The sequence below is a fragment of the Chryseobacterium sp. CY350 genome (assembly GCF_027945075.1).
GTDB lineage: Bacteria > Bacteroidota > Bacteroidia > Flavobacteriales > Weeksellaceae > Chryseobacterium.
Window position 1 is genome coordinate 2,998,916 of record NZ_CP116034.1, and the last position, 57,671, is coordinate 3,056,586.

The following is a 57,671-nucleotide window of genomic DNA, read 5'->3' on the forward strand; positions in this document are numbered from 1 at the left end:
AATTTTAATTGTCCGAGTTCCAAATATGCTTTGAAAATAAGTCGAAGCGCATCTAAACCATTTGCAACTCCAATTGCGTTTGGAGAATTCACATAAGCAGCGAGATTTGCTTCAAAATTTTTCACTTCATTTCCTAAAAGATACCATCCACTTCGGAAGGTTTCTAACAGCCGCGTTTCTATTTCAGCTTGATATTGAAGGTTTACTTTTTGAAGGTCGAGGAATTTAATCATGCCAAGAGATTTTTTATTTTTTTGTTGAATGGTTTTTCAATTTTTTCAAACGCTAATACGCTTAATATTAATGTGATAGGAAATATTAATAAGGGTAAAAACTCTTGTGCAAAGGGAGTTATTACAAGTTCGTTTATTTTAATTATAAAATCGATAACGATGTAATGCAATAAATAAAATGCAAAACTTATTTCTCCTAAATACACAAACCCTCTGTGAGAAAGTAAATTAAAAATGGTATTTTTTTCTTTAATATTGAGAAACGATAGTGCAAAACTAAAAATAATAAGACACATAGGAATCCAATAATATATTGAATATATGAAATTGACAGGAAAATAATCTTTCAAAAGAAAGAATAACAAAAGTGTAAATAATGAGATAACTTCAAAGATATTACTACCATTGTAATTATGTGTTAATTTTTTGTTTTTAAATAAGATAAATAACTCAAACAAGAAAATGCCAAGGATAAAATCGAATATTCTAGTAAATGGAGAGATATAAACCCAGTAGTGCACCTTATTTTCTGGAAGTAAAATATTTAGAAGAATAATTGCAGATGTAAAAACAAAGAAAGTAAAAATCTTTGTTAAATAATTTATTTTTGCAAAGATAAAAATTAGCAAAGGAAACAGTGCATAGAAAAAAAATTCGCTGGAAATGCTCCATGATGGCGCATTATATGAAAAAAATATATTTTGTTTCGGAAAGTAGCTTTGCATAAGAAAAAAATTTAAGAGTAAAACACTTAAACTCTTATAAAAAAAAGGAATTGATAACAGTAAAGTAAACAAATGCAAAGGATAGATCCTCGCAACTCTCGCAATGTAGAAATTCCTTAATGAAATTTTCTTATTTATTATTTTATCTTTATAATTTAAAGCCAAAATAAAGCCACTCAGGATAAAAAAGAAGCTAACTCCTAAAAATCCTTCTGAGAAGATGTTGTCAAAAATATTGCAAAATTTGGAATCTTTAAGAAAAGATAAATGACTTAAAAAAACAAAAAATGCAAAGAAAAAACGAAGAGACGTTAAAGGCTTAATCATTAAAATTTAAATTACTTTTTTCAATATTGCCTTTATTGTTAATGTAGCCTCGATGTATTGCAGGATTTCCAAACCAGACTTCATTAGCAGGTATATCTTTAGTAACAACACTTCCTGCACCAATAAGTGCATTTTCACCTACTGTATTTCCTGCAATAATCGTAGCATTAGCTCCTATAGAAGCACCTTTTTTAACCAAGGTTTTACTGAATACTGTTGGGTATCGCTTGGAACGGGGGATAAGGTCATTGGTAAATGTTACATTTGGACCAACAAAAACATTGTCTTCAAGAGTAACACCATCCCAAATCTGAACGCCAGGTTTAATGGTTACATTATCTCCAACGGTAACATCATTTTCAATAAAAACATTACAGTTAATATTACAATTCTTACCAATTCTTGCATTTTTCAAAATAACACAGAACTGCCAAACTACGGTACCATCACCAACGTTCTCACTCTGAACGTCTGCAAGATTATGGATTTGATTTTTCATTGTGTATCTTTAAATAGATGTTATAGTCTCTTATATAGTCATTTTCATTATAATGATGAGAAGCGAGTACTAAGCAAATGGCGCCAGATGAAAAATTGACTTCTGAAGCCCAAATTCCTGGAGGAATATGTAGTCCCAAGCTTGGCTGATTTAGAAAAACTTGTCTTTTGAAATAACCATCATCTAAGGATACCTCAAAACTACCACTTGCGGCGATCAAAAACTGATGACATTCTATATGAGAGTGCGCGCCCCTGCTTTCTCCGCCAGCTATATCATATAAATAAAAAACTCTTTTAACATCAAAAGGAAAAAGTGAATTATTTTCAACTACCGTGAGATTGCCTTGTTCAAAATTGATCTTTCCTAAATCCACAATACTACAGTCAAATACGGATAACTTATTACTCATTTGCCAGTTTTTTAAATTCTTCGAAATCTCTGATGTAATCACCTTCATAATACGATTTGTCTGAGACGATTAAAGCTAATGAATTTGTGGAGAAGTTTTCTAGTTTTCGCCAAATCATTTTTGGAATATATAGACCATCATATGATCTGTTTAATGAAAATCGCTTTTCATCTTTTCCATCATGAATAACAACATCGAAACTACCAGAAAGTGCTACAATAAATTCTTGTTGATCTTTAAAAGCATGGCTACCTCTTACCTCTCCTCCAGGAACATCATAAATCCAATATGTTCTTTTTATTTCAAAAGGAAGCAGGTTCGGATATTCAAAAAAAGAAAGATTTCCCCTCTTGTCAAGAATTCTTGGTAAATTAATGATTTTAGTAGTCATGTTTATAAAATTTTGAAATCCAATTGTGGGCGTATAACACCAGGTAATAAACCTGTGTTTTTTCCAAACTTCACATTCTCAACTTCAAATCCTACAAGGCCAGAATTTATATATAAAGGAATTCTTTGGTCTTGTCCGAATATCAGCTTAAAATAATAGTTGCCTGCATTCAGCAAGTTCTTTGGAAGAGTAAATTCTATGCAATATTCCTTTGATTCTGAATCATTATTCGTTGAGATCAAAGTTCCTGTATGAAAAACAGGAACCTCCTCGTATGTTCTCAATTCAAATGTTGCGTCTAAGTTTATGCCTACTTTGTGATTGAAAAATCGGAGTCTAATTGAAATGCCAGATTCTATGTCAATAAGACCGCCAGTTATGGGTTGAACTGAAAATTCAAGTATTTTAATGTTCTGGTTCCCGGGTGCCGTTTCCATATCTTCATCATGCAAAAAATGAGAATTTTGTTCATTGCTCTTTTGATATTCTACAATTGTCTCAAGAATGTTCCCTGAAAAATCTAATTTCCCTTGATTCAGTAAAATTCCATTATTACACAGTTCTTTGATTGCCGTCATATTATGACTCACGAATAAAATCGTTCTCCCTTCTCCCTTCGTAACATCACCCATTTTACCTAAGCATTTTTTCTGGAATTCAGCGTCACCTACCGCAAGAACTTCGTCAACAATCAAAATCTCAGACTCTAAGTGAGCCGCTACAGCAAACGCCAAACGGACATACATTCCTGAAGAATATCTTTTTACAGGAGTGTCAATATATCTTTCAACTCCTGAAAAATCTACGATTTCGTCAAATTTTCTGGTAATTTCTTTACGGGTCATTCCTAAAATTGCTCCATTAAGAAATACATTTTCACGCCCGGTCATCTCAGGATGGAATCCGGTTCCTACTTCCAGAAGTGATGCAATTCTACCATTTGTATAAATTTTTCCGGTCGTAGGTTTTGTCACTTTGCTCAAAATCTTAAGCAAGGTAGATTTTCCTGCGCCATTTCTACCGATAATTCCTAAAGCATCACCTTGCTCAACTTCAAAATCAATATCACGCAAAGACCAAACATAGTCAGACGAGCCTTTGGAACTTCTGTCATTCGCTTCACCAATTTTTAAATAAGGATTTTCTTTTCCTCTTATCTGGTGCCAAAATCTATTGAGGTCATGGGTTAAAGTTCCTGTTCCTACCTGTCCGAGGCGATATTGTTTTGATATATCTTCAGCTTTTAAAGCAAGCATATTTTTTATTTTATTGATTAAATAATTTTTCTCTTTGTGTGTAATTCTATACTGTATCTATGAAAGATTTCTCAGATTTATTGAAAATAACAATTCCGAAAAATAAAACAATTAAAATAAAAGTAAAACTTATGAGCAATCTCGGCAAATTAAAATCGCCTGAGCCTATAAATCCATATTTGAAACATTCAAAAATTGGTGTTAATGGATTCAAATCTGCCAGATATCCATATTCCCCTAATTTCTGTTTCACTAAAGATGTTGGTAAAATAACAGGCGTAAACCACATAAATAAACTAACGCCGAAGCCCAATAATAAAGATAAATCTCTGTATTTAGTTGTCAATGAAGAAAATATCATTCCTAATCCTAAAGAGAATAATGCAAGAAAAATAACTAAAACTGGAAGCAAAACTGCCCAATAATTTGGGTGTACCTGCCCCAAATATATGTAGTACCCCAACACAACCAAAAATAATAGTAGTTGTATACTTAATCTCATAAAACTGGAAATAATAGTAGAAATGGGAGTGACCAATCGTGGAAAGTACACTTTTCCGAAGATGCCGGCGTTTCCTGTAAAAACATTGGAGACGCTCAACATTGTAGTACTAAAATAACCCCAAAGCGTATTTCCTGCCAAATAAAATAATACAGGAGGAATTCCATCAGTAGGTAAATTGGCAATGTTGCCAAATACCAGAGTGAAAACAATTGTAGTGAAAATGGGATTGATGAAAAACCAAAGCGGTCCTAAAATAGTTTGTTTGAAAGACGAAATAAAATCTCTTTTAACAAACATAAATACCAAGTCTCGATACTGCCAAACTTCTTTTAAATTAAGACGGAATAACGAGTGCTTTGATTCAATAACATTGCTCCATTTTTGTTCATTCATTTGTGGGGAATTTTTGCAAATTTATAATAAATTAATTGGTTTTTATCTTTAATTGCTAAATTTGGGATTTAATATGAACAATTAAAAGATAATTTCGTTTATAAAACCAGCTTTTTCAGATATTCTCCATATCCGCTTTTGCCATATTTTGAAGCGGTTTCCAAAAGTTTTTCTTCATTTATAAATCCGTTTCTGAAAGCAATTTCTTCGATACAGCCAATTTTAAAACCCTGTCTTTTTTCAATCACACGTACAAATTCTGACGCATCATTTAAAGAATCAAAAGTTCCTGTGTCTAGCCAAGCTGTTCCTCTGTCTAAAACGCCAACTTCTAATTTACCTTTGCTTAAATAAACATTGTTGATGTCTGTAATTTCCAGTTCGCCTCGTGGAGAAGGTTTTATGTTTTTAGCAATTTCTACTACCTCATTATCATAAAAATACAATCCTGGAACTGCATAATTTGATTTCGGCTGTGTGGGTTTCTCTTCTATTGATTTAGCTTTGAAGTTATCATCAAATTCTACAACACCATATCTTTCAGGGTCTGCAACATGATAAGCGAAAACAACGCCTCCGTCTGGATTGGTCTTGTTTTTTAACAAAGTTCCCATTTCCGATCCATAGAAAATATTGTCTCCCAAAACCAAAGCTGCAGAATTGTTTCCGATAAACTGATCTCCTAAAATAAAAGCCTGAGCTAAACCATCCGGACTTGGCTGTACAACATATTCGATGTTACAACCAATCTGCGAACCATCTCCCAAAAGTTTGATGAAACCTGCCTGATCGTGCGGTGTGGTAATGATTAAAATATCCCTAATTCCCGCCAACAGCAATGTAGACAATGGGTAATAAATCATCGGTTTGTCATACACCGGCATCAATTGTTTGCTTACTGCAATCGTCAGCGGAAACAATCTCGTTCCCGAACCGCCTGCTAAAATTATTCCTTTCATATTATTTGATGATTTGTCTTAATTATACTGTCCGTCGTAATATTTCTGATAATCTCCGGAAGTTACATTTTCCAGCCATTCTTTATTTTCTAAAAACCAGTCAATAGTTTTTCCTAAACCCTGTTCAAAAGTTACAGAAGGTTTCCATCCCAGATCATTGCTTAGCTTGTTGGCATCAATAGCATAGCGTTTATCGTGTCCCGGTCTGTCTTTTACATAAGTAATTAATTTTTCTGAATGACCTTCAGGATTTCCAAGTTTTTCATCCATCTGCTTGATGAGTTCTTTCACCAAATCAATGTTCTGCCATTCGTTAAAACCTCCGATATTATAAGTTTCTCCGGTTTTAGCTTCATTGAAAATCTGGTGAATTGCTTTTGCATGATCGATCACAAAAAGCCAGTCTCTTGTATATTTTCCGTCACCGTATATTGGCAACGGCTTTTCATTGATAATATTTGAAATACAAAGCGGAATCAGTTTCTCAGGAAAATGGTTTGGACCGTAATTATTTGAACAGTTTGAAACAATAAACGGCATTCCGTAAGTGTTTCCGTACGCTCTTACCAAATGGTCAGAAGCTGCTTTTGAAGCAGAATATGGTGATTGCGGATCATAAGCAGTAGTTTCGAGGAAAAAGCCTGTTTCACCTAAACTTCCGTAAACTTCATCTGTTGAAACATGATAAAATAGATTGGCTCTTTTTTCATCTGGAAATCTTCCGTGAGTATGATCAGGGTTTAAAGTCCAGAATTCTTTACAGAGATTCAGCAAATTAGCCGTTCCGTTAACGTTCGTATTGATGAATGCCATGGGATCTGTAATACTTCTGTCTACATGACTTTCTGCAGCAAGATGTATAACTGCGTCCGGGTTGTACTTTTCGAAAACTTTTCTTAGTTCGTCAGGTTTTGTGATATCTGCCTTTTCGAAAACGTAATTAGATTCGTTTTCGATATCTTTTAAATTCTCAAGATTCCCCGCGTATGTTAACGCATCAAGATTGATGATGGTAGAATTTGGATTGTTTTTTACAAATTCTCTTACAACGTGCGACCCAATAAAGCCTGCGCCGCCTGTGATGATGATGTTTTTCATGCTGTATGATTGTTGCCGATCAATCGGTAATTATTTAATGATATTATATTGTTTAGCCAATCGTTTTTCTTCCGATACTTTTATAATAGAAGCCATTTTGTTCGGGCGTTTCTAGAGGATACATATTTCTACCGTCAAAAATAACTTTATTTTTCATTTTTTCTCCCATGAGTTTAAAGTTGGGATTTTTAAATTCGGGCCATTCTGTAGCGATAAATAGTGCGTCTGCATTTTCCAGTGCTTCGTACATTGTTTTCGAATACTGTATTTTGTCGCCGAGAATTTTTTGAACATTTTTTTCTGCGACAGTATCGTAAGCCACTATTTTTGCTCCTTTTTTTAGAAGAAGATCAATATTATCTAATGAAGATGCTTCTCTAATGTCGTCTGTATTTGCCTTAAACGCCAATCCCCAAACAGCAATTGTTTTACCTTCTATATTCCCTCCGAAATATTTTTCTATTTCAGATACAAGAATTACTTTCTGAGAAATATTGACATTTTCAGTGGCCTCTAAAATCTGAAAATTAAAATCTTCATCTTTTCCTGATCTTATTAATGCTTTTACATCTTTCGGGAAACAGCTTCCGCCATATCCGATTCCTGGAAATAAAAATCGGTGGCCAATTCTGTCATCACTTCCCATTCCGAGTCTCACTTTATCTACATCAGCTCCTACTTTTTCGCAGTAATTGGCGATTTCATTCATAAATGTAATTTTTACAGCTAAAAATGAATTAGAAGCATATTTTGTAAGTTCAGATGATTTCTCATCCATAAAGATAATAGGAATTCCGGTATTGGTAAATGGCTGGTAAATCTGAGCCATAATGTCTTTAGCTTTTTCGGAACTAGAACCTACAACCACTCTTGCAGGATTCATTGAGTCTTCAACTGCAAAGCCTTCTCTTAAAAATTCCGGATTAGAAACTACATCAAATTCAATTTGAGTTTTAGAAGCAATCACTTCACTTACTTTATCAGCTGTTCCTACAGGCACGGTACTTTTGTTTACGATCACTTTATAGTCAGTCATCATTTCGCCAATATCATTGGCTACTTTCAGAACATAAGAGAGATCTGCAGAGCCGTCTTCCCCCGGTGGAGTTGGCAAAGCAAGGTAGATTACTTCGCTTTTGTCTAAGGCTTTTTTTAAATCAGTTGTGAAAAATAATCTTTCAGCCTGTATGTTTCTGAGGAACATTTCTTCGAGATTCGGCTCATAAATCGGCACAATGCCGTTTTTCATGTCCGTTACTTTTTTTTCATCTATATCAACACAGTATACAGAATTTCCAAGTTCTGCAAGAGTAGTTCCTGTCACCAATCCTACATAGCCTGTTCCTACTATTGTAATATTCAAAATGTATGTTTTTTTTAAATTCTCGACAAAAATACTAAAAATACTTTCATTGTTTTTTTAATTCAACAATAAGTTATTAAAACTCACTGATAAATATGGTAATCACCATCAAATTAAACTAAAAATTGAGAAAGTTATTTAATTGATTATTAAGCGTATTTGGTAGTTTTATAAAAATGTATTATATTTGCATAAGATTTACGGAAAAATGAGAAGGCTTCGCAAGAAAGCCTTTTTTCGTACAGGTAGATCATGATTAATAAAGATATGGAGTTTAGAAAAAATATTGAAACATTATTAAGTGCTTTCCTTGAAACAAGAGAAGATTTGTTTCTTATTGATTTAAAGATCTCTGCAGCAGATGATGTTACTGTGATTTTAGACGGTGACAATGGCGTTACTCTGCAGGATTGTCTGGATGCAAGCCGTGCAATAGAATTCAACGCAGATCGTGATGAGCACGATTTTAGCCTTCAGGTAATGTCGGCAGGATTGAGCGAGCCTCTTGTAACACCGAGACAGTTTAATAAAAATATCGGGCGCGAGATTGAGGTAATGCTTCAGGATTCTACAACGATAGAAGGGGAGCTGGTAAAAGTAGACGGTGAGAAAGTTACACTGATCTTACGTTACAGAAAACCGAAAGATATCGGTAAAGGTAAGGTTGATGTGGAAGAAGAGAAAGAAATTCTGTATACTGAGATCAAAAAAGCACTGGTAGTAGTTAAATTTTAATAAAAAGAAAAAAGATAAATGGATAATATAGCGTTGATTGAATCCTTTGGTGATTTTAAAGACGAAAAGGGGATCAGTAAGATCGATCTGATGGCAATCATTGAAGATTCTCTGAAAACCCTTTTGAGAAAAAGATTTGATTCTGATGATCATTTTGATGTTATTGTAAACCCTGATAAAGGTGATTTTCAGATATTTTTAAATAAAACAATCGTAGAAGACGAAATGTCTGAAGATGATGATTTGGAAATTGAAATTACCGAAGCGAAAAAAATCGATCCGACTTTTGAAGTAGGTGAAGATTTTACAATGGAAATTCCGGTAGCTCAGTTGGGAAGAAGAAACGTTCTTACTTTAAAGCAAATCTTGGCTACGAAATTGCAGGAGCATAACAATGCCATGCTTTATGAGCAGTTTAAGGATAAAATTGGAGAGATTGTAACGGGTGAAATTCACCACATTCGTCACAAGCACGTAATCTTGTTGGATGATGAGGATAATGAATTTATCTTACCAAAAGAAAATCAAATTTCATCAGACTTCTTCAAGAAAGGTGAAAACATCAGAGCTATTGTAGAATCTGTTGATTTTAAAGGATCTAAGCCTCAGATTATCATTTCAAGAACAGCTCCTAAATTTTTGGAGAAATTATTGGAATTAGAAATCCCTGAAATCCAGGACGGAACAATTATCCTTAAAAAAGCAGTAAGAATTCCGGGAGAGAAAGCAAAAATCGCTGTTGATGCTTATGATGACAGAATAGATCCTGTAGGAGCTTGCGTTGGAGTAAAAGGCTCAAGAATCCACGGTGTGGTAAGAGAATTAAGAAACGAAAATATAGATGTAATTCAGTGGTCAAAAAACCCTGAAATATTGGTGAAAAGAGCTTTAGGAAATGTTACCATCAATAAAATTGACATCAACGAGGAAACCAATTATGCTATGGTGTATACTCCTGTTGAAGAGATTTCTAAAGTTATCGGTAAGCAAGGTCAAAACATCAGATTGGCTTCGTGGTTGACGGGTTACGAAATTGACGTGTACAGAGAGGCCAGTGAAGATGATGATGTTGATTTGAGAGAATTCAATGACGATATTGAGCAGTGGATTTTGGATGAGTTTAAGAAAGTAGGTCTTACGACTGCTAAATCAGTTCTGGATAAAGATACAGAGAGTCTATTAAAAATGGTTGACCTTGAAGAGGAAACCATCAATGATGTGAAAAGTATCTTGAGAGCAGAATTTGAGGAATAAAATTGTATAGATTTTAAGAGCAGTAAAAGAATACTTTAATTTTAAGAATTAAAAAAAAACAGTAAATAATATAGATGCCAAAAATAAGATTAAATAAAGCGGTTAAGGAATTCAATATATCGATGTCGAGACTGGTAGAATTTTTACAGTCTAAAGATATTGTGGTTGAAAGCAATCCTAACGCTCAATTAGAAGAGGCGGCATATTCTGCATTGGAAGCTGAGTTTGCCAAAGACGGCGAGCAGCGTAAAGCTTCCCATGAGGTGGTTATTTCTAAAGTTCCTGAAGAAAAACTGGAAATTGAAGAAAAGAAAACACCTGAAGTAATAAGAGCTAAAGCTAATAAACCAGAAACCAGAATTTTAGGTAAAATTGATTTAGAGCCTAAAAAACCTGAAGCTGTGGAAGAAATTCCTGCTCCTGCTCCGACACCTGTACCAACTCCTGTTGAGGAGAAAAAAAAGGTTGTAGAAGAAGTGAAAGAACCAGCGAAGGAAGAACCCAAAGTGGTTTCTGAAACTAAACCAACACCTGAAAAGCAGGAGTTTAAAGTGTTGGATAAAATTGATTTGTCTCAAATTGAGGGGAATAGAAACAGACCTGCCAAAAAAGATAAACCTAAAGTGGAAGAGGTAAAAGCAGAACCAAAAGCTGCAGAACCTGTAAAAGAAACACCTAAACCGATTGAAAAACCAATTGAGAAAGTGGAAGATAAAAAACCAGCACCTGCAGCAGAAGAACCTCAGGAATCTCAGAAGATTGAAACGGTTTATCAAAAATTGGATGGGCCAAAAATTGTTGGTGAGAAAATTGACTTAACGCAGTTTGCGCCTAAGCCAAATGCTGCCAAGAAGAAAAGAAAAAGAATTGAAAAGCCGGGGGGTCCGAACCAGAATACTGGGAACAACCAACAGGGTGGAAATAATCAAGGTGGGCAAAACCGTCCTCAAGGTCAGAACGGCCCAGGTGGAAACCGTCCTCCGGGACAAGGCGGTCCTCAAGGAAACAGACCTCCAGGACAAGGCGGTCAAAACCGTCCGGGTGGCCCAGGTGGAAATCGTCCTCCAGGACAGGGTGGCCAAAACCGTCCTGCCGGACAAGGCGGAGGAAACCGTTTTGGAAACAACAACAGACCTGGTCAAAGAACAATGCCTGTCGAATTAACTGACGAGCAAGTTAAAAACCAAATCAAGGAAACCCTTGAGAAATTAACCAATAAAGGTGGTAAATCTAAATCTGCTAAACACAGAAAAGATAAAAGATCTTACCGTAGAGAACAAGATAATCTTCAGCAAGAAGCCGATGCTAGAGATACTTCATTAAAAGTTACAGAATTTATTACTGTTGGTGAATTAGCTAGCTTAATGAATGTTTCTGCAACCGAAGTAATTTCTGCTTGTTTCTCTCTTGGTGTAATGGTAACCATGAACCAAAGACTGGAAGCTGATACTTTATTGTTGGTAGCAGACGAATTCGGATTTAAAATTGAATTCTCTGATGCTGATCTTGAAGAAGCAGATTCTGAAGACGATATCGATACGGAAGAAAGCCTTATTTCAAGAGCTCCGATTGTTACGGTAATGGGTCACGTTGACCACGGTAAAACTTCATTATTGGATTACGTGAGAAAAACAAACGTAATTGCAGGTGAATCAGGAGGAATTACTCAGCATATCGGTGCATACAATGTACAGTTGGAGAACGGTCAGAGAATTACATTCCTAGATACACCTGGTCACGAAGCCTTTACGGCGATGAGAGCGAGAGGTGCGCAGGTTACCGATATTGCAATTATCGTAATTGCTGCCGATGACGATGTGATGCCTCAAACAAAAGAAGCTATTTCTCACGCACAGGCTGCGGGTGTTCCGATGATTATTGCAATCAACAAGGTAGATAAGCCAAATGCAAACCCAGACAACATCCGTCAGCAACTTTCAGGAATGAATATTCTTGTAGAAGAGTGGGGTGGAAACGTGCAGGCACAGGAAATTTCTGCTAAAATGGGTAACAATATGGATGTCCTTTTAGAGAAAGTATTGCTTCAGGCTGAAATGCTTGAATTAAAAGCAAATCCTAACCGTGCTGCACAGGGAGTTGTAATTGAAGCATCTTTAGATAAAGGTAGAGGTTATGTTGCAACGATGTTAGTACAAAGTGGAACCTTGAAAGTCGGAGATTACGTTGTTGCAGGTAAAAATCATGGTAAAGTAAAAGCTTTGCTTGATGAAAGAGGCAAGAACCTTGAAGAAGCAGGTCCATCAATTCCGGCAACGATCTTAGGTCTTGACGGAGCGCCAACAGCTGGTGATAAATTCAGAGTTTACGCAGACGAAAGTGAAGGTAAAGCAATCGCTAACAAGAGAGAGCAGTTACAAAGAGAACTTTCTATCAGGACCAAGAAACATACGACACTTGAAGAATTGGGTAGACGTATCGCTTTAGGAGAATTCAAGGAATTGAATATTATCTTGAAAGGTGACGTGGATGGTTCAGTGGAAGCACTTTCTGATCAGTTACAGAGATTGTCAACAGAAGAAATCAGTGTCAACATTCTTCACTCTGGTGTGGGACAGATCACTGAGTCTGATATCAACTTAGCTGCGGCTTCAGATGCAATTATCATCGGATTCAACGTAAGAGCCGGTGCTAATGCGAAAGAATTGGCAGACAGAGAAGAAATTGAAATCAGAACATACTCTATTATCTATAAAGCAATCGATGAGGTAAAAGAAGCGATGGAGGGAATGCTTTCTCCGGAGATCCAAGAGCAGGTAATCGGTAATGTAGAGATCCGTGAGGTCTTCAAGATTTCTAAGATTGGTACTATTGCTGGTTGTATGGTTCTTACCGGAAAAGTAACAAGACAGTCAAAAGTGAGATTACTGAGAGATGGTATTGTGAAATTCGATGGTGAACTTGAAAGTTTAAAACGTTTCAAAGACGATGTAAGAGAAGTTACAAAAGGCTACGAATGCGGATTAAACCTAAAAGGTTACAACGACATCGAACAGAACGATATTCTTGAAGTATATGAAGAAGTTGCTGTGAAAAAGAAATTGAAATAATATTCAATTATATATACAAAACTGCCCGCATCGTATGATGCGGGCAGTTTTTGTTTTACTTGAGCTACGACACTTCAGATAATTTGAAATGGCGTATATTTTTTAGTTTCCATTTAAAAATATTACTAACCTTTTTAAATCTTCTTCTTTATCAAATCGCACTTTAATTTCTTTGAAAAAAGAGTTCAATGCTTCTTTCTTGTCGGGAAACTGTTCCATAATTTCTCTCTTGTTATTAGGACGCTTCATAAATCCTTTTTCAGTATTAATATAAAAAGTTGGATTTAAAATATTGAAGTTCGCTTGTCTATCCGTCGCGTAAGAATTTGCTGCAGGAACGAAGTCGTTAAATTTGGCCTTTACTTTTTTATAGAGAGAATTTTTTCCTTTCACGATTTCGAAAAAATACCCTTTTAAATCATCATCAACGTTCAATTTAATTAACGTTTGATTTGTATCAGAAAATCTTATTTTAGTGAAAGGATTGTCGGGTAGCAGAGCCAAAACTTCATCCCCCTTCTTAAATTCAATATTATCAGAGTACGCATTGTAGCGTGCAGGCGCTGTTTCACCATTGTCTATGTCCGATATAATAAACGTGGCTTGAAAAAAGCCCTTATCTAAATAAGGAGAGCCTTGTATTTCGTCGTACGACAAACCTCTTTTTGAATTCGGAGAATCTACTTTAAAAAGAACACTGCCGGTAGATAATTGGCCACCGCTATATGATAACGCTGTGGTTTGCTGTGCACTTAGAGGTTGTAGAAATAGTACAACGAAAAGACCTATAATTTTTCTTGTCATTTTAAAAAATTTCTTGTAAAATTACGATATATATCGATTATAGTACTAATTTTCGACTAATATTTAGTTAATTTAAAATTTAACTAAACTATCATAAAATTGTTGCTGTTTAATCTTTGTGATAATTACAATCCGTTTTCGAGCATATCTTTATTTTATCTTCATTTAAAAATCAGAAAAAAATAGAAACTTATGATTTTGTATTATAACAATTTAAAATACTGGGAACATTTAAAGGTGCAAGAAAATATTTTAAAAATTTCGGGAATTATTGCACTGATTTACTTTACCTCACAATTGTTTGTGCAAATTCTATCAAAATTTCTTAATACTCATTCACAATTTTTTAAACTATACTATTGCATTCTACAATTCTTAAAATTTATTAGCTATATTCGAAAAGATTAGACGTCTAATTTAAATAAAAAAAGAGTTTCTCATATTGAGAAACTCTTTTTTTATAGGGGAATCAACGCTTTACTCTTTAATAAATTTAAAGCTTTTTATTTCTCCTTTTTTATTGATAAAGTTAGCAATGTAATTTCCTTTTACTAAATGACTAATGCTAATTTTGTTATCAACTAGTTTTGAAGTTAATATCAATTTGCCGGATACATCATAAATATTAATAAGTAAATCTTTATCTTTTTCGTTGATCTGAATATAATTCTTGGCAGGGTTAGGATAAAAATCTACTTTAGTATCATTTGCTTTAATCTCTTCGTTAGTTGAAAGAGTAGCAAGGTTATCTGATGTGGCAATCAAACTAAAGTTTTGGCTACCTCCAGATAAAGTTCCTTTATGTGTAACTGTAATTGTGTATGTACCTGAAGGATTGTTGATGTCTACTCTTTCAAAATTGTCAACGTCATTTGTTCCCGAATTTGTAGCAACTCCCGAGGTATTATTCATGCCTTGAAGTTTCCAAGGATAGTAGTTAACTCCATTCTTAGATACTTTTATATCTAAATCATTAATTAAGTATTTTGTAGTTGGATCTACAGTTCCTGTGTTAATATCTGTAATGAGTGCTGCTGGATCTGTCCATGAAATTGAAATTTTCAAGGGGTTTGTTCCACTAGCAGTTATAGTTTTAGTATAAGTAGCAGTATTAAATAATGTAGGTTCTTCTATAACACTTTTATTATTTGTAGTGGAATTTTTATCACGAATTGCCATTGCTCCCTTTTGTGCATTTATTAAACCCCACCCAAAAGAATAATCAGGTCCAACAGCAAATCCTGCTTCATCTGCTGTGTGCAAGATTAACCCCTTAACTGTAGAAGACTTCATAAAACTACTGTAAAGTTGATTGTAGTATTGCTGAAGTAAAAGTACAACTCCTGTAACACCTGGAGAAGCCATTGAGGTACCAGACATATATCCTAAAGCTGTATCAGATGATGAAAGCGTTGATAATACATTTACTCCTTTCATAGAAATGTCTGGCTTTATCCTGCCATCATCTGATGGGCCCCAACTGCTAAACGGTGACATAACAACGCTTGAAGTATCTATATAAGGACTAACTTCATTTACAGCAGCAACAGTTATTATATTTTTAGCATTACCATGTCCAAAAATCATATCAAAACCTTCTTTAGTGTTTATTTGAACTGAGCCAGGAGCTGTTGTTTTATTACGATCATTCCCTGCCGAAATCACAGGCAAATAATATGGATTATTATAACAGATGTCATCAATTACTTGTGCTCTAGAATCATAAGCTCCATAAAACCACAAGCTGCTTAGTTGTCCAATACCATACGAATGATTAGAAACCAATAGTCCATTTGATGCTTGATCTAACATTTCGGTTAGATCAGAATCCCAATTATATGAGAGAATTGACGAATTGAAAGCGACACCTCTCACGTCAGGAAATAAACCTTTCGCTGCAATTGTTCCTGCTACATGTGTTGGGTGTGGCTGAAAATCTGTTCCGTCACCAAGCGTTATTTTACTAGTGCTTCCTACCATAAATTCTTGATGTGTGCTTCTAGCGTTACCTCCATCCCAAACTCCGGCGATCATATTTTGACCCTGAATACTTATTCCCAAACTTCCGCCGTTATACAAAGCAGTGGCTCTTGCAGTTGTAGCTGAACCAGCATTGGTAGTTCTTGCAAATATTTTTTCACCATTTGGCAATACATCTAAAAGTTCTTCAAGTCCTATTGCTCCAATTCTATTGCTTACTTGAAATGAGGGGTTTTGATGAATAAAGTTTTGCAATCTAATTTTTCTCTCTAAATCTTCATTTTGTAGATGTTTTGCTAATTCAAAATTTGCTTTTTTATTAGAATAAGTAGCAATGTTCTTTCTCTCTTCCAATGTCTGTGCATTAGAGACAATCGGAAGGATAAGTGAAAAACACAGCAAATATGTAAATTTTTTCATATTGAGTATAATTTGCACAAATATATGTAAAATCTGTTACTATATAATTAATTATAAAATAAAAGTTAAAAAATTTGGTGGTTTTAATAATTATTAACATATTTGCACGAAATAATATTAAAATTTGTTAATATGAATGTTAAATTACGTGTGTTAACGGCTGGTGTACTATTCTTTACAGGACAGTTAGCTTTTGCTCAGAAGACTGACACTACAAAAGTAAAAGAAATTGAAGAAGTTGTTGTATTAGGGTATTCAAAAACTATTACGAAAAAAACTTCAGCAGTTGCTTCTAATACGGTAAGTGATGTTTTCCTTGAAAATAGACCAAATCCCAATGTATTAACGGCTTTGCAGGGTTCTGCTCCCGGTGTTGTTATGAGTGGGGGGTCAGGTAGTCCCGGTTCCGCTAAATTTAGTTTGCTAATTAGAGGTACGAGTTCAATTAATGGTAATACAGATGCCTTGATTGTAATAGATGATGTTCCTTCAAATGCTTCTGAATACAGAAACTTAAATCCTAATGATATCGAATCAATGACTGTTCTGAAGGATGCTGCTGCTACTGCCATCTATGGTAACAGAGGAGCAAATGGAGTTGTTGTGATAAGAACAAAAAGAGGTAAGTTTAATAGTGCTCTTAAAGTAAGCTACACTGGTATGACCGGCTTGTCATTGAGGCCTCTTGATAAGTATAATCTTGCAAATACCAATGAGTATTTGGATATTATGAGGGCTTATGGCTTAACTCCAAGTACTACTGCTACTCCTAATCCTTACGATCTTGCATTGGCGGGTCAGGCAGCGGGTGTTGATACAGATTGGAAGAAAGTGTTTTTTAAACCAGAAATGTTTCAATCACATGATATAGCAGTTTCATCAGGTGGAGCTAACGTAACGTCATATACTTCTTTTGGTTATATGGAGCAAGGAGGTGCGGTGCCAACAACAGATTTTAAAAGATTTACTGCGCGATCAAATATTCAGGCTAGATCAAAAGACGAAAAACTAACTGTAAACTCACAGATTGGTCTTGCTTTTTCAAGAAGAAATGAATTGTTTGAAGAGACCAGTTCTGCAATTAGAAACAATTCAGTACAGAATCCTCTTCTAGGTGTTTTGCAAGGATTACCATATTTGGCTCCTGGTGTTTATGCAAATGGTCAAGAATTATTCAATACTATAAAGACCAATTTTAATAATGGTAATAATATATACGTATTAGAAAACCTCTTGACTAGAGGTAATCTTCCAAACTTTGTTGATCAGATATCTATAACAGGTAACTTAGGGGCGTCTTATCAATTTACTAAGAATTTTAGCATAAATAATAAATTAGGTATAGATTACAGGCAGGGTGAAAGAATTTCCGGTAGAGCACCAGGGGCTTATTTAGCTTTAGCCACTCAAACATCTACTCAAAAGTTTACAGGAAGTGAGTCTCAAGCAACGACCAGAGATTTAAGCATCAATAATGTGGTATCTGCTTCATACAATGGGCAGGCGGGTGAGCATACTGTAGATGCTACAGTAAGTATGGAATATAACAAAGTGCACTATAGAACTACTTCCAGAACACAAAATGGTCTAGATCCGAGAACTTATATTCCTGGATCTGGTACTGGCTACGTACCGTTTGATAATCCAAACTATCTTCCTTCTGTAGGTGCTTCTAGACTGGTTGCGGGTACGCTTGCTTATTTTGCAAATGCAAACTACGATTATGCCGGAAAATACGGTTTCAGTGGAACTTTAAGAAGAGATGCAAGTTATAGATTCGTTGGAGATAATCAATGGGCTACTTATTGGGCTGTTGCTGGAAGATGGAATATTGATCAGGAAAACTTCATGGAGGGTTCTACATTCAGTGTTCTAAAACTAAGAGCATCATATGGTACTAATGGTAACCAAAATATCATTGCTGCCGGAGCTGGTTCAAACCCTTTGTTGACTGCAACTAGTATTGTAAGAGATCAATATACTTCTCCAATAGGTTATGGTAATGCTCTTGGATCAGGATTTGGTTATGGAAATCCAAGAGTGCAGTGGGAAGATGTAGCGCAGGCTAATATTGGATTAGACTTTACTTTACTAAGTAATAAGTTGGAAGGTACATTTGATATATATAATAAGAGAACAACAAATCTCTTCAGTACTTTTCCGGTGTCTGGTGTAGCTGGTACTTATGGAATAAATGGTAACAATGGAACAATGACCAATAAAGGTGTTGAACTTGGATTGCGTTATAATATTCTCAACAAGGACGGTGTGAAGTTTAGTATCTTTGCTAATGGTGCTTACAATCAGAACAAAATTAATGAATTTATTACAAATGGAGATCCAGCTCCTGGAACAACTACTACAATTGCCGGTCATCAGCTGAGTGAATGGTATGTTTACAAATATGCCGGTGTTAATAAAAGTAATGGTAATTTGCTATTCTATACAAAAGATGGTGGAGTTACAGAATCACCAGATGTTATTGATGCTCAATATTTAGAAGTAAGTCCTATTCCTAAATATGCAGGTAGTTTTGGTTTTGAAAGTGGATACAAAGGTTTCTTCCTTGATGCTTTATTTACATTCCAACAAGGAATTAAAAAATTTGATAATGCTTTATACTGGTTAGCTAATCCAGAAGGATTAGGATCAAATGCTGTAGGATCTGCTAATCTTTCAACAGATTTGTTAGATGCTTGGAGCCAAAGTAATAGCAATAGTGATGTGCCTAATTTAAGAGCAACAAACTGGGGGTTCACCGCAGACTCAGATTATTTTATAAAGGATGCGTCATTTGTTAAAGTGAGATCTGTTACAGTAGGATATCAGCTTACCAGAGATATGTTAAGAAACTTACCTATTACGGGTATGAGAGTTTATGTACAGGCTGAAAATATTTACACATGGACAAAATGGAGAGGTTTCGACCCCGAACCTATCACAGGATCTAATTTAAGCGTTTATCCAAATCCAAGGATGTTTACTTTAGGGGTAAAAGTTGATTTTTAAATTAAATTATTACAATGAAAAAAATATTTTATATATTATCAGTTTTTCTAGTGATGACATCTTGCAAGGATGCACTAGATATAGTTCAGGATTTTGAAATTAATGATCCCGCGGTTGCTTTTAAGACAGCGGATGACATGAAATTATTTCTTAATGGTAACGTTTATCCTTCTGTTGATCCGTCCAATGAAATATTCTTTACATCTGTGTTTACAGATGAAATAGGTTTTGGCCCTGCAGGAGTTAGTACAAGTGATATTCAAACTCATAGATGGGTTTTAAATTCAACTTCAGGTGACGCGGCAGGTGTATGGGTCAGCAACTATAACATAATTAATAAAGTTAATATCCTTTTAGATAGAAGTAAGCTAATTAATTATAATAGTCTTGATGCTACAAATCAAGCAACTTATACTGCAGTATTAGTACACGCAAGAGCGTTGAGAGCATATGCGTACATTACATTAGAAGCATACTTTTCACCCAATATGAAGGATCCTAATGCATTGGGTGTTGCATTAAGCACACAACCTGCAGATATTTTTGGAACAAAATTACCAAGAGTAAAGAATTCTGAAATTTTTGCTTTGATAGAATCAGATTTACAGTATGCACTTACTAATTTTACAGCTACAAGTGTAGCTGCTGGAACAGGTACTCAGTTGCAACATTATTTAGAGAAGCGCGCTATCAATGCGATTGCTGCAAGATATTATAATTACAAAGGTGATGATGTCAATGCAAAAATCAATGCTACTGCTGCTATGACAGGATTTCTTCCAACTCCTGTAGCTAGTTATGCAACTATGTGGAATGATACTACAAGAGGAGAAATATTGTGGTCATTATACAGACCAAATAGTGCGGTCGGTGCATGGTCCAATATTGCTGGTCTGTGGACAACTAATTCTACTGATATTAATGGTTCAGTAAATTTTGATATGAGTAGAAAGTTACTCTCTCTTTATGGTACCCCTGGCCCTAATGGTGATATTAGACGTGATGTATTTGTTGATGCAACAAGTACCTTTGATCAATTCTATCCGAATGGTCCAAATCCCAGAGAAGATGATGTTATTGTAATAAATAAATATCCTGGTAAAACGGCTCCACTAGCTAATGCAACTATGCAATTAAGAAATGATATTAAAATGGTAAGATTATCTGAAATGTATTTTATCATGGCGGAAGTTGCTGTGCACGAAGGTAATTTGACGGTTGCAGCATCTAATATAACTACCATTCGTCAAAGAAGATCAAAATCAGGAGTGACCCCTGCAATCACTTATACTTCTGCTCAACAGGCGTACGCAGATATTCTGTTAGAAAGAAGAAAGGAGTTAAGTCTTGAGGGGCATCGTTATTTAGATTTAAAAAGAATGGGGGTGGCAGCAGGTGTTGGTATAGACAGAGACAAATATGACGATGATAATCAAGGTTTACCTCTTACATTACCTGCTAGTGATTATAGATTTACTCTTCCTATTCCATTGGAAGAGATTAATGCAAATCCTAATATTCAACAAAACCCAGGTTATAATTAATAATATAGAATTCTATGAAAAAAATCGCATTTTTAATATTTGCCTCTCTTATTTTCCTGTTAAACAGTTGTAAAGATGAGGCCGCAGTTTACGAGGGTCAATCATATTTGCATTTTAACAAAGGTGTAAGTAGCGATGCAGCTGTGACAGGCGGAACAGGTTCTAATACAGTTAATATCGAATTTGGCACGATTACACCGGTTTCTGGAGCATCACAAGTTAAATTAGTTGTTGATACAAGTGTTTCAACTGCTGTTGAAGGTACTGACTTTCAAATTATAAATCAGAATACAACAGTTAATGCTGGTGAAATTGGAGGGAAATTTCAGGTGAAATTACTTGAATCTGGTGCAACTCTTACACCTAAATTGATTGTATTTAAATTACAGTCTTCATCAATTCCTAATGCTACGTTTGATCAAACTTATATTTTAACATATAAAAAAGTATGTCCATCAGCTTTAGCTGGTTCGTATCAGTATTCAACTGTAAATGCATTTACTCCTGACGGAGGATCTACTACTGTACCGGGTCCCTTGACAGGTAGTGTAGTTTTCACTGAAGTAAGTGCTGGTGTATATGCAATTTCAGATTCTAGCTTTGGAGCTTTTGCATTTTTTCCTGGTTATGCCGCGACTTCTACGGGGGTAAGAATTGCTGATGTATGTGGTAAACTATCTTTTACAACTGCCAATCAATATGGTGATACATTTACAATTTCCAATGTTGTTGTAAATGGCAATAAGCTAACATTCAAATGGACTACATCATATGGTGAGACTGCTACCACAACTCTAACAAAGAGTAATGGTAATTGGCCAGCATTGTACTAATAAATTATTTTTATTATAAAATTATCCCTGCTCGTAAGTGCAGGGATTTTTTATTGATGTAAATTTCATATTTTTGTTGTTACAAATTATCCAATGAAACATGCTTTTCTCCTCATACTTTTCTTCGGCTCCTTCCTCAAAGCCCAGGTCATCGTCAATAAAACCGATTCTAATCGTTTAAATAAAAAATTGTCAGACACCTTAATCGTTGATTCCGGCACAAAGGACTCCTTAAAAATATTTAAACCAACCATTCAGGATTATCAGTATCAGACGCAATTTTCTGAGAAGAAAGTTTTTGATACGGTAATGACTTTTGATAAAACATATGTTTTTTCACAATATAATAACCGTGATAACTTTGGCAGAGTACAGTTTGCTAACATTGGTGCGGGATTTAACCCTTTGTCATATGAAGTGAATGCTGAAGGAAACCATTCATTGCTGCCGTCTAACAAATCTTACGGAATTTTAACTGCTAATGATATTAGGTACTATGATGTAAAAACTCCGACGGCTACATTCATTTACCATACTGCAATGCGAAATGGTGCCGCACTACAATCTACATATACACAGAATATCGGTAAAAGGTTCAATTTTGCAGTCGAATATATGGGATTGCGGTCGCAGGGATTTTATAGAAACTCATTATCTGCGAATAATAACACTTTATTTTCGGGTCATTACATTTCTAAAAATGGAAACTACGAGCTTTTTGCGCACTATCTGCATCAGAATGTAAATAATGAAGAAAACGGAGGAATATCAGATGATGCACTTTTTCAATCAGGAAATAGCGAAAGCAATAAAGAAAATGCTCAGGTTAATTTGGCTGGCTCCAGTTCGCAGTTTTCTTACAGACGGTACTATCTGAGTCATCAGTTTACACCTTTTAATTCAGAAAAATTCCCTTTCAGGATAAGACATACTTTGTCAAATCAGGGAAATAAATATTACTACTTTCAGGATGGTTTAGAAAATTATTGGTATACAACAGCCTCACAAGTTGTTAACGGATTTTCTCCATCAACAAAAAAATATTCCAACAACTTCAGCAATACGGTTAGCTTAGTTTTGGATAATGAAAAGATTAAATTAGATGCAGGAGTACGTTACCAAATGTTGAAATTTGGTTTAAATGAAATTGATTCGCCGCTCGTGGATGTTCCCGGTGAACTTAAAGAAAACAGATTGGGCGCTATAGGAAATTTACAGGTAAAATTGTTTGATAAATTCCAGTTAAACTCGTTTTTAGAGTTTTCTAACGGAAGTCAATTTGGTAATTATCTGAAAACGACAAACAATATCAAGTTTGAACCTATAAAAGATTATTTTGTTAATGCGAAGGTCAATTTCCAAAGTGTTTATCCATCGTTCAATTATTTGGCAAATTCTTCTGTTTACAGAAAATTTAATTATTATCTTCAAGATGCAAAAAACCAATCGATAACAGAAATTGGAGGAAGTGTTAATCTAAAATGGTTCAAGTCACAATTGTTTGCAAATTATTTTAGAATAGACAATTATACTTATTTCGATTCTTCGGCAACGCCTCGTCAAAGCGAGAATTCTTTAAATATTTCTCAGATAGGAGGTGACGCAACGTTCAGCTACAGAAAATTTCATTTGAATACGAGAGTTCAGTTTCAGAATGCTTTAACGAATAAAGAACTTCTTCCGATGCCTTCATTTATTGGAAGAGCCAATTTGTTTTTTCAGTCAAAAGCATTCAAAAATGCAGCAGAAATTCAGGCGGGTATCAAAGTTTATTATTTCTCAAAATTTGCATCAAGAGAATATTTTCCGATTTTAAATGAATATATTCTTCCGACGGCCGATTCTTTTTCGATAGGAGGGCAGCCAATTGCGGATCTTTATTTCAACATGAAAGTGAAAAAAATGTTCTTTTTCATCGAAGGACAGCAAATGGGAACTCTTCTTTCATATAACAAAGCTTATGCATTCCCACATTATCCTGTATACGATTTCAGGCTAAACATCGGGATTGTATGGTATTTGTTTAACTAAATTTCAACCAATTGAAAACAGTCACTAAAATAGCATTTAACGATATAGAAAGTATTCCTCAATTGGTCAAAGATTTTTTGAACCAGGAGATCGAGGGTTTCGAAAACAATACTTTTTCATTTGATCATTTTGCGCAGCAGATTCATAAGAAACAGAATTCTTTTAATAATTTTCAAAGAGAAATCATTTTTAAAGCCTTCAAAGATCAGCTTTCAAATTTAAAACTTTCTAATAAGCAGAAAGAAAATATTGATAGTTTGAGATCTGCAAATACTTTTACGATCACAACAGGACATCAGCTAAATCTCTTTTCTGGGCCTGTATTTTTTGTCTATAAAATTTTGCAGACAATAAAAACATGTACCAATTTAAAACAAAAATTTCCCGATTTTAATTTTGTACCCGTGTATTGGATGGCTTCGGAAGATCATGATTTTGCCGAAATCAATCATTTTAAAACGGAAAACCATTATTACGAAATCAACGGAAAATCTGGTGGAGCAGTTGGTAGAATAAAAATCAATGATACTTTTTTCATTTCTGAATTTGAAAAGGAATTTAAAGATTCTATTTTCGGGACCGAATTGATCTTAATGCTCAAAGAAGCATATAAAGTAGGAAATACTTTAACTGAAGCAATACAGATTTTAGTCAACCGTTTATTTTCAGAATTTGGGTTGTTGATTCTCGACGGAGATTCCAGAGAATTAAAAAATCAGATTAAAGAAATTTTTAAAGATGAATTGATCAATTTTAGTTTGCATAAAACCTCAAAAGAAAAAGTTGATTTTCTGACAGAAAAATATGGTAAAGTTCAGGTGAACCCGAGAGAAATTAATTTGTTTTACCTTTCAGAAACCAGAGACAGAATAGATTTTGACGGTGAAAAGTACATCATTGTAGATACAAATAAGACGTTTACAAAGGAAGAAATCTTATCTGAATTAGAAAACTATCCTGAGAAATTTAGCCCGAATGCATTAATGCGTCCCGTTTATCAGGAGAAGATTTTGCCGAATTTAGCTTACATCGGTGGAAATGCCGAAATCATGTATTGGCTTGAGCTAAAAGATTATTTTGAAAAAATGAGTATTCCTTTTCCTATTTTGATTCCTAGGAATTCAATGCTATTTATCAAGGAAAAAGTTTTGGGCAAAATTGAAAAATTAGATCTGAAGATTGAAGATTTCTTTCAGAATTTCACTAAAATTACCAACGCTAAAATTTTACAGAATAATTCTATTCTTGAAAGTCTTGACGAAAAAGAAAACAGCTTGATTCATAATTTTTCAGAATTAAAAAGTTTAGCAGAAACCACTGAAAAGTCTTTCGGGAATATGGTAAAGGCAGAAGAGATACGTCAGCTAAAGTCTTTTAAAAGAATGAAAAAAAGACTTCTACACGCGGAAAAAATTAAGCAAAACGAACTGCTGGAAAGATTGGAAATGTTGTTTTTAGATGTTCATCCGGCAAAAACATGGCAGGAAAGAATTTTTAATTTCTCGGTATTTTTTGCTGATTACGGATACTCGTGGCTTGAGTCTTGCCTAGAAGAAATGGAAGTGGAAGAATCAAAATTAATAATTGTTGCCATTTAATTTTAAAGAAGTATTTTTGTACATTATAATATAGAAAATGGTTAAGAGGTTTATTTTACTGTCTGGTTTATGTATGTTTTTGAGCATCTCTGCCCAAAAGACGCACACGGTTATAAAAGGTGATAATCCGTACAATATTTCAAAGAAATACGGAATTACTATTGATGAGTTGCTGAAGCTCAATCCGAAAGTGAAAGACGGAAAATTGGCAATAGGTGATGTTCTTAATGTGAAAGGAAATTCTGCAGGTGCGAAGGTTACTACTACTTCTGCGTCTTCTTCACAAACAGGAAAAATCTATCTTCAGCCGAAACAGACGATTTACGGTATTACTAAACAATACAGAATTTCTGAAACCGACTTGAGGAAACTGAATCCGGAATTAGATTCTCACACAAAGATCGGTGACGAGATTACTCTCCCGCTAGACAGCATAAAAAAATATGGCAATAGTCTTGCAACAACGAAGCCTGCTGAAGTTTCCGTTGAAACTACGCAACTTGCCAATACAAAAACCAAGATAGATTCTGGGAACGAAAAGTCTACAACAGTTTATTCTTCTTCTAGCCAGGATGAGTATGCTACTTATACAGTAGAACAGGGTGACACTGTTTTCTCGATCGTTAACAAATTTGGAGTCAGTATTGATGAGCTGATTGCTTTAAATCCGGATTTAGCAAGAGGATTAAAAGCAGGAATGATTCTTAAAATCAAAAAATTAGACGCAGCATATACCAAGAAAAACGGCGATGCATTGAGTGTAGTTTTAATGTTGCCATTTGGCTACAGCACAAATGAAACTCAGTACAGATCAATGGCGGTTGATTTTCTTACGGGAGCAAAATTGGCTATCGAAAGAAATGCTTCAAACGGACAGAAACTTGACATCAAAGTCGTAGATTCCGGAAATGAAGCTTCGTTTAAAAATTCATTGACGCAGATTAACCCGAATAATACAGATTTAATTGTTGGTCCGTTCTTCAAATCGAATGTGATTGACTTATTAGATTTCACAAAAACTCAGAAAATTCCTGTTGTTGCGCCATTCGCCAACTCTCCGGAACTATATAATTACAGCAATTTAATAATTGTTGAGACAACAGATCAAACCTATTCCGATAAAATTGTTGAGGAAGTAAAAACAGTTTATTCTGATCAGAAAATTTTTATCGTAGCAGATTCTAAAAAAGAAAATGCCAATTATATTAAAGCTAATCTCGAAAAAACGATCAAAAATGCCAATATAATGATCGTAAATTCGGCGGCGGATATTCAGCTGGACCAAAATATGATGACAGGTCAATCTGCACCGGTGATTGCTATACTGGCAAATGATAATGATTCTGTGGGAGAAGCTTTCTCAAGCAGAATGATTGCACTTTCAAAAGAAGTTCAGGGTATGAAAGCGTTCAGTATGTATTCAGTGCCAAGCTTTGAGAAAAAAGTAGATGACTTGAGCCAGGCGAGTTTGGTGTACCTTATGGATCGAACAATTAATACTGATGGCAGCTTTGAAAAAGAAATATTGGCGGCGTACAAAGCGAAATATTGCAAAACTCCCGGTAAATATGCCATCATTGGTTTTGACGTGATGAATGATATGCTGACAAGAGAGAACAAAAAAGGTGAGATCTTTAAGCAAATGAATAAAACGCAGACTCAGCTTGCTACGAAATTTGAGTTTGTAAAATCTAAGACCAACGGAGCGTATGTAAATACTGGTTTAAGAGTAATAAGATTAACTCCTTAAAAACTAAAAGTATTTTTACTTTTAAAATATATATTTGTATTAATTTTTAAATAAATAAATGAAAGCACTTGTATTTCCTGGGCAGGGTTCACAGTTTGTAGGTATGGGAAAAGAATTATACGATTCCCGTAAAGACATCAAAGACCTGATGGAGTATGCCAATGAAATCTTAGGATTCGATATTATTTCCATTATGTTTAATGGGGCAGATGAAGATCTGAAAAAAACTGAGGTTACACAGCCTTCAATATTTATTCATTCTGTTGCTGCTTTAAAAGCGGTAAATGGTTTGGGTGCAGAGATGGTAGCCGGACATTCTTTAGGAGAATTTTCAGCTTTAGTAGCCAATGGAGTTTTGTCTTTCGACGACGGCTTGAAGCTGGTTTCTGAAAGAGCAAAAGCAATGCAGGCAGCATGCGATGCAAATCCAAGTTCTATGGCGGCGATTTTAGGATTAGAAGATGCTAAAGTTGAAGAAATTTGCGCTACTATAAACGGAATTGTTGTACCTGCGAACTACAATTGTCCCGGACAATTGGTGATCTCTGGAGAAACAGCTGCTGTGCAAGAAGCTTGTGCTAAATTGAAGGAAGCAGGAGCAAAAAGAGCATTGTTGTTGCCTGTAAATGGAGCTTTCCATTCACCTTTGATGCAGCCGGCTCAGGAAAGATTGGCGGCGGCTATTGAAAATACCAAATTCAGAAAAGCTACGATTCCTGTTTATCAGAATATTACGACAACAGCAGTAACTGATCCTGAACAAATTAAAAGTAATCTGATTGCACAATTGACAGGTCCTGTAAAATGGACACAGTCTGTACAAAATATGATCAAAGACGGTGCTACCAATTTCATAGAAGTAGGGCCAGGAAAGACCTTACAAGGTTTAATTAAAAAAATTGACAGCGAAGTTACATCAGCTTCTGCAATTTAATTTTAAATAAAAATGGGCGAAATTTATTCACCGGGAAAGCTAATGCTTACTTCAGAATATTTCGCTGTAGACGGAGCTCTTGTCTTAGCGGTACCAACCAAGCTGGGACAAGAGCTTTTTTTTGAAGAAAAGCATGACGGAAATTCTGTTGTTTTTTGGGAAGCCTATCATCAAAACAAATTATGGTTAAAGGCTGCCATCGATTATAAAAACTGGCAGATCTTAGAAGCCAACATTACTTCAAGTGCAGAGTTTATTCTTAAAACTCTTAAAAATGTTCAGAATCTTTCTGACATCAAATTCAAAAGCAAAGATTCTTATCATTTAAAAACAAATCTTCAGTTTCCGCCGGATTATGGTTTGGGAAGTAGCTCGACTTTAATGAACAATCTTGCGGAGTGGTCAGAAATTGATCCTTTTCATTTAAATTCAATCAGTTTAGGTGGAAGCGGTTATGATATTGCGGTTGCCAATGCAAAATCAGCAGTCCTGTTTCAGAACCAGCCTCAAATACATTTTGAGAAGATAAATTTCAATCCTACATTTAAGAATGAGCTGATTTTCATTCATTTAAATCAAAAGCAGGATAGCCGTGAAGGAATCAATCTTTATAAGTCTAAAATAAAGTCTCAAAAGATGATCAATGAATTTTCTGATCTCACAAGAAATATTTTATTGTGTGATGAATTAGATAAATTTTCGGACTTAATGATATTACATGAACAACGTATTTCTGATTTTATTGGAATACCGACAGTTAAATCAATTTTTTTTGCAGATTGTGCAAAATTTGTCAAAAGTTTAGGCGCTTGGGGCGGTGATTTTGTAATGAGCGCAAAATTTGAAGGCTTTGAGGACTATTTTTGGGGCAAAGGTTTTAACACTATTTTTGAGTGGGGTGATTTAATTGATTGATAATTAGGTATTTAAAAGCTTCGTTTTTTATTTGTCATTTTCACTTATATGTTTATATTTATCGAAGTTTAACAAATAGTTAATATTACTATGGTTAGACCAACAAAAAGAAACAGAAAATATAAGTAAAATGAAAAACGCTAAAATCATCCAGGATTTACAAAAATTAGGGATTAAAGGAGAGTATGAATTAACTTATAATCCTTCGTACGAAGAGTTATATCAAGCTGAAGTTTCACCTGAAAACCAAGGGTTTGAAAAAGCTGAGCTTACAGAATCCGGGGCTGTATCTGTACAGACAGGGATTTTCACCGGTCGTTCACCTAAAGACAGATATATCGTTCAGGATGATGTTACGAAAGATACTGTTTTCTGGGACGGGAAAGTAAACCTTCCTACCACTCCTGAAATTTTCGAATCTTGTAAAGATTTAGTTTTAAATCAACTTTCTGATGCCAAAAAAATCTATGTTGTCGATACGTTTTGCGGTACGAATGAAGATACAAGACTTAAAGTAAGATTTATCGTTGAAGTAGCGTGGCAGGCACATTTCGTTACGAATATGTTTATCCGTCCTTCTCATTTTGATTTAGAAAATTATGGAGAACCTGATTTTACAGTAATCAATGGTTCTAAAACTACAAACCCTAACTGGGAAGAGCAGGAATTAAATTCTGAGAACTTCGTGATGTTCAACCTTACAGAGAAGCTTCAGATCATTGGTGGAACATGGTACGGTGGAGAAATGAAAAAAGGAATGTTTGCGATGATGAATTACTATCTTCCGTTGAAAGGGATGGCATCAATGCACTGTTCAGCAAACGTTGGTGAAAAAGGAGATGTAGCGTTATTCTTCGGACTTTCGGGAACAGGGAAAACTACTTTATCAGCAGATCCTAAAAGATATTTAATCGGTGATGATGAGCACGGTTGGGATAACAACGGAGTTTTCAATTATGAAGGCGGTTGTTATGCAAAAGTGATCGATTTGTCAGCAGAAAAAGAACCGGATATTTTCAGAGCTATCAAAAGAGATGCGCTTCTTGAAAATGTTGTCGTTCACGATGGAGTTGCAGATTACACAGACGGATCTATCACAGAAAATACGAGAGTTTCTTATCCGATTTATCATATCAATAAAATCGTTTTACCATCTAAAGCAGGTCATGCAAGCAAGATTGTTTATCTTTCGGCAGACGCTTTCGGAGTTTTGCCTCCGGTTTCTGTTTTAGATGAAAATCAGGCTCAGTATCATTTTCTTTGCGGTTACACTTCAAAATTAGCCGGAACTGAAAGAGGAATTACTGAACCGGAACCGTCGTTTTCTCCTGCATTTGGTGAAGCATTCTTAACATTGCATCCAACAATGTATTCTAAAACATTGATTGGTAAAATGAAAGAACATGGTGCAAAAGCTTATTTAGTAAACACCGGATGGAACGGTACAGGAAAGAGAATATCTCTTAAAGATACAAGAGCAATTATTGATTCTATTATTGACGGATCAATTGAAAATGCTGAGAAAACAATTATTCCTATTATGAATTTGGAAATTCCAACTTCATTGCCAAATGTTTCTGAAGGCATTTTAGATCCGAGAGACACTTATAATGACGTTGCAGAATGGGAAGAAAAAGCAAAAGATCTTGCTGCAAAATATATCAAAAACTTCGAGCAGTACTGCGGTAATGACGAAGCCAAGAAGCTGATTGCTTCTGGTCCTCAATTGCAGGAACAGACCATTTAGAAATAGTGAAGAGCCTCATCAATCGATGAGGCTTTTTTATTTTAAAGAAAAATCTGCGCAATCAGTTTGATCTGCGAGAGCAAAATTCACACATTGATCTGTGGAAATCGGTGGGACTTATCTTAAACTCAATATCGCCAATCGATAACCATCCATTCCAAAGCCTGACAAAACCGCATCCGTACAAGCTGCCGTTACAGACTTCTGACGAAATTCTTCTCTCTTATAAATATTGCTGATATGAACTTCTACTTTCGGCTTCTGAATATTCTTTAAACAATCCGCAATTGCGTAAGAATAATGCGTGAAAGCTCCGGGATTGATAATAACCGCATCAAAATCATCTTTCTGGAGTCTGTTAATCAATTCACCTTCAATATTCGACTGGTAATAATTCAACTCATGTGAAGGAAATTCAGATTTTAAATTTTCTAAATAATCCTCCATAGAAACAATTCCATAGATTTCAGGTTCTCTTGTTCCCAAAAGGTTTAGATTCGGACCGTTGATAATTAAAACTTTCATAGGATAAAAATAAGGATTCTTTTTGTTTTAAGCTCAAAAAGATAAAGTCTGTAAGTTTTTCACTAACTTATAATTTCAAATTAGATATGATTATGAAAGAGGAAATCGAAAACAAACTGATTGATAAAAATACCAAACCTACAAGCATGAGAATTTTGGTATATGATTTTTTAAGTTCTCAAATTGCAGCTTCATCTTTATCAGACATTGAAAATTTCTTCGAAAATGCTGACAGAACTACAATTTACAGAACTCTAAAAACCTTTGAAGAAAAGGGAATCGTTCACAGTATTCAGGAAAATTCAACGACGAAATATAAATTGTGTCTTGACGATTGTGATGAGAAAACTCATAAAGACTGGCATCTTCACTTTTACTGCAAAATCTGCAAACAGACAACCTGCAAAGAAGATATTGTGATTCCGGAAAATGTTCAGGGCAATTTCAGAATTGATGAAATAAGATTTTTCGCTAAAGGTATCTGTGAAAACTGTCTGGAAAGTTTGCAATAGTGTTGCATTTGCTTTACTACTAATTTTGCTTAAAATTATTTTTTATGGAAGAATGTTGCAATACGAAACCAAAGAAACAGCATGATCACGCGGAACACGATGGTCACGATCATGAGCATTCTCATGATATGGAAGATCAGTCGACTTTCCGAATGTTTCTTCCGGCGATCATTTCGTTTTCTTTATTGTTAATAGGAATTGCGTTCGATCATTTTATTCAAAATAATTGGTTCACTGGCTGGATCCGTCTTGTTTGGTATTTGACTGCCTATATTCCTGTCGGAATTCCTGTTTTAAAAGAAGCGTATGAAAGCATCATTCATGGTGATGTATTTTCAGAATTTTTCTTGATGGGAATTGCAACAGTCGGTGCTTTCGCCATTGGTGAATATCCGGAAGGTGTTGCCGTGATGCTTTTTTATTCTGTAGGTGAAGTTTTTCAGGCGATGGCAGTTACAAAAGCCAAGAGTAATATTAAATCTCTTCTGGATCAACGTCCTGACCAAGTGACCGTTTTAAAGGACGGAAAACCTCAAATCGTAAAGGCTGAAACTGTAAATATTGGTGAAATCATTCAGTTGAAATCAGGAGAGAAATTAGGATTAGATGGTGAATTGATCTCTGAAAAAGGTTCTTTCAACACTTCTGCGCTCACAGGTGAAAGTAAACCAGATACGAAAGTGAAAGGTGAAAAAGTTTTGGCAGGAATGATCAATTTAAATACCATCAGTCAAATTAAAGTTACTGCAGAATTTAAAGACAGTAAGCTGAGTAAAATTTTAGAACTCGTACAAAATGCAACTTCGCAAAAAGCACCGACTGAATTATTCATCAGGAAATTTGCAAAAATTTACACACCGATTGTTGTTTTTCTTGCCATCGGAATAACTTTTCTGCCTTATTTATTTGTAGAAAATTATGAGTTTAAAACCTGGCTGTACAAAGCATTGGTTTTCCTTGTAATTTCCTGTCCGTGTGCTTTGGTGATTTCAATTCCTTTGGGATATTTCGGTGGAATCGGCGCAGGAAGCCGAAATGGAATTTTAATTAAAGGAAGTAATTTCTTAGACATTCTTGCCAATATTCAGAATGTTGTGATGGATAAAACCGGAACGATGACAGAAGGTGTTTTTAAAGTTCAGGAAGTTCACTTTAATAATGAATTTAATCAAGATGAAATTTTAAAATTGGTCAACGCTCTGGAAAGTCAGAGTACGCATCCCGTTGCTACTGCGATTCATGAATTTGTCGGTGAAGTTGATCACTCAATTGAATTCGAAAATGTAGAAGAAATTGCAGGACATGGTTTGAAAGCAAATATTAATGGAAAAGAATTGTTGGTCGGAAATTTTAAATTACTCGAAAAATTCAATATTCAGTTTGATTTTAAACCTGAAAATATTGTTTATACGTTAATTGCCATTGCTTATGATCAACAATTTGTGGGTTATCTTACCATCGCAGATTCGGTAAAAGCTGATGCGCAGTTTACGATTAATAAATTAAAATCTTTAGGAGTAAAAACTACGATGCTGAGTGGTGATAAAACATCCGTTGTAAAGTTTGTTGCAGATCAGCTGGGAATTGAAAATGCTTTTGGAGACTTGCTGCCGGAAGACAAAGTCAATAAAGTAAAAGAATTGAAATCTAAAAATCAAAGCGTGGCTTTCGTTGGCGATGGTGTTAATGATGCACCGGTTGTAGCGCTAAGTGATGTTGGGATTGCAATGGGCGGATTGGGAAGTGATGCTACAATAGAAACTGCAGATATTGTAATTCAGGACGATCGACCGAGCAAAATCCCAATGGCGATTAATATCGGCAAACAGACCAGGAAAATTGTGTGGCAAAATATTACTCTGGCATTTGTTGTAAAAGCAATCGTTCTGATTCTTGGTGCTGGCGGAATTGCTACCATGTGGGAAGCCGTTTTTGCTGATGTAGGAGTCGCTTTATTGGCTATTTTGAATGCGGTAAGAATTCAGAGGATGAAGTTTTAATTTAAAATTGATTCGCCAATTGTTCAAAAATTCACGAATATTTTATCAGTAATTTATAAGATGAAATTTAAATGTAAATCGATTGATGATATTCATCATAAATAATCGGTAAATAGATTTTGCGTGGTATATTTGTAGTAAAGAGTCATCATTGAAGTTTTTCATTTCTTTTTTCATTGTTTTTACAATAGCAATTCGTCCAGTTTTGCCTTTGATTAACTATGCTGTAAACTATGAATATATCGTAAAAAATCTTTGCGAACAGAAAAATGTGGCCGACTCAACATGTAAAGGGAAATGTTTCGTAAGCAAAGAACTGGTGAAAACAGAAAAGCAAACCAATTCCGGAACAGTAAAAATTCCCGTTATGGATGTTTTTTTATCGGGCGAAATTTTTTCTCTTATAGATAATAATTTTTTTGATCATTCAGATCCAATGAATTCTTCGTATTTAAATAATCATCGTTCAGAATATTTTTCTAAAATATTTCATCCTCCTTTAGCTTAAACTTAATTTTTAGTTTTGATTCATTCAAAACATATTTACGTTTTATTACAATCATTAATTTCAATTAAAATAAATGAAATCAATAATCATTTTGGCATTACTGTCAGTTTCAGTGGTGTCTTGCGGTCAGGACGCTCCCAAGGTTAAGCATAAGAAAAGTATGAATTCTGCAGGGAAGAATTTAGAAAGTATAAAAGTTGTCAACAAAGTAGATCCTATCTGTAATATGGAAACGGCAGGGTTTACAAAAGATACGGCAGAGTTTAAAAATAAAGTGTATGGTTTTTGCAGTACATACTGCAAAGATGAATTCTTAAAAGATCCTGAGAAATATGTCCAAAAATAATAGTCCGAAATCAAATTCAAAATCTAAAGTGATCATTCCTTTAGTGATTTTGGCTCTTCTGTTTTTAGGTATCGGTTTTGGGATGAGTTATTTCAAAAATAATCTTTACACTGTAATGAAGGTTCCGGATTTTGAACTTACAGATCAGAATGGTAAAAAAATCACCAATAAAGATATGCTCGAAAAAGTATATCTGGTAGAATTTTTCTTCAGCAAATGTCCCACAATCTGTCCGGTAATGAATAGTAATATGAAGGTCATTGAAAAGGAAATTGATCGTCCTGAATTTGGTATCTTATCAATAAGTATTGATCCTGAAAATGATACCCCGGAGACTTTGAAGCAGCATGCAGATAAGATTGGTGTAAAATCACTAAACTGGCACTTTCTTACAGGTGATAGAGATTATATAGGTAAATTGGCAGATCAGTTTAATATTTATGTTGGTGACAAAGAGGATGAAAGCGAAAGCCTTAATCACAGTGGAATGATCGCTTTGGTTGATCAGGAAGGAAATATTCGTTGTAGATATAATAAAGATCACATGCCGATCTTATATTACTCAGGATTAGATTATGAAGATCGGGAAGGGAAGGTCCCAAAACTTACCGGGAAATATCATCCGGATAGGGAAATCTTGATAGAGGATATCAGAAAATTATTAAAATAAAGTTTAACCATACAAAAAAATTATGAAGATTATTAAAGTAGCCGCATTCACTGCGGTATTTGCGGCACAGTTTGCCTTTGGACAGTTTAAGCAGACGGCATTACCGTACGCTTACAATGCACTGGAAGGAAATATTGATGCACAGACAATGGAAATTCACTATTCTAAACATGCTGCAGCTTATGTCAGCAATTTGAATAAGGCGATCGCAGGAACGCCACAGGAAAAGCAGACACTATTTCAGATTCTTTCAAGAGCCGGCGCATTGCCAATGGCTGTGCGAAATAATGCAGGCGGTCATTATAATCACGAATTATTCTGGACGGTACTTACTCCGGAAAAAAATACACAACCTTCGGCAAAACTGTCTAAAGCTATCAACGATGCATTTGGAAGTATGGATGCTTTTAAAGAAAAAATGAGCAAGGCAGGAGCAGATCGTTTTGGTTCGGGTTGGGCTTGGCTTTCTGTAGATAAAAGTGGAAAACTATTTGTTTCTTCAACACCTAATCAGGATAATCCTTTAATGGATGTAGTAGAAGAAAAAGGAACACCAATTTTTGGAATTGATGTTTGGGAACATGCTTATTATTTGAAATATCAAAACAAAAGAGCTGACTATCTAACTGCAATCTGGAATGTAACAAACTGGAAAGAGGTAAGCAGAAGATATGAAGAAGCGGTGAACAAAAAGTAATTGCTTCAATCTTAAAATTATAACAGTACATTTTTTGAATGTGCTGTTTTTTTATCCTTAGTTTTAAAACATAAAAAAACCACTGAAAAAAATCAGTGGTTTTTAGTAGCCCGTAGGGGAGTCGAACCCCTCTTACCAGGATGAAAACCTGAGGTCCTAACCGATAGACGAACGGGCCATCTACCATCACGTTATAAATAACGGGTTAGTAATTTTGAATTTTTAAAAGTTTCAATTCTTTTAGTAGCCCGTAGGGGAGTCGAACCCCTCTTACCAGGATGAAAACCTGAGGTCCTAACCGATAGACGAACGGGCCTACTATAATTACGCTAATTTATTAACGTGCTTAGTCAATTTGCTTTTCAAATTAGCAGCCTTATTCTTGTGAATAATGTTTTTCTTTGCTAACCTGTCTAATAAAGAGATAACTTTTGGCAATTGCTCAGTAGCTGCAGCCTTATCTTCTTCATTTCTTAATACTTTCAAAGCTGTTCTAGCAGTCTTGTGGTAGTATCTGTTACGAACTTTTCTTTTTTCGTTTTGTCTTATTCTCTTTAGAGCTGATTTATGATTTGCCATATCGTTCAAATGTGAGTGCAAATTTATAAACTTTTTTTATACCAGCCAAATTTATTTTTAAAAAATTTAAACTTTATTTTGATAGGTATTTCTGAGTTTATCTTGCTAGTTTATATTATTTTTAATTTTATTTTACCGTGTTCTTCAGATCGGTTGTTGATTATTCAAAATTCATCAATTGTAGTCTATAGGAGAATCGAACTCCTGTTGCAAGGATGAAAACCTTGAGTCCTAACCACTAGACGAATAGACCAAATTTTGAGGTTGCAAAAGTATTAATTAACTTTTAAACTTCAAAATTATTTTTTTTATTTATTAATTTTTTGAATCACGGTATTTTTTACCCCTTTGGCTTCCAGGTCTTTCTGTAGTTTAACGGCGTCTTCCAAAGATGATACTTTTCCGTAGGTGTAATAAAACATTCCGTTGCTCTTATCTCTTTCTGCATCTTTTAATGTCTGCAAAATGTATGAGTTAGCGCTTAATTTATCTTTTCCGGTATAAACTTCAATGGTATAATATCCCGTATTTAGCTTTTGATTTGGCATAAACCCTACAGCATAAGCGTTTCTAAAACCTGCGTCTTTTGCTGTTTTAATATTAATATCACGGATGGATGCCATGTTGGTTACGCTGTAATAATATTTGTAGATACCATTTTCTTTCAACGGAAGAATGTAATTTAATCCTTTCAAGGCAGGGTCATCTTCGTTATACTTTACTGCGGAAGTCATTAGTAAGATTCTAAAGTCATTCTTTAAAGGAGCTTCTTCTTTTTTCTCAGGCTCCGGTTTTTTTGTGACAGCAGAGAATCCGCCTTTTCTGTCGATTGCTTTCTTATAATCAATAATTGCATCATAAATACTCTCCGAAATTTCATCCTGACCCTTTTCTGAAGCTAAATAATGGCTTTCTTCCGGATGATTGATAAATCCTGTCTCGATAAGAACAGAAGGCATCGCATTCATACGGAGAACGTGCAGGTTTTTTTGCCAGACTCCTCTGGAAAACCGCTTATCTTTATTCACAAAATTATTCTCTACCAAACCTCCCAACAGAAGACTTGATTCCAGATATTTACTTTGTTGAAGTTTTAAGGCAATAAGAGATTCCGGAGATCTCGCATCGTAAGTTCCAAATGTCTGTTTATCTTTTTCATCAAGATAGATCACGTCATTTTCACGTTTTGCAACCTCCAGATTGGTGTCATTCTGATCAGGACCCTGTACGAAAGTTTCCGTTCCGTAAGCAGTCGGTCTCTGCGAAGAATTACAGTGTACGGATACAAAAAGATCTGCTTTACTCCGGTTGGCAAGGTTGGTTCTGTCTGACAAAGAAGGGTATTCATCGATTTTTCTGGTATAAATAACCTTAAAATCTTTATTTTTTTCAAGCATTCTTCCAATTTTCAGGACGATGGCAAGTGTAATGTCTTTTTCTGCAATTCTACCTATATCACTATATGACCTGTTGGCACCATGGTCGCTTCCCCCGTGTCCAGCGTCTAAAACGACAGTGAATTTTTTTTGGGAAAAAGCAAATTGAATGGAAAATGTGAGGAGAAATGCTAAAATTATTTTAAATTTTCGTGTGTACATCTTACAGTTTTAAAAATTATATTAATTTTGAGCCTAAATTATATAAAACAAAATTGGACAAAACCGTCTTCAAAAATATATTACAAATTTTAATTATCCTAATTTTTAACAGTTTTTTAGCACAGCAATCTCCTAAAAAATTAACGGAAACTACGGTAATTAAAGATACAATTTCCAAAAGGGATACTATTGTTGTACAGAAAGAGTCGCTGGATGATGTACTCGAAACGAAAGCTGATGATCAGCGTAGAGATGTTCCGAAGAGAATGATTTATCTGAACAAAAATGCTCAGGTAAAGTATCAGGACATGCAGATCGATGCAGATTATATCTCAATTGATGAGACTAGAAATATGATCTTTGCCCGTGGAAAACTCGATTCTTTAGGTAAGGTTATTGAGCCGGTGATCACCACGCAGGCTGGTAAAAAATACGAGACCAACGAGTTTAACTACAATTATAAAACCAAGCAGGCAATCGCATATAATGCAAGAACCGAAGAAAGCGAGGGAATCATCGTAGCCGAGAAAACCAAGAAATACAACGATTCTGTTTTCTTTATGAGAAGAGGTTTGTTTACAACAGACGACTATTTTATCAAGAAAAAAGATACTTTGGCAGATTACCATTTGCTGGCACCACATATAAAAATGGTCAAAGGGAAAAACAGCAGTTCTGTAATTACAGGTCCTGTACAAATGTATATTGAGCAGGTTCCTACACCGCTGATCATGCCGTTTGCAATTTTGCCTTTCTCAGACAAAAGATCTGCGGGGATTTTGATTCCTAGTTTTGGAGAAAGACAAGATGTGGGCTTTTTTCTAAACGGAATCGGATATTATCAACCAATCGGAGAGCATTTTGATTTAAAAATTTTAGCTGATATCTATACAAAAGGAAGTTGGAATTTGCGGCCGGAGATGAATTATCTTAAAAAATACCGCTATTCCGGGAACTTTGCGGCAGACATTGGTACGACGGTTCGTGGGATAAAAGGTTTAGATGATTACAGCAAAACAGGAACTTACAGAATTGCGTGGAGACATAGCCAAGATGCAAAAGCAAATCCTTTTCTTACTTTTTCTGCTTCAGTAGATGTCACCAGCCAGACTTTCTATAATAATACGGTTAACAATAACTATATTATGAATGAAAGTGTTCTGAGAACTCAGCAGAATTCTACATTAACGCTTACGAAAAGATTTTTGAAGCTTCCTGCAACGATCACGGGAACTGCATCTTACTCGCAAAATTTTGCCACCGGATTAGCAGATTTACGTTTGCCTCAGATGAACGTAGCGATTAATCAGTTTTATTTATTTGGATCTAAAACGGGTGTCAGAACCGGACTATTAGAAAATATTACCGTAAATACAGGTTTGAATTTGACAAATTTTGTAAGCACAGGCGAAGGCGAATTGTTTACAAAAGCAATGTGGGACAAATTGCAGACAGGCATCAAGAATAATATCACTTTAGGTACCAATACAACCATTGCCAAGTATTTTACCTTCAGTTTGGGTGCAAATATTGATAACGCACTGACAACAAAAACACTTACGAAATTCTACGATCCGATAGAGAATAAAGTGGTAGATCAGGTGAATAAAAAGATTGCTGCATATTCTACTTTTTCTACTACAGCAAGTTTGCAGACACAACTTTACGGACAGGCAAACTTCAAAAAAGGTTCGTCTATTGAGGCGATAAGACATATGATGACGCCAAGTATCGGTTTTACATATTCTCCTGATTTTGGAGGTTCCGGTTTCGGATATTTCAGAAATTATTATGATGCCAACGGAGCCTTGACGCCGTATTCTATTTTCGATAACGGAATTGTAGGTGCACCAACATCTGGCTTGGTAGGAGCTTTAGGCTTTAATATTGGAAACAATATTGAGATGAAAGTAAGATCTAAAAGTGATTCTACAGGAGTGAAAAAAGTTAAAATTTTCGAATCATTAAATCTCTCGGGAAATTACAATTTTGCAGCAAAAACGCATCCTTGGTCTATAATTTCTATCAACGGGCAGTCTTCATTTTTTGATAATAAATTGAGTGTCAATACCAGTTTGACTTTAGATCCTTATAAAACAATTTTTATACCTGGAGAAGAAACGGGTATTAGAACTGAAGAATTCGGAGCGTTCAGTTTACAGGGATTCAACGTTCAGTTATCTTATCCTTTAAGCAGCGAACTTTTTGGCGAAAAGACAGATTACGCTAAAAAATATGGTTCGAAAGGTGAGATCAGAAACGAGAACTATTATTTTGACGACGATAATTATGCGCATTTTGATCAGGCATGGACTTTAAATGTTAACGCAAACTATGCCTACTCCAGAGGCGCTACCCGAACTTCAAATAAAATAGCATCTATCGGCTTAGACGGAAGTCTTAAATTAACTCCTTACTGGAATATCACAGGAAGTACACACTATGATCTGGTAACAAAAGATCTTGCATACACGCGAATTGGATTTTCCAGAGATCAGCGAAGTTTTACCATCAATTTTAACTGGGTACCTTTCGGTCAGTATAAAGTGTATGACTTCTTCATTGGTATCAAAGCTAATATCCTGAGCGATGCCCTTAAGTACAAAGACAGAAGCTTTACACAGCCTAATCCATCTTTCTAATATCATACAGATTTTTAGAATTTAAATTTTATATTTGCACCGAATAAAATTTGGGACAAAACGGCATGATTTTCACTTTACATAAAGCGGATGCCGTAGGAAATCGAAATTATTAATAATCTCATCATATGAAAAAAATAGTATTTACTGTTAACGCTCCTGCAGCGATCGGGCCGTATTCTCAGGCAAACTTTGCGAATGGAGTTTTATACATTTCAGGGCAGATTCCTGTAGATCCTGCGACCGGTAAATTGGTTGAAGGAATTGAAAAAGAAACTCATCAGGTAATGAAAAATCTGGAGGCTATTCTTACGGAAGCCGGAATGACATTTAAAAATGTTGTGAAAGCAAGTATCTTCCTCAAAAGCATGGATGATTTTGCAGTAATGAATGATATTTATGCATCTTATCTTGATGCAGAAAGTTATCCTGCAAGAGAAACTGTTCAGGTTTCTTGCCTGCCAAAGAATGTAGATATTGAGATTTCTATGATTGCACATCAGGATTAAATGAGTTTTTTAAGAAATACATTTGCCATTATCGTAGGTCTTGCTATTGCAGGTCTCATCATTACTCTTGGTATAAGAGCGTTCCCCAAATGGGTGACATTTGAAGCTTTTGCGCCATTTGAGCACTGGCAAAGATTTCTTGAAAGCATGAAAAATGATGATGCTTTCTTCGGATTTCTCCTCTTCATTTCAGGATTGGGAAGTACTGTTGGTGGTGTTGCCACGGCAATTATTGTGAAATACGCAAAGGTTGCTTATGCTATTCTCATCGGTTTTATCATGTTGTTTATTGCGATGCTGGATGTCATTATTTTCCCTTATCATCCTACGTTTTATAAAATTTCTATATTCTTAATCTTTTTTCCTTTTGCATGGATAGGCGGAAAGATTGTAGAGGTCATTTACGAAAGAAAAAAGAAGCGTAAGATTGCTGATAAAATGAACGTTCAATAAAATATTTACTAAAAAACAAAAGAGCGACAGTCAAAAACTGTCGCTCTTTTTATTTGAATTTAAAATTCTACTATGGCATTTTAAAGCCTTTTGTATAAATTCTACCAAAGTTATCTACAAACTTTACGGAAACATTTCCGCTGTATTTGTCTAAAATCTTTTCTACATCTTTCTGTGAATTTACAGGCTTACCGTTCACTTCAATTACGATGTAGTCATCTACAATGCCAATCTTCGCCATTTCACTGCCTTCTGCAACGTTCTTTGTTACAACACCGCTTGTAAGTCCGTACTCGGTTTTAAATCTGTCATTAAGAGGCTCAAAATCTGCTCCTATTTTTTCGGTAACACTAAGATCAGCTTTCGATCTTGAAACTGTTCCTCCGTTTTGATCTTTCAAAGTAACGGTTGTAGTAGTTTCTTTACCGTTTCTCAAATAAGTTACCTGCACCTTATCTCCAGGACGCTTGCTTCCTATCGAAATAGATAAGTCTGCAAAATCTGTGATCGCCATCTGATCAACTTTTGTGATAATATCTCCAGACTTCAATCCTGCATCTTCTGCACCACTGTCTTTTGAGAATCCTGTAACGTAAACGCCGGAACCTACCTTGATATTGGCTTTTTTGTCTCTGTTATAAAATGCAACTTGCTGATCATTCGAGAGATCAAGAGAAGTTACTCCTAAGAATCCTCTCTGTACAATTCCAAATTTCTTAATATCTTCTACTACTTTTCTCGCCAAATTTGCCGGAACTGCAAAGCCGTAGCCTTGATAGTAGCCTGTTGTGGAAGAAATCGCGGAGTTAATACCAATCAGGTCTCCATTTACATTCACCAAAGCTCCTCCTGAATTTCCAGGGTTAATTGCCGCATCAGTCTGGATAAAGCTTTCAATTGGGTTTGTGGCTTTACCTTGTCCTCCCAAAATTCCTATTCCTCTTCCTTTTGCAGAAATAATTCCTGCGGTAACTGTAGAATTTAAACCTAATGGATTACCTACTGCCAAAACCCATTGCCCGACATCAATATTGTCTGAATTTGCAAAGTTTAGAAAAGGCAATCCTTTTTCTTCAATCTTTAGTAATGAAATATCTGTGTTAGGATCTGTTCCTACCAAAGTTGCGATGTAAGATTTCTTATTGCTTAACACTACTTCTAGTTTGTTTGCGCCGGCTACTACGTGGTTGTTTGAGATGATGTAACCGTCTGGCGAAATAATCACTCCAGATCCCATTCCTGATGGCATATTATCGGGAGCCTGCTGCTGTTGCTGCTTTTGTCTCTGCTGACCTCTTCCACCGAAGGGATCACCGAAGAAATAATCAAAAAGATCCTGCTCCGAAGCCCTGCTTGAGCTCCTTGTCTGAAAATTTTTAATAGTTACTACAGCCGGAACAGTTGTTTTTGCTGCTTTTACAAAATCGTCACCCACCGCTGCGGTATTCATCCCTACAAAAGATGCGTTTTTTGAACTTGTAAAATAAGATTGGTCAACGTTTTGTGAATCATGACCTATGTATTGTTGTATGCCAACTGTGGTTGCTCCTGAGATAACCCCTACGACGGCAAATGGTAAAAGTTTTTTGAAAGTACTCTTCATTGTATTATCTTCTTTGTTTTTAATTTATAATATTGTCGAACACAAATTTAATGCTTAATAAGTATGCAATTTATATGCTGTGTTTCAATTTTAACTAAAATTTAACGAGAATTACCTCGTTTTGTGCATTTAGTCATAATGACTCAGGTATTATTAACAAAGCTTAAGATTTCATTAAATAAAATACTGACATTTTTTCACCATTTAAGCCAGAACAATTGCCATTTTGTAACTCAATTAAAAAAAATATTATCTTTGCAAAATTATTCTCACTTATAACGTTTATAGCATGCAACTGTATAACACCTTAAGCGCAGAAGAAAGAGCTCAACTAATTGATGAAGCCGGTAAGCAACGACTTACTTTGTCTTTCTATGCGTATGCCAAAATTGAAGATCCAAAAAAATTTCGCGACGAATTATTTATTGCCTGGAATGCACTCGATGCACTAGGTCGCATCTATGTTGCTCATGAAGGAATTAATGCTCAAATGAGTGTTCCGGCTGATTATCTGGAAGAGTTCCGGAATACCCTGGAGGTATATGACTTTATGAAAGGGATTCGATTGAATGTCGCAGTAGAACAAGATGATCATTCTTTTCTTAAACTGACCATCAAAGTGCGAAACAAAATTGTAGCTGATGGTCTGAATGACGAAACTTTTGATGTTACCAATAAAGGAATTCATTTAAAAGCTCAGGAATTTAATACTTTATTAGAAGATCCAAATACCATTGTTGTTGATTTTAGAAATCATTACGAAAGCGAAGTTGGGCATTTCGAAGGAGCGATTACTCCGGATGTAGAAACTTTCAGAGAAAGTTTGCCGATCATCAATGAACAATTACAAGATTTCAAAGAAGATAAAAATCTGTTGATGTATTGTACCGGAGGAATCCGTTGCGAAAAAGCAAGTGCGTACTTCAAGCATCAAGGATTCAAAAATGTTTTCCAATTGGAAGGCGGAATTATAGAATATGCTCGTCAGGTAAAGGAAGACGGCGTTGAAAGTAAATTCATTGGGAAAAACTTTGTATTTGATCATCGTTTGGGCGAGCGAATTACAGATGATATTATCTCGCAATGTCACCAATGCGGAAAACCTTGTGATAACCATACCAATTGTGCAAACGATGCCTGTCATTTACTTTTTATTCAATGTGCTGATTGTAAGGCTGTGATGGAAAATTGCTGTTCAACAGAATGTTTGGAAATAACGCATTTACCAGCGGCAGAACAATTGAAACTACGGAAAGGTTTGCAGGTCGGAAACAAAGTTTTCCGAAAAGGAAAATCTGACGCTCTGACTTTTAAAAATTCGGGAGATTTACCAGATAAGCCTTTAGCGAAAGTAAATTCGAAAAACATCCGCCAGAAAATTTCTGTCAAGAAATTACTGATTGGCAAAGCCGAACACTATTATACGAAATCAAAAATTGCACAGTTTTTAATAGAAAACAACGGACTTTCTGTCGGTGACAAAGTTTTAATTGCCGGCCCTACAACTGGTGAGCAGGAACTTACATTGACTGAGATTTTTGTAGAAGGAAGTTCTTCTGCAACTGCAAAGGTAGGAGATCAAATAACCTTTGAACTTCCCTTCAGAGTTCGTTTGTCAGATAAATTATATAAGATTTTAGGATAAAGATCTTACCAATAAATATATTTTGCGCTCGAGAGGGCGCATTTTTTTTAAATTTGAATATGAAAAAATCCGAAATCCGAAAATTATATCTCGAAAAAAGAAAAGAATTGTCGCAAGATGAGGTTTTGTCATTATCTGATAAGATTTTTGGAAATTTTGTTGATTATTTTAAACCTTTTTCAGGGCAGAAAATTCATATTTTTATTCCCATTGAAAAATTTAATGAAATAAGAACTGAGTTATTTATCGATTATTTTTTAAACCGTAAGATCCGTGTATTTGTTCCAAAAATTGTTGATACTAAATTAATCTCTGTTGAAATTTTTTCTGATACAAAATTTGAAATCAATAAATGGGGAATATCTGAACCCGTTTCAAATATTGCTTCCGAAATTGTGGACTTCGATTTTATTATAACTCCGCTCCTTTATTGCGACAAAAACGGAAATAGAGTGGGCTATGGAAAAGGTTTTTATGATTCTTTTTTCGAAATGGTTTCTAAAGAGTCAAAAAAAATCGGAATCAATTATTTTGACCCCGAAGAAATGATTGACGATGTGTGGGAAAATGATATTCGTGTAGATTATTTGGTTACTCCCGCTACCGTACTGTCTTTTTTCAAAGGCTGATAAAAATTCACGAAATAAAATTTAAATTCTTTATTTGTTTTCTCACGTTTTGATACCAATGTGTATTGCGCATTTTTCTCGAATGTACCAATCGATTTATTCTTATGATCAAAATATTCGACATTAAATTTTGCAAGATCTAAGGTGTCTTTGTCCTGTATTTCCTGATAAATATTGATATTATTGACTTTTACCTTTTTTACCTGCAGACTTTCAAGTTCCTTAAAAAGAAGGTTGAAGCTGAGGCTGTCTGGTTTTTGAAAGTATTTTTCAATTTTAGAATAAATAGCAGTGTCTATTTCTGTGTTTTTTTCGCCTGAAAGATACAAAGTAGAGAGATCCAAAACATCTTGTACCTTCTGTAGCGTTATAGCATTGATTGCCTGAGTACTGTCCATCTGAACAGTTTGGTTATTGGTGTTTCTTAATTTATCAAGATCGCTTACCGGAGTCTCTTCTTTTTTTACACAAGAAATGATAGCAAGTACAATCAGTATTGAGAAAAACAAAGTTTTATTGATTGTTTTCATTGGTTGATATTTTAAATTTGATCGATATAATTTTTCCTTTTTTGTCTCTCTTCATTTCAATAACATTTAGGTTTTTGAGTGATGTGGTAGGAGTCGTTACCAGAGTAATATAGTCTTGTTTGTCAAGCGATTCCAAACCATAAATATCGCTGTCGTATACTTGAGTAATTACCGCTTCGTTACTGATGAGGTTTTCGAGCTGTTTTCTTTTTTGTGTAATCAGATTAAACTGTTCCACTGCGTTCACGCCTTTTACATCTTTCGTCGAGAAATAGTAGACAGCCATTTTATAATCATCCGGTTTTAGTTCAATAGTTTCCTCTTCTGGCGCGTTTTCAAGATTCCGGTTGATTTCCAGATTTTCATACATTGTTGAGCTGATCTGCATTCTGATGCTTTTATCCTTGCTTGGATAATGAAAACATTCGCCAGGTTTTATCCTAAAAAACAGAGGAGATTCATTTTCCTTAAGCACTTTGATTTCGATAGTGCTCTGAACTTTCTGATTTCGATCGGCATCTGTGAAACAATAAGTGTATGTTTTTTCAAAAATTTCATCTTTAAATCCTAAAAGCCCGAGTAAAATTACAAATACTGCACTTGCTGCAATCCATGCAGCTTTTTGAATGCTCTTTTTAGGAGTTTTTTCACTATTATAATTTTGAGTTTTTTCAAGCGGTTTTTTTTGATCAACTATTTGATTTTCAGTTACGCTTTTTTGTAAATCTAACTCTTCAGCATTCAAAATGTCTTTTTTAACCGTAGTATTTTCTCCTAATGGTAAATTATTTACGCTTGTAGTTGTTTTTTCTAAGTCGCGACGGTCATCTTCGGTAAGATCTTGATCATCCTGTAGCATTTCTCCTGCAAAAAGGTGCTGCTTTTTAAATTCATACCATGAGCTGTAACCCGCATAAATGCTCAATAATGTTAGCATATCTATACGTGGTAACTTTGTTACTGGTGAATTTTTAAAGTAGGTGTAAAAAGATTTCTCACTAATGTTGCCTTTGGCCTTTTTTCTGAGATCTTCCTGGAAATATATGATGTCAATACCTTTCCATTTTGATATATCATCATAGGAAGGTGTGTGTTCTTTCAAATATTGAGCCTGAACGTCTTTTTTCAGCTGCTCAAAATGTAATAAATCTAAATCAGTCAATTTATTGATAAATGATTAATGTGTTGATTTACAGTGATATTTATTTGTAAAACTGTTTTACAAAGGTATTACAATTATTTTTCATAAACAAACTTTCAATCTGCTATACCTTTGTCTTGTTCAAATAACGGAACAGAGAAAAAGATTTAAAAAACAATATTAACAAATTAAATTTAATTTATTATGAAAAAGTCATTATTCGTAGCTGCTATCGCTGCAATTTCATTAGTTGCTTGTAAGAAAACTGAAGCTACTGCTACAGATGCTAACGATTCTATCGAAGCTAACGCTGATTCAGCTCAAAATGCTATCGATTCTTCAGCTAACGTTGCTGTAGATTCTACTAAAGCTGCTGCTGATATGAAGAAAGACAGCGTTGAAGCTAAGTCTGATTCAGCTAAAGTTAAGTAATTAACAAATAGCTTACGCTAAAATAAAAGAACCGTTTCGCACAGCGAAACGGTTTTTTTATTGTTATAATGTTCTGTAAATATTAATTAATTCTTCTTCTGCTTTAAGGCTTCATAACATGTAATGGCGACTGCATTACTGAGATTTAAAGAATCAATACTTCCGGACATGGGAATTAAAGTGTTTTTTCCTTTTCCAGACCAGAAATCGCTCAATCCTGAATGCTCTGTACCGAATAGGATTGCAGATTTTTTCGTAAAATCTCTTTTATAAAGATCCTCCGAAGTTTCATCCATAATTGTTGTATAGATATTGAATCTGTTGTTTTTCAAAAAGTCTAGAGTTTCCTGATTGTCAGATTGAAAAACATCCATTCCAAACAAACAACCTACGCTGGAGCGAATTACATTGGGATTATAAAAATCAGCTTTTGCATCGGTTACAATCAATGCGTCAATACCAAAAGCTTCGCAGCTTCTTAGAATTGCTCCCAGATTTCCGGGTTTTTCAACTCCTTCTACGATTATTATTGTTGAATTCTCTTTCGGTTGATAAGAGTCTAAATGAGTTTCTTTCGCTTTATAAATTCCGATAATTCCTTCAGAACTTCCTCGGTATGCGATTTTTTCGTAGACCTTTTCAGAAACATAATGAATTTTTTCTTGTGGAAGTTTTCCTGTAAATATATTTTCACAAACAAAAAACTCTAGCACTTCAAAACTATATTTCTGCGCTCTTTCGTTCTCCTGCTGTCCTTCAACGACAAATACACCCGTTTTTTTTCTAAAACGGTTATCTGTTAAAAGCTTGGTGATGTTTTTAATTTTTTCGTTCTGGAAACTTTCTATTAGCATTTTGCAAAATTATGTAAAATTTCGCATAATGTTTTATTCAGAAAGATCAATTTGGTTTTCAGAAGTATCAATCATATTTTGCGGTAGAGATTTGTTGATCTTATTTTGAAGTCCCATATTTTTTAGATCCTCAGCACGCTTGATCAGATTTCCTCTGCCTGTGTACAGCTGCGAAAAAGCATCGGTGTATGATTTCTGAGCCATATCCATATTTTTACCTACTTTTTCTAGGTTATCTACAAATCCTACGAGCTTATCGTATAATTTCGCTCCTGCCTCAGAGATTTTTAATGCATTTTGACTCAGATTGTCTCGTTTCCATAAGTCTGAAATAAGTTTTAAAAATGCAATTAGATTGGTAGGACTCACCAGAATGACGTGTCTTGTATAGGCGTAATTCCATAAGTTTTGATCGTGTTGAACAGCAATTAAAAATGCTGGTTCGATAGGGACAAACATAATCGTGAAATCCAGTGATTCACTGATGTGGTCATATCTCTTTCTGCTCAGATCATCAATATGTCTTTTAATTGAACCAATATGTAGCGTTATAAGTTGTGCTTTTTCTTCAGGAGATTCAGATGAATTCATTTTTTCGTAAGCGTTCAGAGAAACTTTTGAATCAATTATAACCAGTTGATTTCCCGGAAGTTTTAATGTAAAATCCGGACGTAAATTATCGCCATCTTCATTTTTAATGTTTTGCTGTTTAAAATACTCGCGATCTTTTGTAAGTCCGGAATCTTCCAGAATTCTTTCCAGAATCATTTCGCCCCAATCGCCTTGTGTTTTCGTCTGGCCTTTTAACGCATTTGCCAAATTGTTGGCTTCCTGACTCACTTTTGTCGTTTGTTCCAGCATTAATTTTATGGTGCTGTTCAGTGAATGTCTTTCACGCGCTTCATTTTCATACACTTCATTCACTCTCTTTTTAAAATTTTCCAGATTTTCACCCAATGGTTTTAATAAAGTATCTAAATTCTGTTTATTAGATTGAGTAAATTTTTCGGTTTTTTCTTCTAAAATTTTATTGGCTAAATTTTCAAACTGAAGCCTTCCTTCTTCCTGAATGTTTTTTGTTTCTTCCTTTTGAGCTTTCAAAAAAGTATTTTCGGCAGAGACTTTCGCAAATTCTGCTTTTAAATCATTCATTAAATCAGATTGATTGAGATAGATTTCTTTTTCTTTGGTAATGATCTGATTAAGTTCATTGATCTTGAGATTTACATTTTCAAGATCAGAATTGTTTTTAATAAATGTATGATTCAGTTCGTCGTAGGAACTTCTTGAAACCGTTGAGGATTTCAAAATAAAATATAAAATTACAGCACCCAGAATTCCTCCGGAAATAAATCCGATGATTAAATAAGTCGTCTCCATTCTTCAAAATTACAAAAAGATACGGGTGATTTTTACGGGAAACCGTCAAATCTTATATGATAATTATATCCTAAATTTACGTAGTTTTATTCCACAGAAATTTGCCAATCATGATTTTGTCAATCACTCCATTTAATATTCTTTGTTTCGCAATCTTAACTGCTATTGTTTACATAACAGGATTATATTTCGTTTTTAAAAACAAGCTGGGATTCGTGGGTTTGTTAAGTATTATATTTTTTCCGTCTCTTGGTTCGTTAGGAATTATCCTTTACTGTATAAGAAAAAACGAAAAAGTATAAATGCTAAAATGATTCTATTTAAGCTTTGTATTCTCTAAAATTTCAATATTTTTAATCACATCATTACTTTCGCATTTCTTGAGCTCTTTCAACAAAGCAGAAGAAAGCAGTTTCGGATCTAAAATTTGTGAAGCCACTTTTGCAGCGGCATAATCTACAATATTGATCACAGATTCTCTCAGGATATTCGGAGTATTGGAAGCAATTACCGCAGTTGCCCACGAAGTTTCTCTCGCTTTCGAAATGGCAAAATCTAAAATCACATTGTCTTTTCCGTTGGAAAGTTTGTCAATAAGATTTACGGGATAGCAGATTTTATTTAAAGAATCCTGAACGTTTTGATTAATTGAGGCGATGACAGAATTAATGGTTTCAAAATCTTTTTTTAACGGAGTTATTTTGCGATAAGGCATTACAGAAGCGGCTGAAATTCCTAAATCAAGATTGATATGTGCATTCATTCCCAAGAAAATATGCTGTAAAATAAGAAGATTTTTATTTGTAGCTGCTTCAAATGCGAGATACCATGCGTTTGTACATTTTTTTCCTTTGCTGTAATTTTCCCATGCTTCAAGATATCGGTTGGCGAAAGCAAGATCAAGCAAAGTCATTCTTGCATTATCTTCAAATTTTTTCTGCTGAATTCCTTTCAAAACCTGAGCGGTCATTATTCTATATGTACACGCAAAATATCCGACAGGATTTTGATTTTCTTTGCTCCAGATAATGATTTCGTCTAATTTTTTCAGAACTTCTTCAATGGTTTTCATAGTGTTTTAGTTTAATTAAAGATAAGAAAAAACCTCGTGGATTTACGAGGTTGTTATTTTATTTTAATTTCTTCCAAGTTATATGAAAACTCACAATCTTTTCCTAAATATCCGAACATTCCCCATTTTGCGTCATTAAAATAATTCATGTTTTTAATTACATATTTATTGTTTTCTGTTTTAACGACGATTTTATCAGAGAGTCTAACTTTTTTAAAGGGAATATTAAATGAAATCGCATCAATAGATTTGTTTACTACATCTGCAGAATCAATGCTTTTAGAATCCTGAATCAATATGAGTTTTATCTGACGAACATTTTTAGTTGCGGTTATTTCTATAATCGGATCATCGATAATATATTCAGTAGTTGCGCACTCAATATCGTCGGCTTCATTCCGTTGTCGGCTTGTAGAAACCTGATAGTAGAAAATTCCACAGAAAATCAAAATTATAACAATAAGAACTCCTACAATAATCAGACAGCCTTTCAGAAATTTATTCATCAATATAATTTAGAATTTGTATCAGCGATTTTTAAAGGAACAGCAATGAATTTTCACGATTATCGTGAGTATTAATCTTTAATTCTCAAAAATTCTTTCGCCAATTCAATCATTTTCGGATCTCCTGTATATTTTCCATGTTCGTCGGAAAGTTTCACTGTGGGAATCCATTCTTTATTTAATGATTGTACACCGATTAATTTCATGACGATATTCATTGGTTTCAGGCCAACATCATTGGTGAGATTGGTGCCGATTCCGAACGAAACACCAATTTTCCCTTTGCAGTATCTGGTGATTTCCTCTACCTTTCCAAGATTTAAATTATCTGAAAAAATAATGTATTTAAATAAAGGATTGATGCCATTGCTTTGATAATGTGCGATCGTTTTGTCTGCAAATTCAAAAGGATCTCCGCTGTCGTGACGAACGCCATCAAAAAGTTTTGCAAATTTTTTGTCAAACTGCTGAAAGAATACATCTGTTGTATAAGTATCTGAAAGGGCAACTCCCAAATCGCCACGATAAACGTCAACCCAATGTTCAAGAGCCAGTTCGTTTGCCATTTTAAATCCGAATTCAGCACCGTGAAACATAAACCATTCGTGAGCGTGAGTTCCAATTGGTTTTACACCGTATTTCATGGCGAAATGTACATTTGAACTTCCGATAAACGTGGAATCTTTTTTCTGTGTTAAAGCTTCCATTACCAAATTCTGAACTTTATATGAATGTCGTCTTCTGGTTCCAAATTCGGCAAAGGTAACGCCGAGATTATTTAGAGAGTCGGCTTTTTCTAAAGTTTTTGTCATAACAACATCGTTAGAATCTCTTTCCATGTGATTCATTTCATAATGGAGCTCGCTGATTAAAGACAATAATGGAACTTCCCAAAGAATTGTTCTGTACCAAAGTCCTTCTACAGTCACAGAAAGATCGTTTCCGGTCTGCACAATTTTAACTTCCGAGGGATCATAGTGATATCCTTCGAGAAAATCTAAGTACGGTAAATTTAAATAAGGGCAGGTTCTGGTAAGAAACTTTTTTTCTTCTTTGGTAAGTTTCAGTTCTGCCATTTTTGCAACGATCTCCCGTAAAGCTACATCAAAGCCTTCCGGAAAATGGTGTTTCCCTCGGTTGATAAATTCGTATTTCACGATCTGACTCGGGAAAAGTTTAACCACAGCATTTTGCATGGTAATTTTGTAAAAATCGTTATCGAGTATTGAATTGAATCGTATTTCAGACATATGTGTAATTTTAACGCAAATATAATGATTTAAAATAAAAATCGTCTAAATGTAAGACGATTTTTAAATATTTTAATTGTTTTCTGTAAGATTATTTCCCTAAATAAGAATTGTACATCCATACTTCTTTCTCCTGTTCTGTGATATAATCGCTCATTTGCGAGTTAGTACCTTCGTCTCCAGCTTTGTCGGTGATCTCTAAAAGTTCGCGTTGCAGATCAATCACCACTTTGAATGAATTCAAAATAATCTCTACACTTTTATTTCCGTCACTTACTTCTTTGCTTTCCTGAATTGTCGAAACTTTCAGATAATCTGAATAGTTGTGAGCTGGTGTTGCTCCCAAAGTTAAAATTCGTTCAGCAATTTCATCAATTTTTAAAACAAGACTGTTGTAAAGTTCTTCAAATTTTGGGTGGAGTGTAAAAAACTGCTCACCTTTAATATTCCAGTGAGATCCCCGAGTGTTCTGATAAAATACGGAATAGTTTGCTAAAAGTATATTTAGTTTTTGTGAAATGTTTTGGCAGTCGGATTCTTGCAGTCCGATAATGTTTGCGTTTTTCATAAGTTTATATTTGATAATTCATAGGTAGGAAAAAGTATGCCGAAATTGTTTCCCGGTCATTGATGATGCTTATCTTTGATATTTTAAAAATTAATCTTAAAAAAACAGAACCAATTTAATGATCAGTAAGAAAAGCTTTTGGATTTCACTTATGGCAGTTTTTTCTGTTTGTGCTGGTTATTACTTTCATTCGCTTTCGCAAACGGAAGGCAATTTTACTTATCCTATTGATGATGCTTACATTCATCTCGCTATTGCCAAAAATTTTTCGGAAAATCATATTTGGGGCGTTACTTCACATCAGTTTTCATCAACTTCTTCAGCGCCGCTATTTACTTTTATTTTAAGTTTTTTAATAACTGTCTTTGGAAATCATGACATCATTCCTCTTTTGTTCAATATCTTTTTTGGTGCCGGAATTATATACATCCTGAATAAATACTTTTTACAATATTTTACCAACTCAAGTCATATAGTTTTAGCGACGCTGTTTACGGTGTTTTTTTCTCTGTTGCATCTTCATATTTTGATGGGAATGGAGCATATTTTTCAGGTGTTTCTTTTTGCTGTAAATATTTACTGTTTGTCACAGAAGGATAGAAGTAAGATTGTTTCAGTTGTTTTCTTTGCTTCTTTGTTTTTAATGGGATTGGTTCGGTTTGAAAGTATGTTTTATTTTGTGATTTTGGCTTTCGTTTTTTTAATTTTAAAAAATTGGCGAGATGCTTTATTGGTTCTGATCATAGGTTTTTTACCGATTGTACTTTTTTGCGGTTTTAACTTTCAGCAGAGCGGGTATTATTTTCCTAATTCGGTAGTTGTGAAAGGGACGAGGCTTAGTTTAGACTCAACACTTTTCAATCAAATTAAAAATATTTTCATCCATAAATTACTGTTGAATACCAGCTTTTACAAAATCGGAATTTTCCCTATCCTTATATGTATAATGATTGTCCGGAAAAGTTGGAAAGGAAATAAATTTTCAGATATTATTAAAAATAATTTTTTGCTGATAGTTTTTTCACTTCTGATAATCTGTCATACGCTTTTTGCAGATCTAAAAGGTGCTTTCAGATACGAAGCTTATATTCTCGTAGGATTTTCGATGGCAATTATTCCTAAAATCATAAATCTCTTCGAAAACTTCTGGTCATTTATAAAAAAAGAAATGTTGCTGAGCTTTTTAATAGTAATGAATGTTTTTCTAATGATTTATAAATTAAATTCTGGCCATCAGTTATTACGCTACGGCAGCAAGAATATTTACGAACAGCAGGTGCAGTCTGCAAGATTTTTAAATCAATATTACAATCATGCAAAAGTTGTGGCCAATGATATTGGAGCCATTACCTATTTTACAGATATTCGTTTGCTGGATATTGCAGGTCTGGCTTCTACAGAAACTATTGTGTTTAACGAAAAAAATGCTGTATTTGGCTCCGAATTTAAACGTTTTCTGACAGATTATTGTGATGATCATCAATTTGAAATTGCGGTTGTATACGAAGACTGGTTACAAGGTCAGATTCCTGATAACTGGAGAAAAGTGGCTGATTTAACAATACAGAACAAAACAACGGTTGCGAATTCCAGAGTTTCCATTTATTCGATAGATCAAACAAAAATTAATTTACTGAAAGAAAATATTAAAAGATTTAAATGGAACAGGAATGTATCTGTAGAGATTATAAAATGAATATTTTTGAGTGAGAATAAATTTCTTTTTCGGTTAATATTTGTATAACTGCTTGTAGATTAAAAAATTATTACTATTTTTGCACCCTAAAATAAAAAGCAATTAAATGCCTACTATTCAACAATTAGTAAGAAAAGGAAGAGTCGCACTCACCAAGAAGAGTAAATCGGCTGCCCTTGATTCTTGTCCACAAAGACGAGGTGTATGTACGAGAGTATATACTACCACTCCTAAGAAACCTAACTCTGCACTTAGAAAAGTAGCAAGGGTAAGACTTTCAAACGGTAAAGAAGTCAACGCCTACATCCCGGGCGAAGGACATAATCTTCAAGAGCACTCGATAGTATTGGTACGCGGCGGAAGGGTGAAAGACCTACCGGGAGTAAGATATCATATCGTAAGAGGAGCATTAGACACTGCAGGTGTTAGCGGAAGAACGCAGAGAAGATCTAAGTATGGAGCTAAGAGACCAAAACCAGGTCAGGCAGCAGCTGCGCCAGCTAAAGGAAAGAAAAAATAATCATTAAATAAGGTACAGAAACAATGAGAAAGACAAAAGCGAAAAAAAGACCGTTGTTACCAGATCCGAAATTTAATGATCAATTGGTAACTAGATTCGTAAACAACTTGATGCTAGACGGTAAAAAGTCTATAGCATTCAAAATATTTTATGATGCATTAGACATCGTAGAAACTAAAAAAGGAGAAACTGAAAAGACTGCTCTTGAAATCTGGAAAGATGCATTAACAAACGTTATGCCTCACGTAGAAGTACGTTCTAGAAGAGTAGGTGGAGCAAACTTCCAGATTCCTATGCCGATCAGAGCTGATAGAAAAATTTCTATGGCAATGAAATGGTTAATCCTTTACTCTAAAAAGAGAAATGATAAATCAATGGCTTTGAAATTAGCTAACGAAGTGGTAGCTGCTTCAAGAGAAGAAGGTGCTGCTTACAAGAAAAAATCTGATACTCACAAAATGGCGGAAGCTAATAAAGCTTTCTCACACTTTAAATTCTAATTAGAAATGAGTAGAGATCTTAAATTTACAAGAAATATTGGTATCGCTGCCCACATTGATGCGGGTAAAACTACCACTACAGAAAGAATTTTATTCTATACAGGAGTAAACCACAAAATTGGTGAGGTTCACGATGGTGCTTCTACAATGGACTGGATGGAGCAGGAAGCAGAAAGAGGTATTACAATTACTTCTGCTGCAACTACTTGTTCTTGGAATTTCCCAACAGACCAAGGTAAAAAATTACCTGAAACTCAACCTTACCACTTCAACATCATCGATACACCGGGACACGTTGACTTTACAGTAGAAGTAAACAGATCTTTGAGAGTATTAGATGGTTTGGTATTCTTATTCTCTGCAGTAGATGGAGTAGAGCCTCAGTCTGAAACAAACTGGAGACTTGCTGACAACTACAAAGTTGCAAGAATGGGATTCGTAAACAAAATGGACAGACAAGGTGCTGACTTCCTTAACGTGGTAAACCAGGTTAAGACCATGTTAGGATCTAATGCAGTTCCTATCGTTTTACCAATCGGTGCTGAAGAAGATTTCAAAGGTGTAGTTGATTTAATTAAAAACAGAGCGATCGTTTGGGATGAAGCAGGACAAGGAGCTACTTTTGAAGTAGTGCCAATTCCTGAAGACATGAAAGCGGAAGTTTTGGAATACAGAGAGAAATTAGTTGAAGCAGTTGCTGATTATGATGATACTTTGATGGAGAAATTCTTCGAAGATCCGGATTCAATTTCAGAAGACGAAATCAACGAAGCTCTTAGAAAAGCGACTATCGATTTATCTATTATCCCAATGACTTGTGGTTCTTCATTCAAGAATAAAGGAGTACAGTTTATGTTGGATGCAGTATGTAAATACTTGCCTTCACCATTGGATAAAGATGATATCAAAGGCACTGACCCAAGAACAGATCTTGAAATTACAAGAAAACCATCTGTAAATGAGCCTTTCGCAGCTTTGGCATTTAAGATTGCTACCGATCCTTTCGTAGGAAGATTGGCATTCTTCAGAGCATATTCTGGAAGACTAGATGCAGGTTCTTATATCTTAAACACTCGTTCTGGTGATAAAGAAAGAATCTCAAGAATTTATCAGATGCACGCTAACAAGCAAAATCCTGTAGAATATATTGAAGCAGGAGATATTGGTGCAGCGGTAGGTTTCAAATCTATCAAAACTGGTGATACAATGTGTGATGAGAAAAACCCAATCGTTCTAGAATCGATGGTTTTCCCAGATCCGGTAATTGGTATCGCTGTTGAGCCTAAAACTAAAGCAGATCAGGATAAAATGGGTAACGCTTTGGCTAAATTAGCTGAAGAAGATCCTACTTTCCAGGTTAAAACTGACGAAGCTTCTGGTCAAACGATTATCTCAGGAATGGGTGAACTTCACCTTGACATTCTTGTAGATCGTATGAGAAGAGAATTCAAAGTAGAAGTAAACCAAGGTCAGCCGCAGGTAGAATACAAGGAGAATCTTACAAGAGTTGCTCAGCACAGAGA

At 34.9% G+C, this 57,671-nt stretch carries 52 protein-coding genes and 3 tRNA genes (2 of these 55 running past the window's edge); 28 read left to right on the top strand and 27 right to left on the bottom strand.

The window, feature by feature from the left end:
* The 10 genes from PGH12_RS13955 to PGH12_RS14000 all read right to left on the bottom strand — a co-directional run.
* Window positions 1-233: the 5' portion of a DegT/DnrJ/EryC1/StrS family aminotransferase gene (locus PGH12_RS13955; protein ID WP_267596275.1), read on the bottom strand. The gene continues 868 nt to the left of window position 1, outside the view; the window shows 233 of its 1,101 coding nt (coding positions 1-233); it begins with the start codon at window positions 231-233; the stop codon falls past the left edge of the window.
* Window positions 230-1,285, bottom strand: a complete 1,056-nt coding sequence (locus PGH12_RS13960) for an acyltransferase family protein (RefSeq protein ID WP_267596274.1) — start codon at window positions 1,283-1,285, stop codon at window positions 230-232. The genes PGH12_RS13955 and PGH12_RS13960 overlap by 4 nt, the downstream gene beginning before the upstream one ends.
* Window positions 1,278-1,784, bottom strand: coding sequence for an acyltransferase (locus tag PGH12_RS13965; RefSeq protein WP_267596273.1), 507 nt, complete (start codon window positions 1,782-1,784; stop codon window positions 1,278-1,280). The genes PGH12_RS13960 and PGH12_RS13965 overlap by 8 nt, the downstream gene beginning before the upstream one ends.
* The gene (locus PGH12_RS13970; RefSeq protein ID WP_267596272.1) at window positions 1,765-2,196 is read right to left on the bottom strand and encodes a sugar 3,4-ketoisomerase; all 432 of its coding nucleotides are present in this window, start codon (window positions 2,194-2,196) and stop codon (window positions 1,765-1,767) included. Before PGH12_RS13970 ends, PGH12_RS13965 begins: the two co-directional genes overlap by 20 nt.
* A complete protein-coding gene (locus PGH12_RS13975) occupies window positions 2,189-2,587 on the bottom strand; it encodes a sugar 3,4-ketoisomerase (protein WP_267596271.1) in 399 nt (132 codons plus the stop codon). Before PGH12_RS13975 ends, PGH12_RS13970 begins: the two co-directional genes overlap by 8 nt.
* A gap of 2 nt (window positions 2,588-2,589) precedes the next feature.
* Window positions 2,590-3,843, bottom strand: coding sequence for an ABC transporter ATP-binding protein (locus PGH12_RS13980; protein ID WP_267596270.1), 1,254 nt, complete (start codon window positions 3,841-3,843; stop codon window positions 2,590-2,592).
* A 46-nt stretch (window positions 3,844-3,889) separates the two neighbouring features.
* The gene (locus PGH12_RS13985; protein WP_267596269.1) at window positions 3,890-4,741 is read right to left on the bottom strand and encodes an ABC transporter permease; all 852 of its coding nucleotides are present in this window, start codon (window positions 4,739-4,741) and stop codon (window positions 3,890-3,892) included.
* Window positions 4,742-4,839: 98 nt separating this feature from the next.
* Complete coding sequence (rfbA, locus tag PGH12_RS13990) at window positions 4,840-5,700, bottom strand: glucose-1-phosphate thymidylyltransferase RfbA (RefSeq protein ID WP_267596268.1); 861 nt, start codon at window positions 5,698-5,700, stop codon at window positions 4,840-4,842.
* Between the two features lie 18 nt (window positions 5,701-5,718).
* A complete protein-coding gene (rfbB, locus tag PGH12_RS13995; RefSeq protein WP_267596267.1) occupies window positions 5,719-6,798 on the bottom strand; it encodes a dTDP-glucose 4,6-dehydratase in 1,080 nt (359 codons plus the stop codon).
* Between the two features lie 52 nt (window positions 6,799-6,850).
* On the bottom strand, window positions 6,851-8,161 hold the full coding sequence (locus PGH12_RS14000; protein WP_267596266.1) for a UDP-glucose dehydrogenase family protein: 1,311 nt from the start codon (window positions 8,159-8,161) through the stop codon (window positions 6,851-6,853).
* Window positions 8,162-8,428: 267 nt separating this feature from the next.
* Here PGH12_RS14000 and rimP point away from each other — a divergent pair, with 267 nt between their 5' ends.
* From rimP to infB, 3 genes are all read left to right on the top strand, one after another.
* Complete coding sequence (gene rimP / locus PGH12_RS14005; protein ID WP_267596926.1) at window positions 8,429-8,896, top strand: ribosome assembly cofactor RimP; 468 nt, start codon at window positions 8,429-8,431, stop codon at window positions 8,894-8,896.
* Window positions 8,897-8,914: 18 nt separating this feature from the next.
* Window positions 8,915-10,150: a transcription termination factor NusA gene (gene nusA / locus PGH12_RS14010; RefSeq protein WP_267596265.1), complete on the top strand. Its 1,236-nt coding sequence runs from the start codon at window positions 8,915-8,917 to the stop codon at window positions 10,148-10,150.
* A 74-nt stretch (window positions 10,151-10,224) separates the two neighbouring features.
* Complete coding sequence (infB, locus tag PGH12_RS14015) at window positions 10,225-13,218, top strand: translation initiation factor IF-2 (protein ID WP_267596264.1); 2,994 nt, start codon at window positions 10,225-10,227, stop codon at window positions 13,216-13,218.
* Between the two features lie 102 nt (window positions 13,219-13,320).
* Here infB and PGH12_RS14020 read toward each other — a convergent pair whose 3' ends face one another.
* Window positions 13,321-14,022, bottom strand: a complete 702-nt coding sequence (locus tag PGH12_RS14020) for a hypothetical protein (protein ID WP_267596263.1) — start codon at window positions 14,020-14,022, stop codon at window positions 13,321-13,323.
* A 477-nt stretch (window positions 14,023-14,499) separates the two neighbouring features.
* Window positions 14,500-16,422, bottom strand: coding sequence for a S8 family serine peptidase (locus PGH12_RS14025; protein WP_267596262.1), 1,923 nt, complete (start codon window positions 16,420-16,422; stop codon window positions 14,500-14,502).
* Between the two features lie 132 nt (window positions 16,423-16,554).
* Between PGH12_RS14025 and PGH12_RS14030 the strand changes: the two genes are divergently transcribed.
* The 9 genes from PGH12_RS14030 (at window position 16,555) to pckA (ending at window position 30,783) form a co-directional block, all read left to right on the top strand.
* Window positions 16,555-19,431 carry a SusC/RagA family TonB-linked outer membrane protein gene (locus PGH12_RS14030; RefSeq protein ID WP_267596261.1) on the top strand — a complete coding sequence of 959 codons (2,877 nt, stop codon included), beginning with the start codon at window positions 16,555-16,557 and terminating at the stop codon, window positions 19,429-19,431.
* Between the two features lie 14 nt (window positions 19,432-19,445).
* A complete protein-coding gene (locus PGH12_RS14035) occupies window positions 19,446-20,975 on the top strand; it encodes a RagB/SusD family nutrient uptake outer membrane protein (RefSeq protein WP_267596260.1) in 1,530 nt (509 codons plus the stop codon).
* 14 nt (window positions 20,976-20,989) lie between these two features.
* Window positions 20,990-21,808, top strand: a complete 819-nt coding sequence (locus PGH12_RS14040; protein WP_267596259.1) for a DUF4843 domain-containing protein — start codon at window positions 20,990-20,992, stop codon at window positions 21,806-21,808.
* 93 nt (window positions 21,809-21,901) lie between these two features.
* Complete coding sequence (locus PGH12_RS14045; RefSeq protein ID WP_267596258.1) at window positions 21,902-23,839, top strand: putative porin; 1,938 nt, start codon at window positions 21,902-21,904, stop codon at window positions 23,837-23,839.
* Window positions 23,840-23,850: 11 nt separating this feature from the next.
* Window positions 23,851-25,437, top strand: a complete 1,587-nt coding sequence (gene bshC, locus PGH12_RS14050; RefSeq protein ID WP_267596257.1) for a bacillithiol biosynthesis cysteine-adding enzyme BshC — start codon at window positions 23,851-23,853, stop codon at window positions 25,435-25,437.
* 37 nt (window positions 25,438-25,474) lie between these two features.
* Window positions 25,475-27,187 (top strand): amino acid ABC transporter substrate-binding protein, encoded by a 1,713-nt coding sequence (locus PGH12_RS14055; protein WP_267596256.1) that lies wholly within the window; start codon window positions 25,475-25,477, stop codon window positions 27,185-27,187.
* A 58-nt stretch (window positions 27,188-27,245) separates the two neighbouring features.
* Window positions 27,246-28,121, top strand: a complete 876-nt coding sequence (gene fabD / locus PGH12_RS14060; RefSeq protein ID WP_267596255.1) for an ACP S-malonyltransferase — start codon at window positions 27,246-27,248, stop codon at window positions 28,119-28,121.
* A gap of 12 nt (window positions 28,122-28,133) precedes the next feature.
* Window positions 28,134-29,036 (top strand): GYDIA family GHMP kinase, encoded by a 903-nt coding sequence (locus tag PGH12_RS14065; protein ID WP_267596254.1) that lies wholly within the window; start codon window positions 28,134-28,136, stop codon window positions 29,034-29,036.
* Window positions 29,037-29,166: 130 nt separating this feature from the next.
* Window positions 29,167-30,783: a phosphoenolpyruvate carboxykinase (ATP) gene (pckA, locus tag PGH12_RS14070; RefSeq protein WP_267596253.1), complete on the top strand. Its 1,617-nt coding sequence runs from the start codon at window positions 29,167-29,169 to the stop codon at window positions 30,781-30,783.
* A 117-nt stretch (window positions 30,784-30,900) separates the two neighbouring features.
* On the opposite strand, the gene PGH12_RS14075 is transcribed toward pckA, so the two are convergent.
* A complete protein-coding gene (locus tag PGH12_RS14075) occupies window positions 30,901-31,308 on the bottom strand; it encodes a type II 3-dehydroquinate dehydratase (RefSeq protein WP_267596252.1) in 408 nt (135 codons plus the stop codon).
* Between the two features lie 92 nt (window positions 31,309-31,400).
* On the opposite strand from PGH12_RS14075, the gene PGH12_RS14080 reads away from it, so the two are divergent.
* The 6 genes from PGH12_RS14080 to PGH12_RS14105 all read left to right on the top strand — a co-directional run bounded on the left by PGH12_RS14080 (window position 31,401) and on the right by PGH12_RS14105 (window position 36,041).
* A complete protein-coding gene (locus PGH12_RS14080) occupies window positions 31,401-31,820 on the top strand; it encodes a Fur family transcriptional regulator (RefSeq protein ID WP_267596251.1) in 420 nt (139 codons plus the stop codon).
* Between the two features lie 44 nt (window positions 31,821-31,864).
* Window positions 31,865-33,820: a heavy metal translocating P-type ATPase gene (locus PGH12_RS14085; RefSeq protein WP_267596250.1), complete on the top strand. Its 1,956-nt coding sequence runs from the start codon at window positions 31,865-31,867 to the stop codon at window positions 33,818-33,820.
* A 151-nt stretch (window positions 33,821-33,971) separates the two neighbouring features.
* Window positions 33,972-34,328 (top strand): hypothetical protein, encoded by a 357-nt coding sequence (locus tag PGH12_RS14090; protein WP_267596249.1) that lies wholly within the window; start codon window positions 33,972-33,974, stop codon window positions 34,326-34,328.
* A 73-nt stretch (window positions 34,329-34,401) separates the two neighbouring features.
* Complete coding sequence (locus tag PGH12_RS14095) at window positions 34,402-34,674, top strand: YHS domain-containing protein (protein WP_267596248.1); 273 nt, start codon at window positions 34,402-34,404, stop codon at window positions 34,672-34,674.
* The gene (locus PGH12_RS14100) at window positions 34,661-35,344 is read left to right on the top strand and encodes an SCO family protein (RefSeq protein ID WP_267596247.1); all 684 of its coding nucleotides are present in this window, start codon (window positions 34,661-34,663) and stop codon (window positions 35,342-35,344) included. Before PGH12_RS14095 ends, PGH12_RS14100 begins: the two co-directional genes overlap by 14 nt.
* Window positions 35,345-35,366: 22 nt before the next feature.
* A complete protein-coding gene (locus PGH12_RS14105; protein ID WP_267596246.1) occupies window positions 35,367-36,041 on the top strand; it encodes a superoxide dismutase in 675 nt (224 codons plus the stop codon).
* A gap of 106 nt (window positions 36,042-36,147) precedes the next feature.
* On the opposite strand, the gene PGH12_RS14110 is transcribed toward PGH12_RS14105, so the two are convergent.
* The 5 genes from PGH12_RS14110 to PGH12_RS14130 form a co-directional block, all read right to left on the bottom strand.
* Window positions 36,148-36,219: transfer RNA gene (locus tag PGH12_RS14110), tRNA-Glu, on the bottom strand.
* Between the two features lie 66 nt (window positions 36,220-36,285).
* A tRNA-Glu gene (locus PGH12_RS14115) sits at window positions 36,286-36,357 on the bottom strand.
* 8 nt (window positions 36,358-36,365) lie between these two features.
* Complete coding sequence (gene rpsT, locus PGH12_RS14120) at window positions 36,366-36,620, bottom strand: 30S ribosomal protein S20 (RefSeq protein ID WP_219970180.1); 255 nt, start codon at window positions 36,618-36,620, stop codon at window positions 36,366-36,368.
* A 181-nt stretch (window positions 36,621-36,801) separates the two neighbouring features.
* Window positions 36,802-36,873, bottom strand: a tRNA-Glu gene (locus tag PGH12_RS14125).
* Window positions 36,874-36,928: 55 nt separating this feature from the next.
* The gene (locus PGH12_RS14130; protein ID WP_267596245.1) at window positions 36,929-38,218 is read right to left on the bottom strand and encodes an N-acetylmuramoyl-L-alanine amidase family protein; all 1,290 of its coding nucleotides are present in this window, start codon (window positions 38,216-38,218) and stop codon (window positions 36,929-36,931) included.
* A gap of 53 nt (window positions 38,219-38,271) precedes the next feature.
* On the opposite strand from PGH12_RS14130, the gene PGH12_RS14135 reads away from it, so the two are divergent.
* The 3 genes from PGH12_RS14135 to PGH12_RS14145 all read left to right on the top strand — a co-directional run bounded on the left by PGH12_RS14135 (window position 38,272) and on the right by PGH12_RS14145 (window position 41,822).
* The gene (locus tag PGH12_RS14135) at window positions 38,272-40,860 is read left to right on the top strand and encodes a putative LPS assembly protein LptD (protein WP_267596244.1); all 2,589 of its coding nucleotides are present in this window, start codon (window positions 38,272-38,274) and stop codon (window positions 40,858-40,860) included.
* Between the two features lie 128 nt (window positions 40,861-40,988).
* A complete protein-coding gene (locus tag PGH12_RS14140) occupies window positions 40,989-41,369 on the top strand; it encodes a RidA family protein (protein WP_267596243.1) in 381 nt (126 codons plus the stop codon).
* Complete coding sequence (locus PGH12_RS14145) at window positions 41,370-41,822, top strand: hypothetical protein (RefSeq protein WP_267596242.1); 453 nt, start codon at window positions 41,370-41,372, stop codon at window positions 41,820-41,822. It abuts the gene before it with no gap.
* 70 nt (window positions 41,823-41,892) lie between these two features.
* Here PGH12_RS14145 and PGH12_RS14150 read toward each other — a convergent pair whose 3' ends face one another.
* Window positions 41,893-43,425, bottom strand: coding sequence for a trypsin-like peptidase domain-containing protein (locus tag PGH12_RS14150; RefSeq protein WP_267596241.1), 1,533 nt, complete (start codon window positions 43,423-43,425; stop codon window positions 41,893-41,895).
* Between the two features lie 289 nt (window positions 43,426-43,714).
* Between PGH12_RS14150 and trhO the strand changes: the two genes are divergently transcribed.
* Window positions 43,715-45,070: an oxygen-dependent tRNA uridine(34) hydroxylase TrhO gene (trhO, locus tag PGH12_RS14155; protein ID WP_267596240.1), complete on the top strand. Its 1,356-nt coding sequence runs from the start codon at window positions 43,715-43,717 to the stop codon at window positions 45,068-45,070.
* A 59-nt stretch (window positions 45,071-45,129) separates the two neighbouring features.
* Window positions 45,130-45,699 carry a 5-formyltetrahydrofolate cyclo-ligase gene (locus PGH12_RS14160; protein ID WP_267596239.1) on the top strand — a complete coding sequence of 190 codons (570 nt, stop codon included), beginning with the start codon at window positions 45,130-45,132 and terminating at the stop codon, window positions 45,697-45,699.
* On the opposite strand, the gene PGH12_RS14165 is transcribed toward PGH12_RS14160, so the two are convergent.
* Window positions 45,654-46,229 (bottom strand): hypothetical protein, encoded by a 576-nt coding sequence (locus PGH12_RS14165; protein ID WP_267596238.1) that lies wholly within the window; start codon window positions 46,227-46,229, stop codon window positions 45,654-45,656. The two genes, PGH12_RS14160 and PGH12_RS14165, sit on opposite strands and share 46 nt — an antisense overlap.
* Complete coding sequence (locus PGH12_RS14170; protein WP_267596237.1) at window positions 46,213-47,391, bottom strand: hypothetical protein; 1,179 nt, start codon at window positions 47,389-47,391, stop codon at window positions 46,213-46,215. Before PGH12_RS14170 ends, PGH12_RS14165 begins: the two co-directional genes overlap by 17 nt.
* Before the next feature lie 183 nt (window positions 47,392-47,574).
* On the opposite strand from PGH12_RS14170, the gene PGH12_RS14175 reads away from it, so the two are divergent.
* The gene (locus tag PGH12_RS14175) at window positions 47,575-47,802 is read left to right on the top strand and encodes a hypothetical protein (RefSeq protein WP_267596236.1); all 228 of its coding nucleotides are present in this window, start codon (window positions 47,575-47,577) and stop codon (window positions 47,800-47,802) included.
* A gap of 86 nt (window positions 47,803-47,888) precedes the next feature.
* Here the strand turns inward: PGH12_RS14175 and PGH12_RS14180 are convergent, their stop codons facing one another.
* The 6 genes from PGH12_RS14180 to PGH12_RS14205 all read right to left on the bottom strand — a co-directional run bounded on the left by PGH12_RS14180 (window position 47,889) and on the right by PGH12_RS14205 (window position 53,432).
* Window positions 47,889-48,656: a TrmH family RNA methyltransferase gene (locus tag PGH12_RS14180; protein ID WP_267596235.1), complete on the bottom strand. Its 768-nt coding sequence runs from the start codon at window positions 48,654-48,656 to the stop codon at window positions 47,889-47,891.
* 33 nt (window positions 48,657-48,689) lie between these two features.
* Window positions 48,690-50,036 (bottom strand): DNA recombination protein RmuC, encoded by a 1,347-nt coding sequence (locus PGH12_RS14185; protein WP_267596234.1) that lies wholly within the window; start codon window positions 50,034-50,036, stop codon window positions 48,690-48,692.
* Window positions 50,037-50,352: 316 nt separating this feature from the next.
* Window positions 50,353-51,108, bottom strand: coding sequence for a DUF5995 family protein (locus PGH12_RS14190; protein WP_267596233.1), 756 nt, complete (start codon window positions 51,106-51,108; stop codon window positions 50,353-50,355).
* Between the two features lie 53 nt (window positions 51,109-51,161).
* Window positions 51,162-51,614, bottom strand: a complete 453-nt coding sequence (locus PGH12_RS14195) for a hypothetical protein (RefSeq protein ID WP_267596232.1) — start codon at window positions 51,612-51,614, stop codon at window positions 51,162-51,164.
* Window positions 51,615-51,685: 71 nt separating this feature from the next.
* Window positions 51,686-52,864, bottom strand: coding sequence for a nicotinate phosphoribosyltransferase (gene pncB / locus PGH12_RS14200; protein WP_267596231.1), 1,179 nt, complete (start codon window positions 52,862-52,864; stop codon window positions 51,686-51,688).
* 91 nt (window positions 52,865-52,955) lie between these two features.
* Window positions 52,956-53,432, bottom strand: a complete 477-nt coding sequence (locus tag PGH12_RS14205) for a Dps family protein (RefSeq protein ID WP_267596230.1) — start codon at window positions 53,430-53,432, stop codon at window positions 52,956-52,958.
* A gap of 118 nt (window positions 53,433-53,550) precedes the next feature.
* Between PGH12_RS14205 and PGH12_RS14210 the strand changes: the two genes are divergently transcribed.
* From PGH12_RS14210 to fusA, 4 genes are all read left to right on the top strand, one after another.
* Entirely contained in the window at window positions 53,551-55,128 is a 1,578-nt protein-coding gene (locus PGH12_RS14210; protein WP_267596229.1) for a DUF8728 domain-containing protein, read from the top strand.
* Between the two features lie 106 nt (window positions 55,129-55,234).
* Entirely contained in the window at window positions 55,235-55,648 is a 414-nt protein-coding gene (rpsL, locus tag PGH12_RS14215) for a 30S ribosomal protein S12 (protein ID WP_027383325.1), read from the top strand.
* A 23-nt stretch (window positions 55,649-55,671) separates the two neighbouring features.
* Complete coding sequence (gene rpsG / locus PGH12_RS14220; RefSeq protein ID WP_034962875.1) at window positions 55,672-56,148, top strand: 30S ribosomal protein S7; 477 nt, start codon at window positions 55,672-55,674, stop codon at window positions 56,146-56,148.
* A 6-nt stretch (window positions 56,149-56,154) separates the two neighbouring features.
* On the top strand, window positions 56,155-57,671 hold the 5' portion of the coding sequence (gene fusA / locus PGH12_RS14225) for an elongation factor G (protein ID WP_267596228.1). Its footprint extends 601 nt past the window's final position; 1,517 of the gene's 2,118 nt are visible here — the first part of the coding sequence; the start codon lies at window positions 56,155-56,157; the stop codon falls past the right edge of the window.

Bases quoted from the DNA above. Each gene is read 5' to 3' on its own strand.
- PGH12_RS13960 (WP_267596274.1), bottom strand. From the start codon at position 1,285: ATGATTAAGCCTTTAACGTCTCTTCGTTTTTTCTTTGCATTTTTTGTT.
- PGH12_RS13965 (WP_267596273.1), bottom strand. From the start codon at position 1,784: ATGAAAAATCAAATCCATAATCTTGCAGACGTTCAGAGTGAGAACGTT.
- PGH12_RS13970 (WP_267596272.1), bottom strand. From the start codon at position 2,196: ATGAGTAATAAGTTATCCGTATTTGACTGTAGTATTGTGGATTTAGGA.
- PGH12_RS13975 (WP_267596271.1), bottom strand. From the start codon at position 2,587: ATGACTACTAAAATCATTAATTTACCAAGAATTCTTGACAAGAGGGGA.
- PGH12_RS13980 (WP_267596270.1), bottom strand. From the start codon at position 3,843: ATGCTTGCTTTAAAAGCTGAAGATATATCAAAACAATATCGCCTCGGA.
- PGH12_RS13985 (WP_267596269.1), bottom strand. From the start codon at position 4,741: ATGAATGAACAAAAATGGAGCAATGTTATTGAATCAAAGCACTCGTTA.
- rfbA (WP_267596268.1), bottom strand. From the start codon at position 5,700: ATGAAAGGAATAATTTTAGCAGGCGGTTCGGGAACGAGATTGTTTCCG.
- rfbB (WP_267596267.1), bottom strand. From the start codon at position 6,798: ATGAAAAACATCATCATCACAGGCGGCGCAGGCTTTATTGGGTCGCAC.
- rimP (WP_267596926.1), top strand. From the start codon at position 8,429: ATGGAGTTTAGAAAAAATATTGAAACATTATTAAGTGCTTTCCTTGAA.
- nusA (WP_267596265.1), top strand. From the start codon at position 8,915: ATGGATAATATAGCGTTGATTGAATCCTTTGGTGATTTTAAAGACGAA.
- infB (WP_267596264.1), top strand. From the start codon at position 10,225: ATGCCAAAAATAAGATTAAATAAAGCGGTTAAGGAATTCAATATATCG.
- PGH12_RS14020 (WP_267596263.1), bottom strand. From the start codon at position 14,022: ATGACAAGAAAAATTATAGGTCTTTTCGTTGTACTATTTCTACAACCT.
- PGH12_RS14025 (WP_267596262.1), bottom strand. From the start codon at position 16,422: ATGAAAAAATTTACATATTTGCTGTGTTTTTCACTTATCCTTCCGATT.
- PGH12_RS14030 (WP_267596261.1), top strand. From the start codon at position 16,555: ATGAATGTTAAATTACGTGTGTTAACGGCTGGTGTACTATTCTTTACA.
- PGH12_RS14035 (WP_267596260.1), top strand. From the start codon at position 19,446: ATGAAAAAAATATTTTATATATTATCAGTTTTTCTAGTGATGACATCT.
- PGH12_RS14040 (WP_267596259.1), top strand. From the start codon at position 20,990: ATGAAAAAAATCGCATTTTTAATATTTGCCTCTCTTATTTTCCTGTTA.
- PGH12_RS14045 (WP_267596258.1), top strand. From the start codon at position 21,902: ATGAAACATGCTTTTCTCCTCATACTTTTCTTCGGCTCCTTCCTCAAA.
- PGH12_RS14055 (WP_267596256.1), top strand. From the start codon at position 25,475: ATGGTTAAGAGGTTTATTTTACTGTCTGGTTTATGTATGTTTTTGAGC.
- fabD (WP_267596255.1), top strand. From the start codon at position 27,246: ATGAAAGCACTTGTATTTCCTGGGCAGGGTTCACAGTTTGTAGGTATG.
- PGH12_RS14065 (WP_267596254.1), top strand. From the start codon at position 28,134: ATGGGCGAAATTTATTCACCGGGAAAGCTAATGCTTACTTCAGAATAT.
- pckA (WP_267596253.1), top strand. From the start codon at position 29,167: ATGAAAAACGCTAAAATCATCCAGGATTTACAAAAATTAGGGATTAAA.
- PGH12_RS14075 (WP_267596252.1), bottom strand. From the start codon at position 31,308: ATGAAAGTTTTAATTATCAACGGTCCGAATCTAAACCTTTTGGGAACA.
- PGH12_RS14080 (WP_267596251.1), top strand. From the start codon at position 31,401: ATGAAAGAGGAAATCGAAAACAAACTGATTGATAAAAATACCAAACCT.
- PGH12_RS14085 (WP_267596250.1), top strand. From the start codon at position 31,865: ATGGAAGAATGTTGCAATACGAAACCAAAGAAACAGCATGATCACGCG.
- PGH12_RS14095 (WP_267596248.1), top strand. From the start codon at position 34,402: ATGAAATCAATAATCATTTTGGCATTACTGTCAGTTTCAGTGGTGTCT.
- PGH12_RS14100 (WP_267596247.1), top strand. From the start codon at position 34,661: ATGTCCAAAAATAATAGTCCGAAATCAAATTCAAAATCTAAAGTGATC.
- PGH12_RS14105 (WP_267596246.1), top strand. From the start codon at position 35,367: ATGAAGATTATTAAAGTAGCCGCATTCACTGCGGTATTTGCGGCACAG.
- rpsT (WP_219970180.1), bottom strand. From the start codon at position 36,620: ATGGCAAATCATAAATCAGCTCTAAAGAGAATAAGACAAAACGAAAAA.
- PGH12_RS14130 (WP_267596245.1), bottom strand. From the start codon at position 38,218: ATGTACACACGAAAATTTAAAATAATTTTAGCATTTCTCCTCACATTT.
- PGH12_RS14140 (WP_267596243.1), top strand. From the start codon at position 40,989: ATGAAAAAAATAGTATTTACTGTTAACGCTCCTGCAGCGATCGGGCCG.
- PGH12_RS14145 (WP_267596242.1), top strand. From the start codon at position 41,370: ATGAGTTTTTTAAGAAATACATTTGCCATTATCGTAGGTCTTGCTATT.
- PGH12_RS14150 (WP_267596241.1), bottom strand. From the start codon at position 43,425: ATGAAGAGTACTTTCAAAAAACTTTTACCATTTGCCGTCGTAGGGGTT.
- trhO (WP_267596240.1), top strand. From the start codon at position 43,715: ATGCAACTGTATAACACCTTAAGCGCAGAAGAAAGAGCTCAACTAATT.
- PGH12_RS14160 (WP_267596239.1), top strand. From the start codon at position 45,130: ATGAAAAAATCCGAAATCCGAAAATTATATCTCGAAAAAAGAAAAGAA.
- PGH12_RS14165 (WP_267596238.1), bottom strand. From the start codon at position 46,229: ATGAAAACAATCAATAAAACTTTGTTTTTCTCAATACTGATTGTACTT.
- PGH12_RS14175 (WP_267596236.1), top strand. From the start codon at position 47,575: ATGAAAAAGTCATTATTCGTAGCTGCTATCGCTGCAATTTCATTAGTT.
- PGH12_RS14180 (WP_267596235.1), bottom strand. From the start codon at position 48,656: ATGCTAATAGAAAGTTTCCAGAACGAAAAAATTAAAAACATCACCAAG.
- PGH12_RS14185 (WP_267596234.1), bottom strand. From the start codon at position 50,036: ATGGAGACGACTTATTTAATCATCGGATTTATTTCCGGAGGAATTCTG.
- PGH12_RS14190 (WP_267596233.1), bottom strand. From the start codon at position 51,108: ATGAAAACCATTGAAGAAGTTCTGAAAAAATTAGACGAAATCATTATC.
- PGH12_RS14195 (WP_267596232.1), bottom strand. From the start codon at position 51,614: ATGAATAAATTTCTGAAAGGCTGTCTGATTATTGTAGGAGTTCTTATT.
- pncB (WP_267596231.1), bottom strand. From the start codon at position 52,864: ATGTCTGAAATACGATTCAATTCAATACTCGATAACGATTTTTACAAA.
- PGH12_RS14205 (WP_267596230.1), bottom strand. From the start codon at position 53,432: ATGAAAAACGCAAACATTATCGGACTGCAAGAATCCGACTGCCAAAAC.
- PGH12_RS14210 (WP_267596229.1), top strand. From the start codon at position 53,551: ATGATCAGTAAGAAAAGCTTTTGGATTTCACTTATGGCAGTTTTTTCT.
- rpsL (WP_027383325.1), top strand. From the start codon at position 55,235: ATGCCTACTATTCAACAATTAGTAAGAAAAGGAAGAGTCGCACTCACC.
- rpsG (WP_034962875.1), top strand. From the start codon at position 55,672: ATGAGAAAGACAAAAGCGAAAAAAAGACCGTTGTTACCAGATCCGAAA.